Here is a 57055-nt window from a genome sequence, read left to right on the forward strand (position 1 = left end):
TTACCTTTTTACAGGCGATCTCGCAGTCGGTACAGCCGACGCATTTGTTCTGATCGAATATCATACCGTAGTGCGGCTTTTTCGGCTCTTGCTTTTTGACGCTCGCGTTCGCGTCTTGCGCGTTTTTATCCGGGCCGTCGCCGCTTTGCGCAAGTAAATTTGAGGCAATTGCGCCGAGCCCCAAAGAGCCGAGTGCGGCGGATTTTATAAAATTTCTTCTTTGCTTTTGCATATTCTCCTCCGACTAAATTTAAGCAAAACTACTTTGTTTTATTCGCGTCGTGAAAGCTTTTAGCCTCGCTCTCGCTAAGCTTTTTCGCAGCATCGGCAAGCTCGCCGGGCTTTAAAACCTTTAGTAGTTCGGCTTCAAAAATCACCACAGAACCCGCAGGAATTCTATCTACGTCCACGTTGCCGTAGGCTAAATTACTAGGGATTGTAAATTTATATTTCGAGCCTGTATTCATCAAAAGCAACCCCTCGCGCAATCCGTCAATTAAGCCTATCATAGAAAGATGCGCCGGAATTTTAGATGCGAAAGTATCGTCAAATACGCTACCGTTCGTCAAATACGCCTTGTAGTTCATCACTACTACGCTCTCAGGCTTTGGCTTTTCGCCCATGCCTAGCTTTAGAATTTCATATTGAAGACCGGATTTCGTGGTTTTAACATCCGGATTTTTGGCATTTTTCGCCATAAATTCCTTGCCCGCTTTTAAATTTTTATCAAGCTCCGCTTTGGAATTTGTTTCTACGATCTTATTTAGCTTATCGGCTCTTTGATTCAAAAGCGCAATAATTTCCTCATCTTTTAGCTTCTGCTGCTTTTTAAGAGCGTCCAAAAACCCCTCTATCACCGCATCTAAGTCGTATTTGACACCCAAAGCGGCTTGTGAATGCAGCTGGTTTGAAACATAGCTTCCGGTAGAAGCTCCGATGCTATAAGATTCTTTTTGCTCTTGCGTAGTCAAATTCGCGCCCAACGCGCAGCTTGCCAAAACGATAGGCAAGAAAATTTTTAGTCTTTTTTGCATACATTTGCCTTTTAAATTTCGGGGCCGCGAGCTTACGCGACCCCGAAAGAATTATAAATTATTATTTAAAATTCTTTGAGCCTCTTTGATATACTCTTTAGCGGCCTCTAGCCTTTGCTTAGTATATTTAAAGCCATGCATTCCCCATGAGCCGTCTTTTTCGATAAGATCGACGGTGTCTTGAGCTTTTTCGATTAGCTCATAGACGCGAGTTTTATCACTGGAGTTAAGCTTTTTAGTCTCAAGGATAGAGTAAATTCCTTGAATACCGATCTTAACTTGCGAGAAGTCACTCTTAATCGGAGTTTGCCAGCCCATAACCTCATCGTAAACCTGCTTTTGGTTCTTGAAGTGAAGCGTCTCTTTTAGCTCGGAAACGACAGGGCTGTGGCAGCCTTTGGTATCTTGCATATCTTTATCCGCCCAAGATGTTCGTGCGCACGACCACATAAGATCGACGAAATTTCGTCCATCTTTATTTCTTTGGAAGTGCCAATCTTTCGCATCTCTTGGACCTTTAGCGGCATCGCCTGCAACTAGAGATTTTCTAGCAGGATCGATGTCAATCTTCCAGATGTGCGATCTTCTTTGAGTATCAAATCCCGCGTTATCTTGGAACTGAATAGCATAGAAGTTCTCGCAGCTCATCATAAACGGCATGTGGCAAGATGCGCAGGTGTTGTCTTTATGCGTATCGGCTCTTGCGGCGATGTAGGCTTGCTCTTGGTGGCAATCTTTGCACTCTTTTGTGATCTTAGGCTTTGTATAAAACGCGCTCAAATAGCCCTGCTCTGAGTTGTAATTTACGCCCTTGACGGTTTTATCACCAACTACCGGTCCGGTATTATCGTGCGGATCGTGGCAGGTTACGCAGCGCATACCCTTCTCGTAGTGAGCGGTGAAGTAGGACTGAGAGCCCTCAGAGCCACAGCCTGGTCCCATAGATTTAAATTTAGAGCTAAGAGATAGATCTGGGTTTCCGTTGTTTAGCGGATTAGCACGAGCTAAATCAGGGCTATAGTTAAATCTTTGGTGGCAGCGTTCGCAGTTTGAGGTTCTAAAATTTGTAGCGCCGTCAAGGTGACCGCCCGCTCCATGACACTCTTCGCAGGTGATACCTTTGGAGATAGTGTGCTTTTGAAGCTCTTTTGCGTTACCCAAAGCGGCATAGAATTCTTTCTTAGTTTTAAAATCGAATTTGAATGGGTGGCAGACTTCGCAATACGAGCTGTTTGCTTGGAAAAACATCGATTTTTTATATTTCGCAGCATACGACGCAAGACCTCTTACGTAACCGCCGTTATCGCCATATTCCTCAAGCGTGCCCGGGAATTCCGGAACGATCTTTTTGATCTTTTTGACCGTCTCATCGTCTAAATTTAACGCCCAAGTCCTTTGGAATTGGTTGCTGCCGGCTACGATCTGACCGGTACCGTCTCGTAGCAAACCGCCCTCTACGTGATAAGTTCCGCGTAGAAGCCATGCATCTACGTAGCCGAATTTTGTCCTTAGATGCCCCACGGTCGCATAAATTACGTCAGGGGTAATACCTTTTGGAAGGATCGACGCGGTATCCGGACTAAATACCGGATCGGTTAGGTTGTTATTAACCTCCGGGTGCTCGCCCGGGAAGCGGATAGTAGTGGCGTGGCGCGATCTGCTCCATGTCTCATACTGTGCAGGGTGGCACTCGCCGCATTTTTCAGGGCCTATGAATTTATTCGGAAATTGCAAGGAAGAGCCCGCAGGGATTCTATACATCATAGAGCTATAGCCCTTGCCGTCGTCTCTTTTACTAGCCTTTGAAAAGTCAAATCCGTGACCTTCCGCAAGCCACTCCAAACCTCGGTCGTGTACATCCATCTTACCGACCGTCTTACCGCCGTATTTGGTAAAAATCGGGTGATTTTTAAATAGCCAGTCATACATCTCTCGCTCTTCTACGACGTAGTCCTGCAAGGATATGACGCCTCTGCTTTGCAACGTGCCCTTAGGATTTGCGATGACGTCGCGCGATTTTTGCGACATTTCCATCTCATGCCCCATGCCTTCGTCGGCACAGGCTCCTGCGGCAAAAATGCTAATACAGGCGAGCGCGCCTAGTAGCATCTTATTCCATTTTTTCATGGATCCTCCTTTGAAAATCAAATTTTTAAATTAGCAAAGTTCTACGATTGGAATAATATCAACAAAAAAGGGTGAAAAAGGGAGAAATTTAATGAAGTCTAAATTTAACGAAAAGAGATCGTAAATACCGCGCCTTCGTCGGAATTTGCAGCACTTATGCTCCCTCCGTTTTTTTCGATTATCATCTTGCTCATATATAGTCCGAGCCCGCTACCCTGCTGTTTTGTCGTAAAGTGCGGCTCAAAAATTTTATCTAGCTGCACTTCGTCGATGCGGCTTGCGTTATTTTCGATCGTGATTACTCGCTCGCCCTGCTTTAAAAATGAGCGAATTTTAATCTCGCGCCGTTTAAGCGGCACGTCCAAAAACGCCTCCTTTGCGTTGTTTATGATGTTTATGAGCACCTGGATGAGCTCGTTTACGTTGCCGTAAAGCGTAAAATTTTCTTCTATCCGCACGTTTATGTCGATGACGTGCTTTTTAAGCGAGGCGTTTAAAATTTTACGCGCCTGCTCGATCGCCTCGCTGGCGCTAAATTCCCTCTTTGGCATGTTCGGATTGAAGAAATTTTTAAAATCCTCGATCGTATCGCTCATAAATTTCACCTGCTCGCCCGCGTCTTTTATGCCGCCTTCGAGCCTCTCTTTTGAGAGCTTGCCCCGCTCGTTGTAAAGCTCTAAATTTATAAGCGTGGAGCTGATCTGCGATAGCGGCTGGCGCCACTGGTGCGAGATATTGCCGATCATCTCGCCCATGAGCGCTAGGCGGCTTTGATTTATCAGCAAAAGCTGAGTTTGCATCTTTAAAGTCGCGTTTTTTTTGTGAATTTTATAGATACAAAATATACAGATCAAAAACACTACAAGTAAGCTTAGGCCGCTAACGACAAACTCTTTGGTGTGATAGAGCAAAATGCTTTTTATCGGAATTTTAAAACTTATCATCGCGATCGTATCGCCTAGGCCGCCTTTGAAATTTCCCACATCGCCGTAGAGCTCTTGCATCTTTTTAGGCGCTGCGTTGATGCTGTGGCACTCGGTGCACGAAGGCTGAGAGTTTGTTATCGGCAGACTCAAAAGATACGAGGCGCCACCTTTATCGTAGACGATTCTGGAGTATTCTTTATATCTGTTTTCTTTAAAGCCCTCTAAAATTTCATTCTCAAACTCGCTTCCCTCGTGTTCGGGATTGAGCGGATCGGTAGCGACGAGCTTGTAGTCGTAGTTAATGTGATTTTTAGCGAGCTGAATTTTATAAATTTCGCGCGTTATGTAGGTCGAGGACATTAGCCTCGGATCGAAAAAATCCTCGCTTAAAAGCTTTTTTTCTTTAAGCTCGTTTATTAGCGGGCGCTGCACGGTCGAGACGTAATCGCGCACCGCATTCATCGTATCTAGGATATAAAACGCCTCGCGCCTCGTGTCCTTTAGCGCAAGCTCGCGGTAGAAGTTAAAAACCAAAGCCGTAATTACGATATATAGCAGCACGAAAAGCGCTACGATAAATTTAAATTTATACTTCAAAGAGATACCCCACTGCATATAAATTTTTGATCACGTCCTTGCCGATCTTGCGGCGTAGCTCTTTGACGATCGCCTTGATCGCCTCCTTGCTGGGCTGCTCGAACTCCCACATGTAGTCGAATAGCTGCTCGTAGGTTACGGTTTGATTTTTGCGCGCTAAGAAGTACTCCAAAAGCTTGCTCTCGCTTTTGGAAAGATGACAGACGCTGTCTTTGACGTAGATGATCTTTTTGGCAAAATCATACTTCAGCTCGCCGCTTATACTAAATATCGGCGCGTGATTTATCAGCTCCGCAGCGACGTCTTGCAGCGCCTTTATAAAGGCATTTTTGTCGTACGGCTTAGGCAGATACCTAGTGATCTTAAGCTCCACCGCCCGCCACAGATACTCCTGCTCGGTGTGGCTCGAAAGTATCACGATCGGCACTGAGATGCCGGCAGCTCGGATCTTTTTAACGACCTCAAGCCCATCCATGTGCGGCACGCCGATATCAAAAACCAGCGCGTCGTACGAGCCGCTCATCGCCTCATCGAGCGCCTCCAGCCCGTCCTTAACCCCCACTACTTCGCCGAAAAACAGCTGCAGCGATTCGATTATATTTTTTAAAATCCCGGGCTCGTCCTCTAGGCAAAGAACCCTTTTATTGGACAAAACGTCCAATAATTCGTAATCTTGCATACTCTATCCGCCTCCAAGCTTAGCGCATTTCATTCTTAATCATCTCTTAAAATATAACTCGCTTAAATTATATAAATTTAGCATTAAATCAACGTTAAAGAGGGTTTGAGATTTTAAATTTAAGCTTTTGCTCGCACACTTCTACTATTTCTGCCTGAAAATTTCGTAAAATTTAATCCCGCTCTACGTGAAATTTACGGCGGGCGGTAGCGAGCGCAAAAGAGTCGCGGATAAGCGATATTTTGTTTAAATTTTAGTGATTATTAAGGGGGGGGGGTATACTTCTGCGGAATTTTAAAAGCAAAGAAAACAATAAAATTTAATGCCATTAAATGACAGTATCTGACAACGAAAAATGAAATAATACGAAAAATTTTAAGGAGGAAGAAATGAAAAAAATCATTTTAGCTTTGGCTTTTTTAAGCTATTTTATGTTTGCCGAAGAGGTAAAAGAGCTTACGGATGAGCAAATAAATACATTGGTAAAGGTCTGCGAAAGCGGTAAAGATTTCATGAATGAAAATGGAACCGTGAAGTATGAGGAAGCCTGCGCTACTCTCGGTATGATATATGAAAATATCCCTGTATTAGGCGATCTCGGTGTAAAGCAAGATTTGGCAAAAGCCTTTAAATTTTATAAAAAAGCGTGCGACGGCGGCTATGCTCGTGGCTGCTTTGGATTAGGAGGGTTTTATTTTGAAGGAAAAGAGGTAACAAAAGATGATAAAAAAGCTCTCGAGTTCTTTAAAAAGGCATGCGATATGGGCGATAAAGAGAGCTGCACTTTGGCGGCTGTTATGGACGGCGATAACGCGAATTTAGCAAAGGCGTCCGAACAACACAAGAAAGATTGCGATAGCAAGGGCGATATACTCGCTTGCGGGTTATTTGCCTTATTTATGGAGGGAAAGGATAATAAAGAAGCGGCGAAATACTATAAAAAGGCCTGCGAGCTTGGCAAAAATATCTCGGATCCCGCATTGCAAAATAACCCTGCATTTAACGATGGGATAAAGCAATTTTGCAGCAGACCTGCTGAGCTTGAAGCGCAAAATTTAAGAGCTGTGCAGGACGTAATTAAAGCGAAAATCGCCGAAGAGTATAGAATATCTTGCGATTCTGAGGGGAACTGGGTATCTTGCGCGATATACGCCTCTAATATAGAGAGCGACGATCAAAGAGCGGCGATGAGATACTACGACAAGGCGTGTAAATTGGGCAAAAAAATCATAAGTGTCGATTCTAACAAGATACTGCAAAAATCTTGCGAAAAAGCCGCCCGCTGAGGTGATTTTAAAAATTTATACAAGAATATGAATTAGCGCGATGAAATTTTAAAATTTCATCGCTGTGCTCGCCGCCATACTCGCCGTAAGGGCGCGTTAAATTATCCGAAACGCTTTAAATTCCGTAAAATTTCAGTTTTACAAAGATAAAATTATGAAATTTTTTTAAAAGGATTTAAAATGAAAAATGCTATTTTATTTGCCTGCGCAGCGCTGTTTGTATGCGCTTGCTCCGCTCCACAGCAGCCAAAGCCAGGCGTTTCGCATTGCAGCGAGCCCAAAATGGACGAGGCGTCGCATCAAATGATCCAAATTTGCGGCGAAAGCGAGGACCCGCAAATCAAAAATATGCAGTGCAACGAAAACGGACTTTGCTTCGGCACCGCAAAAATCAGGTAGCCGAAGCGTCTTGCGAGCACCAGCGCTAAATTTAACTATTTTAAAGCCAAGATCGAGCGCCCGCAAGCGGTCTAGGTCGCGCTTTAAAATTTTGCTTGCAATTTAAATTTAGTCTCACTTCACGCGCTAATGCATTTTATATATCTTATTTTTTAGCTGCGCCCACCGATTGATCGAGCTGCTCTTGGAGCGATGAAATTTTAAAATTTCATCACCAAGCACGGCGCGTAATTAGGATTTAAAAGTAAACGCGGCTCAAATTTCATAAGTTTAAAATTTTAAAGCGACATGCGATTTAAAATTTTACGCTTCTTGAATGCTAACGGTGCGAAATTTCGCGCAAGCTCAAAATCCGCGCCAAGCAATTTTGTGCCGCTGCAAAATTTCTAGATCGCAACTCCGCTCAGTAGAATTTTTAGCAGTGCGGATGGAGGCGCAAAATCTGCGCCATCTAATCCTGTGCGAATCACACCCGCCCAAATTCCTATGCCGCACGCCGAGGCTCATAATCTAATCTCGCTACAAGATCGCTTGCGAAATAGTGCAGTATCCTTAGTCGCATAGCGTATCACAGCCTTGCTCACTGCGTGGTCGAGATCCATAGCTGTAGTGCAAAATGGCGCAAAATTCTTTGCCGTGCGATCGAAGCTCTCAGCCCGCAAAAAAGCGCGGTATCCTCTACCGCCGGTGCTAGTTTATAATCTAACTCGCGCTTTAGAATTCCGCCTCAAACTCATTACTTAGAATTTCATCTCAAAAAAATCGCGTATAATAAATTCCGCCTTATCTTTACGGCTTAAAATTTCGTACGGATCGCACCAAGCGAAATCCAGTCACTGCGCGACGCAAGCTTAAAATTTCAGCGTCGTGCTCGCCGCATATTAAATTCTACTTCATTATTACGACTTAAATTCTATCACAGGCCCGCAGATTTAAAATTTTACTTCAAACGACGCCGTGAAATTTCTACCTTTCCTAAGTAGATATCTCTCGGTGCCTGCGCCGCTCGCACTTAGCGGCGACGCTATATCTTTGTCGATAGCAATCCTCGCACAGGGCGCCTGCCACAGCGCATAGAAAATAAAGTGCGCCTCTTGCATAATCGCCGCCTCTATAAATTTTAAGCGACTGCAAAATTTTAAAAATTTAAAAGCAGCCTGTGATTAAGTCGATTTTTATAAATTTGGATTTGCTTTGCAATGCGCAATCTGGCGAGTAAGGTGCAACACTAAGTTTAAGCAGCTAGCTTTACGTCAGTTGCTTAAACATCTCGATCTGTTCTTTCGTGAGCTCGATCAAATCATCGTTTGCGTATTTAAGCGATGTCTCCAGGCTCGCAATGAGCTCCTTACGGACGAAGCTCACGCTAAAAAGCGTCGCCCAAAATCGCGCTCCGCTGCCTGTGTTCGGATCTTCCAAGACCGCCCTAATCGCAGCTACCGCAGCAGCATCGTCCACCACACCTAGCACCTCGTCCACGAGTGGATATTCACCTGCGCCGTCGCCCTCGTTTAGCGAGCGCAAAAGCGGCTCAAGCGCCTCGTCGCAGGGATTATCACGCAAAAACTCCCGTACTGCGCGAAACTCTGCCGCGAGCTGATCCGAAAGCTGCGCAGGCATCGGCTGATGAAGTCTCAAAAAGTCTAATGCCGTTTGCTTATCCATAAAATTCCTTTTAAATGATATGCGCGATTGTAGCTAATTTTGGATTGCAAAGAGATAAATTTACTCTAATTTATCAGCTACTTCCGTCATAAATTCTCAACAATCTTAAATAATTAGACAGTGGTTTTTAGGGGCGATTTTCGATGGGCTTTGCGGATTACAAAATAAAATTCCAAAATTTTGTGTAAATAAAAAAGCCCCCGCGAAGTGCAGGGGCTTACAAGCTTGATCTGTTTAGTCTGGCATAATTTAGCAGACCAAGAGGGATTATTCCTCGATCTTGCCGGTTTTGATGCGGCGCTCGTAGATTTCGCGCATCTCTCTAATGTCGTTTTTGACCTCGAATACGCCATGCCAATGCGAATAATCAGGTCCGCCCATTAGCGCGCCTTGACGCATTCTGCGACCCTCGTGGTGCCATGAAACATAATAGATTCGCTGGAACGCATCCGCCCAAGGATCGTCTTTTAGAAGTTTCTTTTCCTTAAGCTCTTTTAGCATCTTAGTCGCTTCGTCGTTGTAAACGTTATATAGAAGTACCTGCTTATCGCCCACCTCAAAGAAATTATTCGTGTGGGTGCTTGCGTGGCACTCTTTGCAGACTTGCTTCATCTCCGCACGCGCTGCCTCAGGACCGTTTAGGTTACCCGCCAAAGGATTACCAATGTTTAACTTGCCGGTATTTAAAAACTCGCTTACCGCGGTCTCATTACCACCGGTGCGTAGATTGCTCTTAGGCTGCCACAAATTCCACTTCAAGCGTTGAGATACGTTGTGAGTGGAGTTTAGATCACCCACACCGCCGCTCATATGGCAGGTTGCACATGTAGGAGCGCGGTAGTCAGGAACCGCCCAAGTACCAGGAGCGCTATCGAATTTCCACTCATTGCCTTCAGCGTTAAATACGTGTCCGTGCATTGAGTTATTGTAAATTTCGATATCCGGATGATCAGGTCCTAAATGGCAAGATGCGCAAGCAGCAGGCTTACGAGCTTCAGCAATCGAAAATTTATGACCCGAGTGGCATGATTTGCATCCGCCTACGCTACCGTCCGGATAAACCGTACCAATGCCGTAAACGGGCCAGGTCTCTTTGGTAGGCTTGTTATGCTCATCCATTTTAACGACGCTACCGTGGCATTGAGAGCAACCGGTAATATCAGGCGCGTGTTTAAGATCAGGGATATCACGTCCTTCATAGTGATACATTAGATCAACCATTCCTTTGTTGGCTTGCATCTGCATAGCGCCTCTTGCGTGACCGCTATTTTCAAACTCTTTAACCTCGTTACTGTGGCATTTAGCACAGGTTTTAGGGCTAACTAGCACCGAAATATGATTATCTGTGTCTTTCGGGTGCGGCTCTTTAGCTGCCATAGGGCTATCTGCTGGCTGCGAGTGGCAGTCGGTACAGCTAACGCCTACGTGAGCGTGGCGGCTCATCTTCCAATCCGCAACGACGCCCGGAGTTTTTTCGGCATGGCACTCAACGCAGCGTCTAGCTAGCGGCGTAAGCTGCCTATTTACCTTTAAATTCTTCGTAAGACTAACGTTTACGGAATTGCTTACGTTCGCGTCCGACGCGGACATATTCGCATGCTGCGCGGGCATTTCTGCGAATGCAAACGATGCGATACAGGCTATTAAAATAGCGACTTTTTTTAGCATTGCTTCTCCTTTACTTGGTTTTGTTATTTTCTCGGTTGTATTTATCCCAATATTTGGTGATCTCTATACCCATATTTTTGTGGCCGACGTTTTCGTGGCACTGCACGCAGGTTTTGCCGGTAGTGCCTGCGAAATAATCCCTATGCGCGAGCCAGGCTTTATTTACTTGGTTATTCTGCTCTTTTAAATTTCGGTGGCAGCTTAGGCAGCCGCTTTCATAAACGAAATGATTTCGCTCCTTGCGTTTTTCTTGCCAGTCGATCTTATCGGCATCGGTAAAGACCGTTTTGTAGACATCATTTGCGGAGGTTAGAGCCTTGGTCCAAAGATACATAAAGGTATTTTCATGAGAAACGTGACAGGCGACGCAATCGGCTTTGAAACCTTGCGGGTTATTGCCGCCGTGAACATCGTTGTGAAATGCGTTTGCCATCGGCTGCATCGTATGACAGGATACGCAGAATTTATCGGTGCCCGTAAGGTGAACCATCTCCGCAATCCCAAGAGAAAGTATCATTCCTATAAGCACACAAGCGCCCACGAGCAGCACAAGAGTTTTCTTTTTCATAGGTTTCCTTGATTTTAAAATTTCTTCGCAAAATTTTTAGTATTTGATAATTCGAAAAGTGGTATTTTATTATAAAAAGATTAAAAACCGCTTATTTTCTAGCCTTTTGTTAAAATTGATTAAATGAAGATAAAATTTTAAACTAAATTTTTAGTTTAACGGAATATAATCCATTAAAATTTCAATACAAGGAGAGATCATGAAAACGATCCAAGCGGATGAAATTACCAAAGTAGTCAGCGAACTTTGCAAAAAAGCCTGTTATCACGTCACGCCAGATATGCGCGCGGCATTTGAGAAAGCGCGCGAGAACGAGACTTCGTCCATCGGCAAAGATATCTTGGGCAAGCTCTTACAAAATGCCGATTTGGCGGCAAAAGAGGTCGCGCCGATCTGCCAAGATACCGGTATGACGGTAGTTTTTGTCGAACTTGGTCAGGACGTGCATATCGAGGGCGGATATCTGGAGGATGCTATCAACGCAGGCGTTGCGGACGGCTACGTAGGCGGCTATCTGCGTAAATCCGTGGTCGCAGAGCCGCTTTTTGAGCGAAAAAACACCACGAACAATACCCCCGCGGTCATCAATACCCGCATCGTCCCCGGAGATAAACTTAAGATTAAAGTAGCTCCTAAGGGCTTCGGTAGCGAAAACAAATCGGTGCTAAAAATGCTCGTTCCCGCAGACGGCATCGAGGGGGTAAAAAAAGTATTTTTAGAGGCGGTTAAATACGCTGGTCCTAACGCTTGCCCTCCTATGGTCGTAGGCGTCGGTATCGGCGGCACGATGGATAAGGCGGCGCTTTTAGCCAAGCAAGCCGCGGTTCGCTCGATCGACAGCAGAAATCCCGACGAGCGCTACGCCAAGCTAGAGGATGAACTACTGGAGATGGCGCGCGCTACGGGCGTCGGTCCGCAGGGTTTGGGTGGCATAAACACCGCCGTCAAGGTAAATGTAGAGTGGTATCCGACCCACATAGCGGGGCTTCCGGTCGCCGTTAATATCAACTGCCACGCGGCTCGCCATGCCGATGCCGAACTATAAGGAGGAAATCATGTCAGAAGTTAAAAGAATTACCGCACCTTTCGATAAAAGCGTAGTAAAAAGCCTAAAGGCGGGCGATAACGTCCTAATCAGCGGCACCATCATCGCAGCTCGCGATGCCGCGCACAAGGCTCTAACCGAAACCCTCGCTCGCGGCGAGAAGCTACCCGTAAACTTAGCCGGCGAGACTATATATTATCTGGGACCGACCCCCGCCAAACCGGGTCAGGCAATCGGTGCTGCAGGGCCTACGACTAGCGGACGTATGGATAAATACACTCCGACGATGATAAACGAGGTAGGCATAAACGGCATGATCGGCAAGGGCTACCGCAGCGACGCCGTCGTCGAGGCGATGAAAAAATCGGGCTGTGTCTATATGGTCGCTATCGGGGGCGCCGGCGCGCTAATCAGCCAAAGTATCAAAAAATATGAAGTGCTAGCCTACCCTGAGCTAGGCCCCGAGGCGGTCGCGAGGCTTACGGTCGAGGATTTCCCAGCTATCGTAGCGATCGACAGCGAGGGCAATAACTTCTACGAAGTCGGACAGGCGCCTTATAGAAAAATTTAAATTTTTCTAGCAGCGTCCGCGCGGCGCTTTTTGCGGCGCGAGCGTTCGTAAATTTATCGGCGTTTATTCCGCGAAATTTTACGGCTCGGCACAGTGAAATTTTATAGCGAATTTAAAGCGCGCCCGTAAAATTTTATCTTTCTTACGGCACGGAATTTTAAAATTTCGTGCCGCTTAAATTTCTACCAAAATTCCGCCTTCGCTCCATTTAGACGATCCGCCACTAAAATTTAACCGCAAATTTACGCAAGTCTAAATTTTAAAATTTTGGCGCCGTTCGTAAGCAAATTTAAAGCTCGCTAGCGCCATAATCGGATTTAAATTTTAGGAGGGCCGATTGAGCGCGAGCGAGCTGGAGCAGATCAGACTGGGGCTTTTGTATAAGGCGAAAAGAAATACGATCTTCGCGGCGGCGTGCATGCTCGGCTACGGCGCATTTTCGGTATGCAAACTGCGCGACGGAGGAGGCATGGCGGATTTGTTGCCGTTTATCGGATTATTCGCGGTTGTTCTTATAGTAGCCGTTTTGTGCGATCAGGTCTCCATAAAAGCTACGATAATCCAAGCCGCGGGTCTTTTTATAATTTGCCTATTTCTAGTTGATTTACAAAATCGCCCTACGACTTCCAAATATATCTTACTCGCGATTATAACTTTAATCTTGGCCGCTTCGAGCTTGTTTGTATTGTTTAGAGACTTTAAGCAAGACTATTCGGTAAAATTTCGGCGCGCTTTTAAAGAGCACTATCTAATGCCCTATTTTAAGACATTTGGCTACCGATATGAAATTTCAGGCGATATCGATCCTGCTAAACTCAAGCTCTCCGGGCTATTTTTTCGACTAGACAAATACTCATACGGCAACGACAGGGTCTCGGGCGTTTATGACGGCGTGAAGTTCGCATTTTGTGACGTGAGCTTATTTAATAGATTTTCGGAAAGCGAAATCCTCGGCACTTTTTTCTACGCGGAATTTAACAAACGCATAAGCGCCAAAACCCTGATTTTTCCCGCTCGCGCCGGCGCGCCGAACACAGGCGGGCTAAAAAAGATCGATATGGACGATGCGGAGTTTAACGCCGCCTTCGCCGTGTATTGCGAGGACGCGGCGGGCGCGATGTATATCCTGACGCCAGCCTTTATGCAGAGGCTTTTACGCTTCGCAGGCGCCGTAGCCGCGCCCGTTAGCCTTAGCTTCGCAGATAGCAAAATTTATATTTTCGTAAATACGGGGCGCGACAATTTCGAGCCCGACATAGACGAAAGCGTGTTGCGCCGCGACCCTGCCGCACTAATTAAGCGCGAGCTTTCGCACTTTTTAGCGATCGTAAAAAACCTAAAACTAAACGAAAGAATTTGGAGCTAACGGGCGGGCGACTTGCCGCAGCTTTGCGTGTCGCAGCCTCGCGCACTATAGCTTCACACGCCGTGCTGCGGCTTCCACATGCTACAGCTCTGCGCGCTTTGAAATTTGAAATTTTAAAATTTCACTTTTTGATTTCGCGCTTTGGAATTTTAAGGCGCGTAAAATTCCGTGCGTTTTGAAATTTAAAATTTTAATCCACGCTGAGGAATTCTGCACCGCAAAATTTAAAATTCTGAAATTAAAATTCCGCGCCTTGAAATTCTACGCTTTTAAATTTACAACCCAAAAGCCTTAAAATTTAAAATCCAAATCCGCTCGCTGCGGAATTCTGCGAAATTGCGAAATTTGAAATTCCTTGAAGTTGCAAAATTCCGCGAGGCTGCCGTTTGAAATTCGCCTTTCAAAGCATAAGGCTAAGCAGCAGCAAAAATCCGATGAAGCTTAGAGCGTTGCCGAAGGAGCCGCCGATGTGATCGCCTAGCTGCGTCAGCACGAGCGCGCCGCCTAGACGCAGACCTATTTGTAACGCCACGCTCGCGATAAAATCTATCACGCGCCGAAGTCCGCTGCGCGTATCACCTAGCTTCATGCCGCGGCTTTGATTCCAAAGCCCGCTTACGCGGTAGTCTTTGTAGCGAGCGCGGAGAATATCGCCGTTTTGCAGCTCGAAGCTCTGCGAGGCGTCCTTTGTCTTAGCGGGCGCCGCGATTTCGGCGGAGCGGACGGAGTTTATAGAATTTGCTGCGTTAGTAGAATTTGCAGAGCTTGTGGAATTCGCTGATTTCGCAAAATTCTTAACGCTTGCAGAATTTGTGGAATTTTCTGCGTCTAAATTCTTAAATTTCATGCAATTTTCGCCGTCCGCAAGCTCCGCTAAATTTTGATCTGCGCTTAGCGCGCTGGAGACGATCTGCCGCTTGCTATCGCCCGATAAATACAGCCCGTCCAGCGCGAAGCCATAATAATAAACGTCGCCGCTTTGCAGCACACGCACGCCGCTAGCATAGCCCTCCGCTTCGCCGCTTCGCTTGGGCTCTTTGGAGTGCGGAAGCGCTGCGAATATGCGCCCAAACTTTGCGGCGCGCCAGTCTCTTCGCATAAACTTAAAGCTGCAATACGCAAAAGGCGCGAGGATGAGTAGGGCTAGCAGTCCGGCAGGAGCCCTTGCATCAAAGATAAAGATTATGCAGTAGATGCTCATCGCGGTCAGCACTACGCCGAAGGCTGCGAATATTGCGGCGAGTACCGTGCTACCGGCGTCCCTCCAGCGCTGCGCGCCTAGGCTTAGATTAACGAAATCTAGCGGAAGGGCGGAAGCAGTGGAGTTTACCGAAACGCCGCCACGGCTCTCGCGGGTAGAATTTAAAGAGGCGGTGCCGCTTAAATCTTTGCAATTAAAACTCGAAGTATAAAGTTCAGTATTAGCGTTCGCCTGCTCGTGAAAGCCTTCGCGGATTAGGCTCAAAGCGGCGGAATTTATACCGCTGCGATCTTTATTTGATAAATCAGATACCGCAGAATTTTGACGTGCACTTGTCGCGGTATCGCTATGTGCGTCGCAGTCTGAATTTGTGGCGGTGGAATTTCCGCTGTTTAGAGCTTCGCAGCTAGGGCGCGGCACGGAATTTGCGCCGCTTAAATCGGCGCCGTTTAAAGCGCTGCAGATGGAATTTGAGCTCGAAGCCTCATATATCACCGCCAGCTCGTCGCCCTCGCGTATCGGCAGATAAAGCCCGTCGCGTTTTAAGTCTAAATTTCCCGCAAAGCGCAAGCCCTCCAGCGTAAAGCTAAATTTCGCCGTGTCTGCAGCCGCGGGCTCCAGCTTGAAATCCCTAGCCGTGCCGCGAGCAAGCTTGATACGTCGCGACGAAAAAAATTTAGCAAAGCCCATGCGCGCCTTTCAGATCTCGCAAAATTCCTCCGATCATTTCGCGGCGGATTTTTTGCGGATCTTAATATTGATGAGCTCAACAAGCAGCGAAAACGCCATCGAGAAGTAGATGTAACCCTTAGGTATGTGAAAGCCCAGCCCGTCGGCGATCAGCGAAACGCCCACCAAAATCAAAAACGCAAGCGCTAAAATTTTGATCGTCGGGTTTGCGTCCACGAAGCGCGCGATCGCGCCGCTAGCGAGCATCATCACGCCCACGGCGATGATCACTGCGAGGATCATCACGGGCAGGTGCTGCGCCATGCCCACGGCGGTGATGACGCTGTCGAGCGAAAAGATGATGTCCAAAACGGCGATCTGCACGAGCGTGCCGCCGAAGCTTGCCTTGCCGCTGCTAGCGCTGCGCTCGTGTGCCTCTCCCGTGGCGCTGGAGTGGATCTCGAGCGTGGATTTGACGAGCAGAAAAAGTCCGCCGCCGATCAGCACGAGGTCGCGTCCGCTAAAATCGCGCGCAAGCACGCTAAATAGCGGCTTGGTTAACCCCATGATCCAGCTTAAGCTAAGAAGTAGCAGTATGCGCGTGAACATCGCAAGCGCGAGTCCCATTATACGGGCGCGTCCGCGCTGCGCCTCGGGCAGGCGGCCGCACAAAATCGCGATAAAGATGATATTGTCGATGCCAAGCACGATCTCAAGCCCCGTGAGCGTAGCCAGGCTGATCCATGCCTCGGGTGAGGCGATCCATTCAAACATTGGTTTCCTTTGGGTGAAATTTAAGCCGTGATGATAGCGAAAGTTTGGTTAAAATTTATAAATTTTACCGCCTTCGTGCGCGAAACTGCGCGGGGAATTTCGCGTCTGATTTCGCACGAAATTCCAAGCCTCGAATTTTAAAATTTTTGAGTTTTGATACAGCGCGAATATGACTAAATTTAGCATAGATCGGAATTTTAATTTATTTAGTGCGGCGTGGCGCGCGTTTGCTTTATCGAAGTTCGTTTTGAAATCCGCGTGCAGCTAAAGCCGCACAGGCGGCATATCTCGATCGAGGTTGCTGATAAAGGAGCGGCAAATTTCAAAATTTAAAGATAGGTGCCGCGGTAAGTAAATTTTGATGACGGGCGCTGCAATGCGGGCAAGCTAAATTTTGGCGCTAAATACGCACAAAGCGTGCAAAGTTGGAATTTAGCGCCGAATGCACGCAGAAGGTGCGAGGTCGAAATTTAAGCGAGCGCATCCTAAACAGCGCAAAAAAAATCACGGTAAAAGAAATTTCATTAATCAAACAGCGAGGGTTGCAGCGATTTGATCTTGTAGCTTGCGCGGTGAAAAGGCGTGAGCCCGTACCGCTCGATCGCCGCGATGTGCGCGCGCGAGCCGTAGCCTTTGTTTTGCGCGAAGCCGTATTGCGGGTAGCGCCGCGCGAGCTCGTGCATGACGCGGTCGCGCGTGACCTTGGCGAGAATGCTCGCCGCGCTTACTTCGGCAATTTGCGCGTCGGCCTTTATGAGCGTCTGAAGCCCGCGTACGCCGAGGTTTGCGTTGCCGTCGTAGATGATCTGTCCGCTAAAACCCGCAAAATACGCGAGAATCTGCTCAAGCGCCGATCTTAGACACGAGCTTAGGCCCGCCTCATCGACCTGCGCGCTTGAAATTTCGACGATTTTGTAGCGCGAGCTTTCGATGATCTGGGCGTAGAGCTCCTCGCGCCGCTTCTCGCTTAGCTTTTTGCTATCGGCAAGCCCTGCGATTTCGCGCTGCAGCACGCAGCCCGCGACGCAAAGCGGTCCTGCAAGACATCCGCGCCCCGCCTCGTCGATGCCGCAAATCTGCCCGCTCACTGCGCGTCCTTTCGCACGACGGGCACGGCCCCACTTAGCAGGTCGTGTAAGTTCAGCCTGTCTTTGCGAAAAAAGCAGATCAAAAGCCCGATGATGCTAAAGCCCGCGAATACGAAGCAAGCAAAGCGAGCTAGCGCCCTAAAGAAGCTTACCTTGCGTCCGCTGCGAATGTCGATGAGGTAAAGCCCCGCGAGCTTATAGCCCGGCGTCTGGGCACTGCGGGCGTAAAATACCGCGCAAATAGCGCCGTATGCGAGCCAAATAAGCGCGATCGCAGCTTGGTTGCGCCACAGAGCCTCTTTCGAGCCCAAGACGAGATAGGTAACGCCGTAGAATAGGGGCATCGCGATGATGAAAAGATCGACGATGAAGGCCTTTACGCGCAGAAAAATCGGTGAAATTTTAGCTTTTTGTTTTGCCATTTTGATCCGTTTTAGATTAAATTTTAAAATTTCGGCGCGCTAAATTTAGAGCCGAGAGGATAAAATTTAATCTCGTTGCGGTTTGTTAGCAGCAAATCGGCGCCTAGTTTCCGCGACTACCGGGCTTGATCGCCTTGCTTCCAGCGGCACAAAGCGGGCAGGTCGCGGGCTCGTAAATTTCAAACTCGAAATTGCCTAGCGCAAAAAACGGCTTATCTGCGGGCAGCTTTGCTCCCGCTTTGGCGGCGCTGCCAGTTAAATTTGCGACCTTACAAAATCCGCGATTGGCAAGCGCGGCAAAGCCCACGACCTCGCCGCCGAGGTTTTCGATGAGCCTTGCGCTCTCAAGAGCCGAGCCGCCCGTAGTGATGATGTCCTCGCAGACGATAAATCTCTCGCCCTTGCGCACTTCAAAGCCACGGCGCAGGCTCATTACGCGTTCGACTCGCTCGGTAAAGATGAAGCGCTTTTTCGCCGCGCGAGCTAGCTCGTAGCCCGCTAAAATTCCGCCCAGTGCGGGCGAGCAGACGCTGTCAAACTCCACGCCCGCTTTTTCGATGATTGCGGCAAGTTCGTCTGCGAGCTGTCCCGCGAGCTGTGGATCTTCAAGCACTTTGGCGCTTTGCAGATAGAATTCCGAGTGGTTGCCGCTTGAAAGCAGAAAATGCCCTCGCAGATATGCGCCGCAGTCGCGATAGATTTTTTCTATATCCACAGCTCAGACCTTCAAAAGCTCGGCTTCTTTGGCCTTAACTGCGTCGTCGATCTTGCTTGAGTAAGAGTCGGTGATCTTTTGCACCTCGTCGTAGCCTTTTTTGGCGTCGTCTTCGGAGATCGCTTTGTCTTTTTCGAGCTTTTTGATCTCGTCGTTGGCGTCTTTACGAACGTTACGAATGCCGATTTTGGCCTTCTCGCCCATTGCTTTTGCTTTTTTAGCGTTTTCTTGGCGCTGCTCTACCGTCATCGGCGGGAAAAATAGCTTCACGCTCTCGCCGTCGTTAGTCGGATTGACGCCGATATTCGCCGCTGCGATCGCGCTTTCGATCGCCTTTAACATCGGCTTTTCCCACGGCGTGATCGAGATCGTAACCGCATCGGTCGAAAGGACGGTCGCGACCTGATTTAGCGGAGTCTGCGAGCCGTAATAATCCACGAAAATATGATCCAGGATCGCCACGCTTACCTTGCCAGTGCGTAGCGTCATAAAATCCTTTTTCAAAGCCTCGATAGCTCGATCGCCGTTTGCTCTTTGCTCTTTGTAGATAGCTTCTAGCATTCAAATCCTTTAAATAAAATTTGCGAAATTATAGCGTTAAAAAAATAAGAATAGCATTTAAAAGCGCGGATTTTGCGCTTTTAAATTTTAAAATTTAGAGTTTATTTGGTTGTGTTTTGATCTGCGGAAGTAGCGCTGGCATTGGTATCGCTTGATGCTTGCGACCGAGCAGGCGCGCTAGCTGCGGTAGTGTCGGTCGCAGGAGCTGCTGGTGCTTCGACTTTCGTATCCGTCGCATTGGTCTCGCCGCTAATTATGGAATTTGACTCGGTATTTGCCGGAGCGAAATTAGGCTTTGCACCAGAAACTGGGATGGACGGCACGCCAGGGACAGCGTTTGGCACGGATTTAGTAACATTTGCTTCGATCTTGACGCGATCGACTACGGAAGATTTAGCATCTTGCTGATAGAAATACGCAAGCACAAGTGTATTTATCACGAATAAAATTCCCATTGCAGCGGTAAATTTAGCTAAAAACCCCGCCGGACCCTTCGCTCCAAATAAGCTTTCGTTGCTTCCGCTATATGCGCCAAGCCCGATAGAAGAACTCTTTTGCAGCAAGACGGAGATCGTAATTATCACGGCGAAGACGACTTGTAAAACCAAAAATAACGTAGTCACTATAAAAACCTTTTGAAAAAATTGAATTCGCGATTATAATAAAAGATTTATAAATTTTAAGTTAAGAGTGCACCGCACGAAGCGGTGCATAAAATTTAGTCTCTGCTTGCGCCGAAAATTCTTAGCAACGAAAGGAAGAGATTGTAGATGTTTAGATACATATCTACGGCAGCCATTATCGGTGAAGTGTAGGTGCCGTTGATGATATTTTTAGTATCGTAGATGATATACATCGAAAAGATTAAAGCCGAAAAAGCTGAAATTGCTATATCAAGCACGGTGCTTTTGAAAAAGAAGTAGTTTAAAAGGCTTAGCACGATAATAGCCACAAGCGATACCAATAGCGGTTTGCCCCAAGAGTCGAAATTCGTCTTTGTATTCATCGCATAAACGGTGAGAGCACCAAAAGTAATCGCCGTAGCCACAAACGCATGCGTTACCACATCTCCCGCGCCTGCTGCGATATAAATAGCGATCAATCTACCTAGAGTAAGACCGGTAATAAAGGTAAATGCAAAAAGCAAAACCAGCGCGATCGTATTAGCGCCGCGATTTACAGCTGCTTGCATACCGAAGATCAGCCCCATTAAAACTACCAGATATAAAATCGGATGAAGAGCCAAGCTCACGCCGAAACTCATCGCCACAAAAGCCCCTGCTGCCGCAGCTATCATCGAAGCGGTTAGAAGCGCGTAGGTTTGTTTGATAGTCTGAGAGATTCGTCCTTGTTCTAGTGATGCGTCCGATAGCTCATAGCCGTCCGCGTAATTTCGTCTGTCGTATAGACTCATATTTTTCTCCTTCTTTTGATTTATGAGCGGGGAGTTTAGCGAAAATTTGGTAAATATATAATTAAAAATTCCCAGAATTCTATCTATTTATGAAAGTAATATATAATTCCCGACTTTTTTAAGGAGAAAGTATGCCCAGCCAGTTAATAAATGGAGCTATTAAATTTATGGAAGAAAATTTTGCCGAGCATGCCGAGCTTTTCGGAAGTCTGGCAAATCATCAAAAGCCCCACACGCTTTTTATCGGCTGCTCCGACTCGCGCGTGGTGCCGAGTCTAATTACCTCGACTCTTCCAGGAGAGCTTTTTGTCGTGCGAAATATCGCAAACGTCGTTCCTCCATACCGAATTAGCGAGGAATTTTTAGCGACTACCTCAGCGATTGAATACGCGCTGTATTCGCTAAATATCAAAAATATCATCGTTTGCGGGCACAGCAACTGCGGAGGCTGCGCGGCGCTGTTTTATGACGCAAAAAAGCTCGAAAAAATTCCAAACGTAAGGCGCTGGCTAAATTTAATGCAGCCTGTAAAAGACGAAGTCGAAAAGCTAAAAGACCTCGGCGCCGACAAGCGCGAGTGGATAACCGAGCGGCTAAATATTATAAATTCCATGCAAAATTTACTTAGCTTTCCTGGCATCAAAGACGCCTATAAAAACGGCGAGATTAAAATTTACGGCTGGCACTACGTCATCGAAACGGGCGAGCTATTCAACTACGACGACGAAGGCGCGCATTTTACGCTATTAAATAAGGGAATGGATTATGAAAAAATCTATAATCAGCTTTTTAACGATTAGTCTTTTTAGCGCCGCTTTAGCGTTTGCAGACCTCAACACGACCGGCGAGGGAAGCTTTGTAGAGACAAATTCTTCTACTCCAGAGGCAAATCTTACTTTAGAAAACAACAAAACCGAGATCAAAAAGGAAGTCGCTAAAATTCTATCCAAATCCCTCGGTGCGGAGGATGGCAATAAAACTGAAGTAATAAATATGATCGCAGAAAAGGTCGCCAAAACGGAGACTTCGCAGAAAAAAGCTCCTAACGGCGAGACGCTTATCTCTGTAATCAAAGAGATTAAAAAGCTAAATTTGCAGCGCAGTTCTTTGCTTAACGGCGGCGACGCCAACGCGAGCAAAAACGAACTGGACGCCATCGATCGCAATAAAGCTAAGCTCTTTGATCGCCTGCCTTTTGCGATTACGCAGCAGGATATGGATATCGAAAGCATAATGTCGTATGCGCAAAATAAAAAGAACATCCAAACTACGCTAAAAAAATACGCTAAAAAGCAGAGCTCTCCCGAATACGTAAATGCAAGCGCGGATTTGGAAAAAATGGAGATGGCAGAGATCTTTTATACCTCACTTATGAAAATTGAGGATATGTTTGTAAACGGCGCAAGCAGAAGCGCGCTTGAAAGCGAGCTAAGTAGCACGCTACTAAATATCCAAACTAGAGATTTTAGCAAACTTAATGATTTGAAAAATAATCTAAGCAGTCAAGAGCAGATAGACGCCCTAGAATCTAAAATCAACGATTTGAAAAACGACAAACAGACCTACGACGAGGTGCTTACGTATCTGTCGCGAAATAGCGATCTACTCGCAAGCAGCGTGGTTTTTACGAGCTTAAATTTTAAATCGGTGATTGATTATATCAACGATAAAATTCCGTTTAAGCTCAGCCACGTAAATTTCGGCAAGCTCATTCTAATCACGCTGATTACGCTATTTTTCTACTCGCTTCGCAGGCTGCTTGCCAACATCATCTATTTCGTATTTAAATTCTTTAATAAAAGCTTTTCACTAGATAGCGAAACTCTAAAAACGCAAGTAGTAGGCATTATCAAGCGTCCGATGGGTATTTTGCTGATTGCTTATTCGGTCGATATCTGTCTTAGTATCTTTTATTATCCGGCGCCTGTGCCGATAAAATTTGCAAATTTATTCTCGATCGTTTACGTGGTGCTTTGGGCATGGCTCATTATCGAAATTATCGATGGTTACGGTATTGTCGTGCTTGGAAACATCACGAAAAAAGGCGTCAGAAAAGATATCATAAATCTGGTTGTTAAAATTCTATACGTCATCGTAATCATCATCGCCGTGCTTTTGGTGCTAAAGCGTCTAGGCTTTGACATCTCGGCGCTTATGGCATCTCTTGGAATCGGCGGACTCGCGATCGCGTTTGCGACTAAGGACATCATCGCGAATTTCTTCTCATCCGTGATGCTATTATTTGATAATTCATTCTCGCAAGGAGACTGGGTCGTATTAGGCGACATAGAAGGAAACGTCGTAGAAACAGGCTTTAGAAAGACAACAATCAGAACCTTTGACAATGCTCTTGTTTTTGTGCCGAATTCCAACATAATGGCGCAAAATATCAAAAACTGGAGCCGCAGGAAGGTAGGGCGGAATTTAAAACTTACCGTGGGCGTCGAATACGGCGCGAGCACGGCTCAACTGCGAAAGTGCGTAAATGACATCAAAGAGATGCTAAAATCTCACCCGGGCATCGCTCAGTCCGCCGATACAGCATTAAATTCTAAAGATTTTCGTATGCGCTATAGACAAAATATGGTCTCTATCGACGATTTAGCAGGCTATAAAAGCACTATGTTCGTGGCGTTAGATAGCTTTGGCGATTCGTCCATTAATATTTTAGTTTACTGCTTTACAAAAACCGTAATATGGGCAAATTTCATCCAAACTAAAGAGGATGTTTTATTTAAAATAATGGAGATCGTGGAGCAAAACGGACTATCGTTTGCCTTCCCATCGCAGAGCGTTTATATCGAAAATATCCCGGAAATAGCAAGCGAATGCGTAAAATCAAAAGTAAATTCCAACGACAAAGGAGAGCAAAATGGCTGATTTCGATGATTTCGAAGACGAAGAGTTCGATGAGGACGAATACGAGGACGATGATTTAATCGGAGGCGACGAGAGTTACAACTACAACTACGACGAGGATGATTACAGCTACGAAGACGACGACGGTTTCAACGATTATAGCGATTTGGATAGCGAGGATTATTAGTAGTGTTTAGATCCAGGGCGCTGCCTTTCGATCCGCGCGCGAATAAAATCGCTAGCTTGCAAAGCTTGAAATTCCACCACGGCGGGCTTTGCGAGAACTACATCTCCACCCTAAATCGAGACATAGCGGACACGCCGATACAAAACGCGGATCTTTTTACGATCATCACGCAGTCTTTCAGGGAGGCGCGCGGCGAGGAGTGCGAGTTTTCGCAAATTTCAAAGCTTTATCAAATTTGCCTAGGTTTTAGCCGTATTTTTAACAATGCCTCTGAAATTTACAACCACGATTTTTACTTCGATTGTATCGCACAGCCAAGCGAGCCTAGCGGCGAGCTGGAGGACGCTTTAGCGCAGGCTTTCGGCGGGATGGAAAATTTTAAAAGCGAGTTTTTAAAACGCGCGCTGGGGTTTTTTGGCAGCGGCTGGTGCTGGCTCGTGTGCGATGAGCGCGGCGCAAATTTAGAAATCATCACGACGCAAAATGCGGACACGCCGATCGTGCATGGTAAAATTCCACTTTTAGCCTGCGATCTTTGGGAGCACGCCTACTACATAGACTATCAAAATGCGCGCAAATCCTACGTGGAGAGCTTCTTGCGTTTTGCGGATTTCGACTTCGCAAGCGACGCCTATTCGTGGGCGAAAAAGCAAGGACTTAGCTCCGTGAAGCTCTACATCGGCGAGCTTCATCCAGCCGCATCTTCGCGCTGCGATTGCGGCTGCTGCGGGTAGATTTGGGCTTTTGCCGCGCAGCCTTTAGTGCTGTGAAATTTCTAGGCTTGCTATCTCGTCGTGTGCTAAATTTATAAACATTTTTCGCCTTTTGACGCCCGTTATTTTACCTTGAGAATACTGTGCCGCGTAGCCCGTGGCGTCACAAGACCTTAAGGCTTGCTGTCTCGTCATATAAAATTTACGTGGATTTTGATCTTGAGCTCATTTGGCGTCTGCGGATTAAAATTTAAGATTTTTAATTTGAAGTTTATTTGACTATAGTTCACCGCTCGTTACGCGCCAAATTCCGAATGTTTCTCCTTTTCAGCGCTTATATCTTGTGCGCAAATACCGCGTTACACAGACCTTATGTGAAATTTCGCTTATCTAGCTCTGCTTTCTTAAAATTTCCACTGCCCGCGTATTGAAATTTAACGCTACGAGCGAGTATCTTGCAAAATTTTAAAGTTGCAAATAAGCCCATGAAATTTTCATACCGAAATAAGCAGCGCATTCTTTGCTTCCGTAATTATATAGGGAGACGCTCTCTGCCTCCCTGCCTTGTTCACCCATGCCCTATTCGTAAAATTTTGTTTAGTAAAGCGGTCGGCAAATTTTATATATCAGCCAGCTAAAATTTTGCTGCGCCAAAGGCGGGGTGCGGCGGGTTTAAAATTTACGCCCGAATAGCACAGCTTGCGGCTTGCGGGCTAAATTTAACGGAAATCGATCGTCGAATTTATCCTTTCGGCGGTTAAAATTTTAGCGCCGTTTCAGCTTGAAATTCTGCTTTAAATTTTAAAATTTGTGCCGCGCCAAAGTTAGCTCGTCATGCTGAAAAAAGGAGCCGTATCGAAAGCCAAGTTATGCCACGCCGGACGCACCCGCACACTACGTGCGCCAAAATATGGCACGGAATTTTAGCCACATCAGCTTAAATCGTGCGACGAGCTGCGCTGCACGAGACCTCGTTAATTAAAGCGCCGAGCAGTATCGCGCCGTGTAAAGCCGCTCGGCGTAGAATTTTACTCGTTTAAACGCAGCACGCCGCTCTACAAATACAAAGCCACATCATTTAAAGACAGCATTTGACGGCGCGGTATGTATAAGCCGAAAACAAAAGCGCAAGGCTGCGCTCGATTGAAATTTTAAGCTGCACTTCAAAAATAAAGCCATGCTCGCTCGAAGCGCAAAGTCGTGTCTGTTTAAAGTGCGGAGCCGCGTCCTAATCAAAATTTGTCCGAGACGTAAGCCACGCTCAATCAAAACAAAAAATCCCGCTCGCTTAAAGCATGAAGCCGTAAGTACTGAAAACGCGAAGCTGCAGCCGCCGAAAACTCAAAGTCGCGTCTGCTTAAAATTTTAAAATTTAGCCCGCTTTACTCCCTTGCTAGCCCGTTTTTATCGGATTTGTCGCTGATTAGTTTGCCGCTTTCGTCGTATTTTTTGGCGCGCACGAGCCTGCCGCGCTCAAACTCGCCCTCGGCTTCGAGCTTGCCGTCTGCGTAGTAGTGCTTCGCCGTGCCCGTCTCCAGGCCATCCTTGAACGTAACTCTAGCCTTGAGCGCGCCGTTTTCGTGGTATGTTTCGTATAGCCCGTGTTTGCGCCCGTCTCTGAACATTACCTTCGCCGCAAGCGCGCCGCTTGCGTAGTACTGCTTACTCGTGCCCGTTTGTCTGTCGCGCTTAAACTCGTATTCGCCCTGCAGCGCGCCGCCTTCGTAGTATTCGCGCACGGCGCCGTCGCGCTCGCCGTCTTTAAAATTTTCGACTACGCGCGTCTTGCCGTCTTCGTAAAACAACTTCCAAACGCCCTGTTTGCGGTCATCCTTGTATGCGCCGGTCTGCCTTAGCGCGCCGTTTGCGTGATACCATCTCTCTACACCTTGCCGCTTGCCCCCTTTGTAGCTTCGCTCCCCGCGCACTTTGCCACTTTTGTAATAATCCACGTCCTTGCCATTTCGCAGCCCGCCCTTATACGTATGGCGCGCGCTTACTTCGCCGCTTTCGTAGTAGTCGGTGAAAACGCCCTCGCGCCTATCCGCTTTATACGTGCCCTGCTGCTTTAGCTTGCCGCTTCCTTGATAATACAGCTTGTAAAAGCCCTCGCGCTTGCCGGCTTTGTATTCGCTCTGCGACTTTAGCTCGCCGCCGTCTGCGTAGTAGCTCTTTGCGACGCCGTCGTACAGGCCGTTTTTTAGCGGATATTCGTTTGAGGGCTTATCTCTGCCGTCAAAGTAATCGCGCTGAAGCACCGCAGTGCCGTCCTTTACGTCGATCTCGCGGATAAGCGTCGGCGGCAACGGCTTTGCTCTGGGGTAGACGACGCCCATAAAATTTACGTCGTAGAGATCCTCGGCGCTATAGTGCAGCACCTTGAGCGTCCCGCTATAGGGCTTGTCCGCTACGAAATACAGACCGTTTTTCAGGACCGGCTCGGGCTGCATTACGATTTTTGGCTCCAGAGCTTGCGCGCCTAGCGCCAAAAACGGAAGCAGAAGCAGGAACTTTAATGCGCTTGGAAAGCTAAAATTTCGCATTAAATTTAAGCCCAAATTGAGCGAATTTTGCGCGGCTTTGCGGGTTTTCATATTTGCTTCCTTCGGCTCGGTTAAATTTAGAGAATTTTAAAATTTGAAGCTAAATTTTAGATAAATCCTCGCGGAGTTTGGGCTGCGGATTTGGTTTTGGGCGCTGGCGGATTAGCAAGTGCTTAGGGATTTGGCGGGCGCTTTGGACGACGATCGTTAAATTTAGCGGCAATTTTACGGCGCGATTTTATCTGCCGGCGGCGTAAGACGTGCCACACACGCGGGTATGGTTCTCATCTTTGAATTAAATTTTATCTCTACTGTAATTCGGGCGACTTGGAATTTTAAATTTAGCGCTTGCCGTAAGATGCGCGTAAGGCTGGCTAAATTTAAGCGGATAAATTTTACCGCTTGCGACTTGATTGTGTAAATTTTATTTGAATTTCACTTTTTTGCTAGGCGCGGTTAAATTTAACTCGGCACGCAAGCTGTGCCTGCAAGCTTATCGCGCGCTGTTTAACGGAGCTGAACGCTAAATTTCGGCGTACTTCAATACATCTGCGACGATCGTCCACTCGCGCACTAGCTTTTCAAAGCTAAAATTTGCATTCACAGGGCTCGTGGACGGCAGCTTGACGGGCTCTTTACCCGTTGCGTTTAAAATTTGAGTTTTTAGGTATTTTTCGCAGATTTCATGCGCCTTGCCGCCGTTTGCGAATACCTGCGCGATACGCGCGCCACTAAAGATCGGCTTTAAATTTGCAGGCACGACGGCGGTCATTTTGGCGTCACTCGAGCCCTTTGTTTCGCAGCAGATCGCAGCGTCGTAGATGGCGATGCCGCGGGCGAGCAGGAATTTTATCTTTTCCTCCGTGCTCGCAGGCGGCGGCGCGTTTAAAATTTGAGCTAGCACCCGCCAGAAGCGATTTTGCGGATTTGCGTAGTAAAAGCCCAGCTTGCGAGAGGGGGCGGAGGGGAAGGAGCCGAGGATTAAAATTTTAGAATTCTCATCGAAAATCGGCTTAAAAGGGTGGGTTTGGCTCATTTTACGCCCGCTTTGTATTCGCCGAAAACGCCCGTCGGAGCGCCATAAAATTTATATTTCATTTTCGCTTTATCTCTCGTAAATTTCGCAATTTCGCCCGCGAAGTAGCTTGGAGCTGAAATTGTGCGGCGGCAAAGATTTTAGCGCACTCGCTGTATAGCGGCGTGCAGTAAAAATTTTGATCAGCCCGCCTCGGCGCGCGATTTGGGTCTAAATTTCAACTTTTTAAACCACAAAATAGAGCTTTCGCAGCCGAATTTAACGTCTCGCAGCGGCAAAATTTTAACCCTCGCGGCAGTTAAATTCCGCCTGCCGCCACAAGCTGCCGCCGCAATCGCCTCTGAACCGCTGCGCGCTAAATTTTAGGTACCGAGATTACGCGCACGAGTTCGCCTTTTTTGAGCTCTTTGACCTCTAGCGGCGCGACGAGCAGGACGCTATCGTCGTCTAAATTGTTCAAAATCGCGCTGGAGCCCTGCTTTTTGCTTTGTAGGCTAACAAAAAGCCGCCCGTCTCTGTTTTGCAAGACGGCGGGCATAAACTCCATCCACGGCGTCTTTTTTACGTAGTCGTGATCTAGGATCGCGCTAAATTCCGTATTTTCGCGCATGCCGAAAGATCTTTGCAAATATACGCGCAGAAACAAAATGCACGTAATGAGCGCCGAGAGCGGGAAGCCCGGGAATGCGAAGATATATTTTTCGCCGGTTTTGGCTACGCGCACGTGGCGGCCAGGTTTGATCGCTGCACCTTTTACGATTAGCTCAAATTTTGATTGCAGCGTGCTTTGCACGAAGTCGTAGTCTCCGACGCTCACTCCGCCGCTGGTTAGAAGTATATCTGCGCTCTGTAAAGCCGATAAGATCGCGCCTTCTAGCTCTTTTTCGTCGTCGCGCGCGATCGGCATTATCATCGCTTCGCAGCCCAGCTGCGTTACTAAATTTGCAAGCGCGATGTGGTTGGAGCTGTAAATTTGAGCGTCATTTTCGAGCTTTTCGCCCAGATCCTTGATCTCGCTGCCAGTGGCTAGGATCGCTACTTTTGGGCGGACGAATACGCTTATGTGAAATAGACCAAGCTCCGCTAGCAGCGCGATCTGCGAAAAGCCGAGCTTCGTGCCGCCACGAAGTAAAAGCTCGCCCTCGCGGTAGCTCTCGCCCGCCGCGCGCACGGCAAAGCCCGCAGGAACGGGCTTTGTGACGACGATCTCGCTGCCTTGTACCTGCACGTTTTCGATCGGCAGAAGCGTGTCGCTACCCTCGCACATGAGCCCGCCCGTGAAGGTTTTGACGCACTCGCCCGCCTTTGCCGCGGCGCTAGGCATCTTGCCCGCAGGCGTCGTGCCGACGATCTTAAATTTCGCCCTCTCTCTTAGATCCGCGCCCTTTAGCGCGTAGCCGTCCATCGCGGCGGTCGGGCGGCGCGGAGTGCTAAAAGGCGCCGCGACGTCGCTTGCTAAAATACGCCCTAGCGCCTGCGTGATCGCGACTTTTTCGATGCGCGAGGACTTTTGCACCGTGCTTGCGAAGCGCTCCATCGCGCTTTCAAATTTTTCAAATTCCATCATTTGCCTCCTACGATTTTATAAATTTGATCTTCATTTATCAATTTCGAGTTAAATTTCACAACGAGTTCGCCATCGGTCTCGTAAATTTCAATAATGCCCTTTACGCCCTGTAGTCCGGAAAAATCGCCGCCTTTAGGAAAGTATAAATTCTTAAAAAGTTTTGGATCGCTCAGCCTAGAAAGTAGCACAAGCCAGATCACACCCAAAACCGCGACGCCAATGCCTAGCGCTTCAATGCCGATTTTGCCAAAAAGTGCGCCGCCGCATAGCCCGCCCAAAAAACTGCCAAAAAATCCGAACGAATTAAAAATCCCAAGTGCGGCGCCTTTTTGAGCGACTTTGGCAAATTTGGACGCAAGGCTTTGCATAATGGGTTCATGCGCGTTAAATCCCACGAAAAAGAGCATCACGCCCACCACGAAAGCGCTCGCTCCGCTAGCAAACGCAAAAATCAAATACGAAGCGATGAAAAAGCAAATGCCGATAAGTAGAATTTGCTTAGCTAGCGCGCGCTTTTCACCTAAAGCACCGCTCGCGCCCATCGCAGTAAAGCCAAAGACCGCGCCTAGAGCATAAATTTTAGTCAAATCACTTTTGGAAAGTCCGAATTTTTGCACGAGCAAAATTGGAATTAGAAAAAACGCTGCCGTCATGAAAGCTTTTTGAAAAAAATTCGTTAAATTCATAAGCATTAAATTTTTGTCACTCAAAAGTGAGCCGAGCGGGACCTTTTGGCGCAGGGAGCGGATATGCGGTTCGGTAGGTACTACGAAAAAAAGCAGCACCAAACATAAAAGCGTAAGCGCCGAACTTAGATGAAATAGGCTGGCAAGTCCAAATTTGGCGCTTAAAAGCGGACTTAAAATCATTGCTACGCCAAAGCTCACGCCTATCATCGCGCCCATTACAGCCATCGCCTTGCCGCGCTCTTCCTCTCGCGTAAAATCGCTAATTAGTGCGGTAGCTACGGCTCCTACAGCACCGCAGCCTTGCAAAAAGCGCCCAAAAATCATCGTATAAATGCTCTCGCTCGCCGCGCAAACGCAAGCGCCCACGATAAAAAGCGCCAGCCCTATCGCAAGGGTTTTCTTGCGCCCGATCTTGTCGCTTAGCACTCCAAATGGCGTTTGCAAAATCACTTGCATAATCGCGTAAATTCCAAAAAGTAGCCCCACTAGGCTTTCGTTTGCGCCGTGCAAGCTCAATGCGTACAGGCTAAGCACGGGCAGTAAAATAAATAATCCAAAAAACCTCGTAGCGATGATAAAACTAAGCGGAAGGACGCTTTTTAGCATAATCTTAGACCTCAAATAATATGAAATTTGCGCCGATTATAGCCAAAAATCGTAACGAATTCTTTGATTTTGGGTAAAATGGCGGCTTAAATTTAAGGAGCGAGGATGAAAATTTTACTTGCGACGAGTAATAAAAATAAAGTAAAAGAGATAAAAGAATTTTTCACGGAATACGACGTGTGTGCGCTCGGCGAGGTGCTCGATCCTTTTGAGATCGACGAGTGCGGCACGAGCTTTAAAGAAAACGCGCTTATTAAAGTTCGCGCAGTGCACGAGGCGCTAAAAAGTAAAAATTTGCAGAGCGAATTTTTCGTGCTAAGTGATGATAGTGGTATCTGCGTGGATGCATTAAGCGGGGCTCCGGGGATATTTTCGGCGCGCTTTAGCGGAGCGGGTGCAACGGATGCGAGCAATCGCGAGAAATTAGCAAGCGAGCTGAGGGCTTTAAATTTAGACTCCTCATCCGCGCATTACACCGCAGCGATCGCGCTAAAATGCGATTTGGGCGAGTTTTGCACGCATGGCTTTATGCATGGCACGGCGATAACGCAGCAGCGCGGGCAAAACGGATTTGGATATGATTTTATGTTTATTCCGCGCGGATTTGACCGCACGATTGGGGAGCTGCCCGCTGCGGTGAAATTTAAAATTTCACACCGCACGAAGGGGTTGGCGCTGATGCGAATTTTGTTGAAAAATTTAGAAAAACAGATGAGACTTGCTAAATTTCATTAAATTTAAAGTCGCAAAAAGCGGAATTTAAGAAAAAATATATATAATACGCTTTTCATTCAATCCACGAAAATCTTCGGAGCGTAGCGCAGGCTGGTAGCGCATCTGGTTTGGGACCAGAGGGTCGAAGGTTCGAATCCTTTCGCTCCGACCATTGTGGTGAGTTTAGCTCAGTCGGTTAGAGCATCAGATTGTGGTCCTGAGGGTCGTGGGTTCGATTCCCACAACTCACCCCACTTTATGCGCTCGTAGCTCAATTGGATAGAGCAACAGACTTCGGATCTGTAGGTTGAAGGTTCGACTCCTTTCGAGCGTACCACTGATTTGATATTTTGCGCTCATAGCTCAGTTGGATAGAGCAACGGCCTTCTAAGCCGTAGGCCAGAGGTTCGAATCCTCTTGGGCGTACCATATTAAGCTCATATTAAGAGCTTTTTGGCTAATATACGCTTTCTTTTTTGCGGATGTGGTGAAATTGGCAGACACACCAGACTTAGGATCTGGCGCCTCACGGCATGAAGGTTCAAGTCCTTTCATCCGCACCATCCATTCTACGCGTTCCGGATTAGCTCAGCGGTAGAGTAGGCGGCTGTTAACCGCTTGGTCGCTGGTTCGAATCCAGCATCCGGAGCCACTTGTCCTCAAAACTATTTTAATTTATCGATATTCGAATGCATTTGTTATTGGTTATATTCCTATCCTAAATTTAAATACAAGTAAAGCTAAAATATTCTCTACAAAAGTCGCTTTTTGATTTCAAAGTAGTAATGAACTAGTAAAATTCGCCCATATGAAATTTCAAAAATCGTTGTGCGGACAGGATGTGTAGTTGAATTTATTTAATCTACATTTTTGATCATTCCGCCTGCAAAGATGCCTGATGGGCTAAGGCATTCTGTTTTGACGAAATAGCTTATGTCACAATTACATAGAAAATGGGTTTTTAAGCCTTTTTTAGCTACCCAGATATGGCTATCTAGCAATTGCTTATTATAATGCTACAGTTAAATTTTAAAATTTAGCGCCGCGGAGGCTAAAATAATTTTACTCTAGCCTGCCGCTTTGCTTTTGAAGGCTTTAAAATTTGCGCCGCTTTTCAGTTGGGCGAAGCGGGTTAAAACGAAACTTCGATCTTGGCGTTTAGGCTATTTGATTTCACGTCGTTTCCGAACGCGCCAGTATACGATAGCATAAAGCTCGCGTTTTTAAATATCATAGTCTCCACACCCACACCCACGGTGGCGAAGTCTCTAAGCTCTTCGCCCTCTAGATCCACGTATCCTGCGTTTGCGACATCCACTCCCGCGCCCGGTCTCGTGTCGCCGAAAAATCTATTGTAGGCTAGATCGAGCTGTGCGGACGAGCTCATGCCGCCTATTTTAAACGGCACGCTCGGACTGATGCCCGCCGTTAGGATATTCATGTTTCTAGATTTTTTATCCGTGCTCATCACGAACGGACCCACATTTTCGCTCATGCCGCCCGTTCTAGCGTAGATGCGAGAGACGCCCAAATAGGGATTTATCTCGAAATTTTCGCCGTTAAAGCCGCCGTATGTCGCGCTAGCAAACATATTTATGAGCTTTTCATTGCTCTTAGCGCCATTATTAGCGGTGTATTGCACTATCGTGGAGCTGCCGGTTTTTTTGCGTTTTATATCCGTATATACGGCGCCTAGATCAAATTTGACGGTTTCTAAGCCAACTTGCGCGTAAAGTCCCGCATGTCTGTTTGTGTGATCAAACTCTTTGCTGCCGTCTTCTTTGGTCTTGGTTTTTCCCACGCCCACTACAGCTCCCAGTCTTAAGTTTTCACTCAACGCACCGTCTAGGCCGACGAGCTGCGTCACGGAGGTGGATTTGAAATTTTCACTTCCCTCATCCGAGCTAAATTTCATGACGTTTCCCGCGGTGTTCGCCCAGAAGTTGATCCCCGTCTCCTCGTCCATGCTTAGCGCGTTAAAATTTCTTTTGCGGCTTAAGACGGCGTTTCGGATCAGTACGTTATCGATCACGGCCGCGTTTTGCGCGACGAAATTTGCCTCGTTCGCGAACGTTTTTAACGTATCGGCGGCTTGCTGCGGCGTAGCGAAGATGAAATTTCTATATAGATCGCTCGTTCGCACCGCAGGCCTGCTTCTAAAAACGCTCATTAGAGCGGGCTGATTGCTCGAGCCCTCTATCGCGGCGGCGATCAGTTTTTGATTTTTGCCCTTTGCGAAATCTACCATGCCCTTGCTGCCCTTTTTGAAAGTAAGCTCCAGCTTGGAGTCGCTAAAATTTCTTACTAAATCAAAAAACGCGTATTTTCCTAGGATCGTCTGATCGTAGCCTCTGAAGCTGCCCTCTACCCAGTACTTCTTCGATTTTGCGGGGTCTTTATATATCTTTTGCGCATCTTCAAAAAGAGGATTTTCTAGATCTACGATGGAATTTTTTTCAAACGTGAGGTTCAAATTAGAAGCTCCTGCCGAAGACATGCCGACTATACCCGCGTGCGATACGACGTATCTGCCACCTTGCTTTATCGTCGCCGTGACGGTATCTGAGGTGGCGGTTCTAGTTTTATTTACGAATTCTTTCGGCTTATTGAATACGTCGGTTTTGACCTCTTGGATGGTTAGGCTCTTTTTAATCTTCAAGGCGCCGCCGTTTTCTACGGTCACCTTACTGTTTTTTAAAGACTGATTTAGCGCCGTAATCTGCCCGCCTTTTATGATCGTATCGCCGCTGTAGGTGTTATCGCCCGCAAGCGTTAGCGTGCCGCCGCCTCTTTTTATCAGCGTTCCTTTATAGCCTTCCGCCGCTCTATGCGCTCGCGCTTGCTCTCTGGCTAGCTCTACATTGTATTCGACTCTTTCTTCTGCGGTTAAATTTCCGCCCTTAGCATCGAGCTGTGCTTTGCGCACCGCCCAAGCCGCCGCATCCGCATCGTCATCGGTCTTTCTAAATTTTATCGCCTTGTCAGAGATGTCATTGGACCAGACGTCGTCTACGTCCATATTTACGTCAAATTTCCCTAGAAACTGACCCGGTCCGAACATTGCCTTGCCGAGATCTACTATGCCCCAGCCCCATCTTTTATCGGGCACTCCAAGCTCGCTCGTCCAGCCCGAAAGCTTGCTGATATCATTCTTTTTGAACGAATACTTCGTCTGTCTCGCCGTCGTTAATAAGACATCCCTTGCTTGCTCGTTTGTCATATAGCTATATCTAGACATTATAACGCCCAAGGCTCCCGTTACGTGAGGCGCTGCCATCGACGTGCCACCCCAAGAAGCGTATCCCGCCTTGCCTGTTTTGACATCTACGATAGAGGATTTTATCTTTACTCCGGGTGCCGCTATGGTCCACCATTTAGAATCTCCCGCGGTATTAAATCTTTGGGCATTGCCGTCAGTTTGTCCCGTTACGTTTAGCCATAGCTTTTCCGCATCGGGGCGAAAATACGGCAGCATCGCCCTTGTGTAGGACTCCTCCATGCCGTCTCTATTGCCCGCGGTAAAGACTTGGATTATTCTGTATTTTTTAGCGACTTCGTATGCGGCGTCTATGAAGCTTTTTTGGCCATCCACTACAAATTGATAATAAGCTTTTTTAGCGGTATCTATATCTTTGAGGTATAGATGATGATTAGGCTTAATAGGATTAGCCGCCGTACCGGGAATCCCGCTGTAACCTTCCGCGCCCGGATAGGAGGAATTTACTCTTCTGTTTGATCCCCAGCTATTATTTATCGCTCTTACGCCCGATTTAGCAAGCTCGTTATATACGGCGTAGAAGTATCCGTAGTCTTGATTTGGGCCGTAGGTCATGCCGTCGTTTCCGCCTGTATTTCCCGAGTATAATCTCGACTCCCATGCCACTCCGTGCGTGCCGCTTCCGTCGCGATTTGCCCCTATTGTGCCTCCTACGTGAGTACCGTGTGAGTCGTTTATGCCGGCTATCCAATCGCCGTTAGTTTCAAATTTTTGTCCTTTTTTGAATTCACCCTTGTCCGTCTTGTCTTTTTCGTCGCTGCCTTTTTGTTTAAAGGGCGCGTTGCCGAATTCTGCGTCTGGGTAACGCATGCCGTCTTTGGAGTACTCGCCCTTCGCGGTCGCCCCCGTAACCCTGCCTCCTGCGAATTCTTGATGACTTAAAAGCATGCCCGAATCGACTACGCCCAGTTTTACATCTCTACCGGTGGCACCTTTGGCGTAGGCTACCGATGCGTTCATGCTACTTGGACCCCAGTATGCTTTATACTCGTCCGTCTCCCAGCTTTTTATATCGCCTACTTTGCCGGGTTCTATATACTGTGCTTCACAGACATTTGTAAATAACACGGCGCAAACTGCTGCAGACAACACATGGGCTCCTTTGAAATTTAACTTTCTCATACGATCCCTTTCTTTATGGTTTGGTTTTTATAAAAAAATTGTTTAATTATAATAACCTTTAAATGAAAATTTAATTAAATATTTTAAAGATTTTATAATAATTTACTTATATTTAAACCCATATCGTAGATTCCGATTAAGTGCTAGAATATAATGCAGAGCCGCGTTTAGGTCGGCTTAAATACGCTTTTACTTAAAACGCTCGACTAGAGGAGAGTGTATCGTCGCAAAATCGCGTGCTCGGCAGCAATTTAGTCGTAAGCGTTTACTTCGCGATAGTATACAGCTATAGGCGTTTGCTTCACAGCAGCACGCTCGTTGCGCTATTTGCACCGCATGCCGCAAAGATTTAAATTTCAAATCGTTCTCATTTTAGGAGCAACTTTGATAAAATTTAGCCATTTATTGATTATAATCAATTTTTTTGCCTAAATAAAATCTTAAAATTACCAACTAAATTTTTTATAAAGGATTTCTATGAGCGACAATCTAGAGATGTTCTGTCATCAGTGCCAAATGAGTGCGCCCGAGGGCTGCGGCGCCAAGGGCCAAGACCGCGGTACCTGTGGCAAAAATTCCACATTAAGCCTGCTTCAAGACACTATGGTTTTCGGACTTAAGGGCCTTAGCGCCTACCGCCACCACGCCCGTGAGCTCGGCGCCGATACTAGCGCGGTCGATACCGTTATGGCGGACACGCTGTATTTCACGCTGACGAACTCAAATTTTAACTTTGACGAGCATATCGCGCAGCTGATGGCCGTCGGAAGCGCGGGCGTGCAGATGATGGATATCTTAAGCGAGGCGCATACCGCAAAATTCGGCGTACCGACCCCGGTTAAGGTTAGTCAAAACAAGGTCGAGGGCAAGGCGATTTTGGTCAGCGGACACAACCTGCACGCTCTTGAGGCGCTACTAAAAGCGACCGAAGGCAAGGGCATCAACATCTACACCCACTCCGAGATGCTTCCTGCGCACGGTTATCCGGAGCTTCGCAAGTATCCGCACCTAAAGGGCAACGTCGGCAAGGCGTGGTTCGATCAGACGAAGCTTTTTAACGAATTTAAAGGCGCGATTTTGATGACCACGAACTGCATCGTGCCACTTCGCTCGTCCTGTAGCTACGCAGACAGGCTGTTTGGCTACTCTATCGCTGGCACAGACGGGATCAAGCATATCCAAAACGACGATTTTACGCCGCTCATCGAGTGCGCGCTTGCGTGCGGCGACGTGAGCATGGACAGCGACGAGAGCTTGGTGACGGGCGGACACTACAAGACGATTTTAAGCCTTGCGCCGCAAATTTTAGACGCGATCAAATCGGGCAAAATCCGCCGCTTTTTCGTCATCGCAGGCTGCGACGCGCCGGGCAAAGGACGCGAGTATTACCGCGAGCTAGCGCTTAGCCTGCCGAAAGACTGCGTGATTTTGACCTCTAGCTGCGGCAAATTCCGCTTCAACGACGTGGATTTCGGAAACGTGCCCGGCACCGAGCTTCCGCGCTATATCGACCTTGGCCAGTGCAACGACAGCAACGGCGCGGTCAAGATCGCCCTGGCGCTTAGCGAGGCTACGGGCATCGCGGTAAACGATCTGCCAGTCTCGATCGTGCTGATGTGGATGGAGCAAAAGGCGGTCATCATCCTGCTTGCGCTATTTAGCCTAGGCGTTAAGAACATCAACGTGGGCCCTACGGTGCCTGAGTTTTTCAACGACGAAATTTTGGGCTTTTTGGTGCAAAATTTCGGCCTTCGCCTAATCAGCGGCGACGCGCAGGCGGATCTGAAATACTTCCTGGGTGAATAAATTTCATAGAGAGGCAAATCGGGTAAATTTAAAATTCGGCAAAGCTCCGATTTTAAATTTACCCTTTATACGCCGCTTTTAGCGAAGCTAGCCGATCCGCTCCGCGGCTATTTTACGCAACGCTCATATTTAAATTTTACGACTATGCCGTCCTTCTTAATTTAAATTTTAAAATTTCATAATCTCACTAAATGCTTAGAAAAATTTAATTAAGTGTTTTTTTACACATTCGAATTCCAATCGTCTTTGCTATTACAATCCTTCTTTTTCTGTGCAAGTATTTATCTTATCCGCATCGCTTCCGCTTATAGTAATCCTATGGTGTGCCTCATTGATGCTTGATATTGCATAAAATTTTCCGTATTATCTCATTTTTCGCTATCAGATATTGCAATTTAGTGCCATTAAAATTTTAAATAAATATAGTATTTTCACAGGATTTTTAATCGGGATTTAAATACGGATTTTAATCTAAATTTTACTCATAAATTTTGAAATTATTTTATAAGTGCATGGCGCACGGCTTGTGGGAATAAAATTTTAAGCATATTTTGTGCAAAACTTCAAAATGCAGTTCAAGCTCACAAGCAGATAAATTCGTTGTAGCCTTGCGTTTAAAATTCCGTGCTAGCGATAAATTTCGCATCTTTACTTCGGTGCAAATTTTAAAATTTTATGCAGGAGATAAAATTATAAGCCCGTGCAATGCATAAATTCTAAAATTCCACGTCGCCTATAAAATTCCATGCCCCACACGACACATAATTTTGAAATTTTAAAATTTCACGCCGCAGATGAAATTTAGGAATTTCCTTTTGCGGTAAAATTTTAAAGCTCTCCCACAAATCCTCTGTCCGCGCGGCGAGTTCCAAATCCGTCTAGAACTTAGATTTTCCTCACCAGCTCGGGAATTATCGCTTCGAAATCGACCCCTTCATAGTCCTTGCGCTCCTCGTCGCTCATTGTCTCCTTGATCGTGCTTACGACGAAGTCCGCAGCGATTCGAACCGCCGTTTCTAGCGACTTGCCGCGCATTATCGCGCCGAAGGCTACGGCTGCGAAAATATCGCCGGTGCCGTTAAATTTAACCGGCAGCAGCTCGTGAAAATACTCATTCGTCCTACCCGTGCGCGCATCGTAGCTGAAAACCCCGCACTGATCGGCGATGTAGCCGATGCCTTTTAAAATAACCTGCCTAGCGCCCAGCTCTCGAAGCCTTGCAAGCAGATCCATGATAAAATCCCTATCCGCCCCCTCTCGGTATGGCACACCGGTGATCGCGCAGGCTTCGGTGATATTGGGCGTGATGACGTCGGCTTGAGCGCACAGAAGCGCCATCATGCGGGCAAAATCCTCGTTAAAGCCCGGATAAAACACGCCGTTATCGCCCATACAAGGATCGACCAAAATGGTCTTACCCGCGCCGCCGAAGCTCGCAAATAGCTCGCTCATAATCTCGATCTGTGCCGCCGAGCCCAAAAAGCCCGTGTAGATGCCGTCAAATACCACTCCGCGGTCTTTCCAGTGCGCCATGATCGCGCGTATTTGAGAGCTTAGATCGCAAAAGGTGTAGCCCGAAAAGCCCGTATGCATCGATAAAACCGCCGTAGGGATCACGCTTGTGCTCATCCCCATCGCGCTTAGTATCGGCAAGGCGACGGTCAGCGAAACCTTGCCCACGCAGGATATATCTTGAACGGTAAGAACTTTTTTCATCACAATTCCTAAAATTTTTGGCTCTATTTTACCGCTATTTATATTAAAAAGGCGAATTTAAATAAAATTTACTCTACGAATAGTCTAAATTTATATTATTTTTGGCGTTTTTCCGCTAAATTTTATCTCGGGTTCGCCGCAAATTCGGCTCTAAAAATCAACAAAAGGCAAAAAATGATAACCGCAAAGGCTCTTTACGCATCAGCTCGCCTTAGATCGCTGCCGCTTAGCGTCTCGGGCGTATTGCTTGGCAGCGGTGCGGCATACGGTGCGGGCGCGTTTAGAGCGGATATTTTCGCACTGGCGCTGCTTACGACGCTGCTGTTTCAGGTGCTAAGCGACTACGCCAACGACTACGGCGACGCGGTAAAGGGCACCGACGACGATGGTAGGCTGGGGCCGCGCCGCGCGATCCAAACGGGGCAGATGAGTGCGGCCGAGATGAAGCGCGTCATCGTCGCTACGGCGCTACTTTCTGCATTTTCGAGCCTCGCGCTAAGCGTTTTGGCATTTGGCGAGCGATTTTACCTCGTGCTGCTATTTTTGGCACTGGGCGGCGCGTCTATATATGCCGCGATCCGCTACACCGTGGGAGCCGGCGCATACGGCTACAAGGGGCTTGGCGATATTTTCGTGTTTTTGTTTTTCGGGCTTTTGAGCGTGCTGGGCTCGTACTTTTTATACGCACGCTCGCTTGATGCGGCGCTGCTGCTGCCGGCGTGCGCGTGCGGTATACTAAGCACTGCCGTGCTAAATCTAAACAATATGCGCGATATCCAAAACGACGCGCTCAAGGGCAAACACACGATCCCCGTTCGCATCGGACTGCGCGTAGCCAAGCGCTACCACTATGCGCTGATCGCGGGCGGAGCGAGTCTGATGCTATGCTACTCGCTTTTGCGGGGCGAGCCGGGCGTAAAACTACTCTACGCAGTTAGCTTTGCGCCGCTTATCAGGCATCTATTTTTCGTATCGAAAGTGCGGGAGTGTCGCGATTTCGACGGGCAGCTAAAGGTCGTCGCGCTCAGCACATTTACGATGTCGGCGCTGTTTTTTGTCGGGGAAATTTTGGGTTAATTTTAAACGCCGCGCAGATAAAATTTACGTCGGCACCGCAGCAAAGTCCTCTCGCGCAAAAGCGCTTTGTGCGAGTTCTCCTAATCTTGCAATCAACCTGCTTGTCGCACAGCAAAGCGTCTGCGGCAAGCTCGCTCAATGAAAACGTCCATAGCATATCTCTGTCCGCCTGATAGCTACCGCAATCAAATTTAAGGGGGCAAACTCCAGATCTCCGCGCCGTCTTGTATAGTTAAATTAAGCGAAATACCGCTCTTAAGTCCATACAAGCCCCATCACACCATGCTTTAATTGCCGTTTTGACGGCAGGTCGCCCGACTTTTGCGTCAAATTTAAAAACTAGAGCATTAATTCTACAAACGACCCGCGTGTTTGGCGCGGTAAGTTTTATGCTTATTGCACGGGCGGCAGCTCGCACCGCAAATGCTGCTTTAGCCCTACTTTTAAGCCCTCACACATTCTAAAATTTATCCATCCCTTCGGCTTTGATTGCTTTAGCCCTATTTTGAGCCCTCGCGCCGCTAAAATTTTACTAAATTTTACGCACCGCCTTTTTGAAACGATGCTTGCAAAACCATGTCTTTCTGCACATAGCCCCTTAAAATTCGAAGCAATTTTGCACGTTGTTTAGAACTTCGCGGTCGCAATATCCGCCGTTTTGCTCGCAAAAGTCCAAAACCGCCGCCTCATTCGGCACGCGGCGAGCTCGCAAAATCCAGTATGAGCCTATGCGTGCCGTCGCAGTCGCGATGCGCCAAGCTCTAGCCCAAGAACTCAAATAGCCCCTCAAACTCCGCCCTATTCATAGACAGGCTCTTTTCAAATGCATCTCGCTGCCACTACGCCGCTAGCTTTTTGAGTTCCTTTTTTCTAGATTTTTCCACTCTTTCTCCTTTGCTGCGCCGCCTTGCCGCACGAATATCCTTTGGGCGCATTAACCTCATACCCGTCGTCCCCCGCCCTCAATCGGGATGCAAATTTCATCCAAACCGTGCGCTACCTCGTCTATACCGAAATAACGCTTATTAATTTTAGCAGAGCGAAATTATAGCAAAAGCAGAGCGCGAAATCGCAAATCCGATGATTAAATTTTATCTAGAATAAAGAGCTATGTTTTCGGCTAAATTTTGCCGTACCGAGGGATAAAATTTAGCAAATTCGGATGAAATTCTATCGAGTAGATGTGTAGAATTTGACCATAATCTAAAACAAAAGCGGCCGCGCTCGAAATACGGCCGCTAAATTTTAAAATTTTACTTCTCAAACGCCTTTTCTAGGCTAAACGGAAACGCCTGATAGCCCATCGCGTTAGTCATTTTTATTTCGATTGACGGCTCTTTTGCGCCCCATTCAAACTCGTCGATATGCGGGCTAGGCACGCCGACGGGGCGACCTTTGGCGATGTCAAACTGCATGCCCGCGACCGCCGAGTAAACCATCACGCTATCAAGGTCGTCTTGATACTGCGCTAGCGAAGTAACCGAGCTGTACCACTCGCTGCCGCGCTGTTTGCCGTATTCCCAGACCTGCTCGACGGTCTTAGCGTTCTCGTCGATTTTATAGACGACCGCGCGGGAGTATTTCATACCCGCCATCGCAGGCTGCTCCATGCCGCGGGTGTCGCCGTTGTCAAAGACGGTTAGATAGACGACGCCCTTTTTAGACTTGCTATCGATTCTAAATGCCGTATGCTGCGTCCACTGCCAGTCAAATCCACCCTTCTCGCTCTCGTAGCCCGGACATTTTGAGTACTCGTCCTCGCAGACGATCTTTTTGCCGTCTTTATCTACCGGCTGGAGCAAGTAGCCCTTAAACTGATCCTTCCAGCCTTTGTGCGCGCCCATTATCCATTTGACTTTTTTGTCGCGGCCGATCTTGATGACGGCGTCTTGGTGGCGGCTGGAGATGATGATACTATCGTCGCTTGGATCATAATCCACGCTATTTACGTGTGCCCAGTTGCGTCCGGGCCCCGAGCCCACGATGTCGCCCCATTTTTCGTTCGTATCCATCGCGGCTAGTTCGTCCGTGCTCGCGGTGTGGCCCGCCTTGCTAGCGTCGATGTTTAAGCACACCGCGCCCTGATCGAGAGTTTTTAGCACGATGTCGCGGTACGGATCTAAAATTTCATATAGCCTAAAATCATCCACAACGTTGCCGTCGCGATCGACCTCGACGATGACGTCGCGCACGGTGCGGACGTTTTTACCGTCGGCGCGTTTATAGTTGGCATTTGCCGCGCGCAGGAAATAGTGCCCGTTTTGCGCTACGTCCATAGAGTGCGAGAAGTCGTTGTAGCCCGCAGGCAGCTCGCGGTTAAAGATTTCGCGCCCCATTATGTCGTATTTTGCGTATCTTTGGCCATATCCCCACGTCATCGCGCCGTCGTCGTTTTGTTTAAAGCCCATCATGACGCCCGCGCTAAAGGGCTGTTTGAGGTCGTAAATTTTACTCGGCTCCAGGTACCAGCGCACTTCGCCTTTGGTGTCTAGGATGAAGTTATTGGGGCTGTAGTTCCACTCGATCGCGCCGCCTGCGGGGTTGTTCCACACGACTTTGGTGCCCTTGCCGGTTTTATTTACGAAGTTATTTACGTAGTAGAGGCGGTTAGCAAATTTAGCGCTCGGAGCCTTCACGACTTCGATTTTATCAAACAGCGCGCCCTTTTGAGACGGCATGCCCGAGCTTTCTAGATAAATCGCCGGAGCGTAAATTTTATAGGTTTCTTTTATGTGCTCGGTTTGGCCCTTGTAAATTTTATCGTACTCGACCTCGACGGTGTTTTGATAGTCTGGGTAGAGCCCAAAAACCGGGATTCCGCCGTGCGTGCGAAGGTGCTTGTCGGCGACCTTATAGCTGATAACTTGACCGCCCGGTTTTGGCACGATGGTGACTTTCGCGTTTGCTAGCGTGTAGCCGCCGTTTTTGATGACCGCCGTTAGTGGCGCGATGTCGTATGGGTTTACGACCACTTCGCCGATCTTGCCAGGGATGCCGTAGTCGATGTGCGCACCGCTAGGTCCGCCGATAGCTAGCGCGGCCGTGCTTAGACCGCCTAAAAGCGCCACAGCTAGCGCAAATGAGGAAAGAGTTCGCTTCATCTTATTCTCCTTTGAATTGATTTGATACCGTAATTTTAATCAACCTCGCTAACGTAGAAATCACGCGTTTATTAAAACTTGCTTAATTATAAAAAATAATTTCAAATTTTAGCTTTTGCGCCAAAATTTAGTCGAAATTTTATAAATTTAATCTAAAATTTATCTTAGCGTGAGTTTTGCGGCGGCGAGAGAATATAAAATTAACGCAAACAAAATCATTTTAAGGAGCATTCCATGAATCTACTTTCTAAATTTAGCAAAGGCTTTTTAGCCGTAGCGATGTTTGGCGCCCTTAGCGCAGCCGCGTTTACCGAGGGCGAGGACTACGTAAAGCTCGAAAAGCCGCTATCCGTGGAGCAAAACACTCTAGTTAAGGTCTTTAGCTACGCATGCCCGTTTTGCTACAAATACGACAAAACCGTAACGCCGAAGGTCTTAGAAAAGGTCGCGGGGCTAAAATACGTGCCGTTTCATCTAAAAACCAAAGGCGAATACGGCGAGGCGGCGAGTAAAATTTTTGCCGTCTTAGTCGTGATGGACGAGGAAAAAGGCGTGAGTCTGCTAGATAAAAACTCGCTGTTTAAAAAGGCTAAATTTGCCTACTACAAAGCCTATCACGATCAAAAGCAGCGCTGGAGCGACGGCAAGGACGAGGCTGCGTTTTTAAAGACGGGGCTTGATGCGGCGGGTATCAGCGAAGCGGACTATCAAAAAAAGCTAGAGGACCCAAAGGTCGCCGAACTGCTTAAAAAATGGGACGAGAGCTACGACGTAGCCAAGATCCAGGGCGTGCCGGCGTTTGTCGTAAACGGCAAATACCTCATAATGACGAAGTCCATCAGCTCAATCGACGGCATGGCGCAGCTAATTGAAGAGCTGCTCAAAAAATAGGGCGCAGGCATGAAATTTGCGGAAAAAATAGCGAAATTCGCAGATAGCCGTCTGCCGTGGGCGATCCTCGTAGCAGTGAGCGCGGGGCTTGTTATCCTCGCGCACTCGCTGTTTCAAAACTACGTCTATATGCCGCCTTGCGAGCAGTGCGTCTATATCCGCTTTGCCTTTTTGTGCATGGCGCTAGGAGGCCTGGTCGCGATCGTAAATCCCAAAAATTTGCTCCTCGCGGCACTTGGCTACCTGTTAGCCTTTTGGGGCGCGATTCAGGGCATAATGTATAGCGTAAAACTCGCCAAGATCCACGACGCCGTGCATGGCGACGATCCGTTCGGCGTGCAGGGCTGCTCGACCGAGCCGCACTATCCGTTCGGCTTGCCGCTTGAGCGGTGGGCGCCCGATTGGTTTTTGCCTACTGGCGACTGCGGCTACGACAGTCCGCTGGTGCCCGAGGGCGTCACGCTAAGCGACTTTCAGAAGTATCTCGTGGACCTTTATCAGGACGGCTGGTACCTGATCCCATCAATCAAATTTATGTCGATGGCCGACTGCACGCTCATCGGCTTTGGTGTCTGCTTCGTCGTGCTCGCCGCGATGTTCGTTTGCAAAATTTTAACCCTCAAAAAAGCTTAAATCGGTCTAAATTTAGACCGATTTTGCTATACTCGCCGCATGAAAGCCTTACGCGAACATAATTTTAAAATCTACTTCATCATCATTTTCGCAAGCCTTTCCGTGGTGCTTTTGGGCGTGAAAAACTACGAGGACGCCAAGGCGCAGATCACGACGCTCGCGGATAAAAACAAGATCGCCGCTAGCGAAAATATGGTCGGGAATTTCTCGTTTTGGCTGGATGAGCGGCTGCACTCTCTGGTGCGCGCGGCTAAATTTATGCAAAACGCAGGCGCGATACGAGACGACGAAAAGCTCGGCGGCTTCATACGGCTTTTTAAAGAAAACTCCGCGGAATTCGACGCTTTGCAGTTTTTGCGCGAGGACGGGGAGATCTTCGTGGACGGCAAGGAGCTGGGCGACAATGAAGCGATGCCAAAGAGCCTTCGCACGGGGCTTGTGTGGTTTGAAGAGACCAAAAACACACTCGCGCCCACGGTAAATTTTATGCAGCGCCATAAAACCTTGGGCGAGCCGACGCTAAATTTATGCGTGCCCGTGCTGGACGGAGGCTCGTTTGCGGGGGTGTTTTGCGGCGTGGTGAAGCTGCAAAATATACTAAAAAATATGGAAAAATTTAAACTCGCGCCCGATACCTACGCCTTTATCGTCACGCACGGCGGCGAAATTTTAACGCCGATGAAGGACGCGGCGCTAAAAAAGCAGATCGAGGATAAATTTAAAGAGCTTTTTCTACGTGACGAAGATATCACGAGCCTAAATATCGGCTCAAATTTCATCTCCGTCGCCGAGATCCCCACGCTAAACTGGTTCATCGGCGCAGGAACGGATAATGAAAAAGAGCTCGCCGCGCTGCTTAACTCCGTACTAAAAAATGCTCTCATCCTGCTTTTTGCGTTCGCGGCGCTGGCGCTGGTGGCAAATTTCTTACATAACTTTATGTACTCAAAAATCAAAAACCTGCAAGACGACTATGAAGCCCTGCTCAAGCACAAAGCGCGTATGAGCGAGGCAGGCGAGCTAATCAGCGGCATAAATCATCAGTTTATCCAGCCGGTAAATTCGCTAAATTTGATGATCTCAAGCCTACTTATGCTACAAAAAGACGGCAAACTAGACGCCGCCACGCTAGAGCATATGCTGCAAAAGGGGCAGGCCGCGACCGTGCTTTTAAGCGATACGATCGAGATTTTTAGAAATTTTTATAAAAGCAGCGACGCTCCGCAAAAATTTAGCGTGCAGCGCTGCATCAAAGACCTGCTAAAGCTCATGCACACCGAGCTTAGCAAGGCAAACGTCTCAGTAAGCTTGCGCGAGTTTAAAGACGAAGAGGCCACGCAGCGCATGGGCATCGTGCAGCAAATTTTACTCATCCTCATTCACAACGCTAAGGACGCGGTCGTGGAGCGATACAAAGAGCAGATCGCCAAGCGGCAGGTTTTTTTGGACGTCAAATTTGAAAACGGCATGTGCAAGATAGCCGTCACAGATTGCGGCAGCGGCGTGAGCAAGGCGGCTCGGGATAAAATTTTAACCCAGCCAAAAACTACCAAAAAGCAAGGAAGTGGCATCGGGCTGTATTTTGGCAAAAAGCTAGCAAACGAAAAGCTTTCAGGCGACATTAGGCTTCTAAGCGCGGGCGATCCGACGACGTTTGAGCTGAGCTTTGAGATAAATTTAAAGGAGTGAGATGCAAGAGCATTTAAAGCTGCTTAAAGACCTAACCGTCCTCATCGTCGAGGACGACGAGATCGCAAGGGAGCTGCTAATAGGCGGGCTAAAGCCCTACTGCCTAAGCGTCTGGGGCGCGGGCGACGGGCTGGAGGGGCTAGAGCGCTTTAAAAAGCTAGCCCCCGCCGTCGTCATCACCGATATCCACATGCCCGCGATGAACGGCTTTGAGATGATGAAGGAGATGATGCGCATCAAACCGGCGCAAAAATTTATCGTCTTTACCTCCTACGACACCGACGACAACCTCATTAAAAGCATTGAGCACGGCGCGGCGTCGTTTCTAAAAAAGCCCGTCGATATCGCCGCGCTTTGCCGTCTGCTCGTAGCTCTAACCTACGAAAAGGACGAAAAGCTCGTGCGTCTGGGCTCGCAAACGAGCATAAATCTCACCAAAGAAAAGATCTACAAAAACGGCGAGGAGATCTATCTATCATTTTTGCAAAACAAGCTCTTTTGGCTCTTTGCATACAATCTAAACAAACTCGTGAGCTACGAGATGATCGAGGAGTTCGTCTATGAGGGCGAGCAAACGAGCAAGGGCGCGATACAAAACGTCGTGCTGAGGCTGAAGCGGGAGCTGGGGGTTAAATTTAAAAATATCAGCGAGAGCGGATACATAATGCTAAGCGGCGATCAAATTTAACTTTGCGGCTTGGCTTTTTGCCCTATACTTCGTTGGATTTCGCTACGGGCTGCAGTCGCGTATTATATTATACGCTCCTTTGCCCTTGCTCATCCGCCTCGTCTATGACAAAAATACTTCGCCTTAACTTTTTGCACCTAAATTTCAAGTCAAATTTGTAAATTTTAGCTCAAATTTTACTCGCCGAGATCTGTGCCTTGAAAACGTAAAATTTAGTAGTTATCGTTCCGCACGACTTAGCGATAAAATTTACTGAAAGCCCCGCCGCCAAATTTAACGCGGTGCATAAAACGAAACTTGCTTTGGCGCGGCTAAATTTAACGCGACAAGACCTATTTCGCCAGCAGCTCTTTTACCGCGGCGGCCATTTCATCGACGGAGCCGAACGAAGCCGTGTTTAAGAGATACTTGCCACTGACGACAAATGCCGGCACGCCCGAAATCACTGCGACTTCGTAGCCCGCGTCCCATTGCGCGAGCAGAGCCTGCGCCTTTTTGCTAGCAAGCGCGGCTTCGTATTCGCTCATGCTCACGCCTGCAGCATCCAACGCAGTTTTGATGAACCTTTGTTTGTCGCTACCGCCGCCGAAATCATCCTTTTTGTCGTGGATCGCTTTGTAAATCGCAAATTTCGCCTTTTTAAATTTTGACTCATCGCTTAGCAGGCTCACATCGTCTTTTTCATCAAGCACGATGAGCGCTGCAAATACACCGCTCGCCGTCTGTCCGAACACGCCTTTGGTCTTTAGGTGCCACGGCAAAAACTCCGTCCCCTCAAGCTTTTTCATCAGTTGTGGTGTGACCGTCCTGTCGAACGCATAGCAGTGCGGACACTCGTAGTTAAAAATTTTAACGACGCTGTTTTTCGGCACGTTTAGCGGCTTTTGTAGCACTTGATAATTAACTCCCACCTCTAGCGCGTTTGCACCCGAGCCAAGCAAGCAAACGGCGGCTAAAATTCTTAAAAATTTAGCGATTTTCATAAAATTCCTTTGCGGTAAATTTCAAAGATTGTATAAAATAAAGGGTAAATTTGAGATTAAAGCGGACAAAGGCAAGGCGGCTCCCACAGAAAATATATAAAATAGCAGGCTACGCCATCACGCCGCTTGAGCAAGCGGGCTAATTTATCGCCGCAAGCTCTATCTCTGATCTCGCTCAAGCTCAAATTTAATAGCAAGGATTGCACGCTCGCAGCTTAATTTTAAAGCATGCAATCCGCTTTAATTTAATAAATTTTACTTATCAAAGGCATGGATTATCCACTTTACGCGCTCAGGATCTGCGTGATCAAAAAATAGCGTCTTACCTGTATCAAGCGCAGCAATGGCAGCCATATCATCAGGCGCAAGCGTAAAATCAAAAATGTCGAAATTTTGCTTCATCCTCTCTATTTTTACACTCTTTGGAATGACGACGATACCACGCTGGATTAACCAGCGCAAAATAACCTGAGCCGAGCTTTTGCCATATTTTTCACCGATACCGCTTAGCACGGCGTTTTTAAATATATCATTTTTGCCCTCGGCAAAGCTAGCCCACGATTCAAATGCTATGCCGTAATCCTCAAGCGTGCGCTTTAATGCTTCACGCTGATAAAATGGATGGCACTCAAGCTGGTTTAAGGCAGGGATGACGCCGCTATTTTCGCACAGATCGACGATCCGATCGGCGTAGAAGTTGCTAACGCCGATAGAGCGAACAAGGCCCTCATCGCGCAAACGTTTCATCGCTCGCCATGAGCCATAAATATCGCCATATGGCTGGTGGATAAGATAAAGGTCGAGGTAGTCAAGCCCTAGCTTTTTCATCGACGCATCAAAGGCCTTTAGCGCGCGCTCCTCACCTGCGTCGCTGATCCAAAGCTTAGTAGTGATAAACAGCTCCTCGCGCTTTAACCCGCCTGCAAGAGCCGTCTTAATTGCTGCACCAACGCTTTCTTCATTGAAATACGCCTTTGCCGTATCAATGCTGCGGTAGCCGACCGAGATCGCATCCTCAACGCATCTTTGCGTCTCTTTCGGATCTACCTGAAATACGCCAAATCCCAAAACCGGCATCTTATTGCCGTCATTTAAGCTTACAAATTCCATTTTAGCTCCTTTGCTAAAAAATTCATCTTACATAAAAATTTAAAATTTCGCGCTTAATTTGCAAAATTCTATCCACACCAAAGCAGTAGGTGAAATTTAAAAGCCAAATTTCAACCTACCGCGAAATTTTAATAATCAAAGATATTTGGATCAATCACCAGCGCGCGATAGGCTACGTCGTCTCTAGACGCAGACTCCACGTCCATTTCAAATTTAATGTCGTTGCTCTTCGGATCGATCTCCACGAGTACCATTTTGATCGTTTTATCGGGCTTTAGCAGATAGACGTTTGAGCTTGAGATGAAGTATGTGCTTTTATCCTTTTGCCACTCCACGTTGCTAGTAACCGCGCTATAGAAGTCAAATCCGCGCTCCTTGCCAAACTCCCACGTCTGCTCGACGGTGCCCTTTTGCTCGTCGATCTTGTACTCGACCGCGCGAGAGTATTTTTGCTCTTTTAGCGCAGGCTGCTCCATGCCGCGGCCGTCGCCGTTGTCAAATACGCTGATGTGCTTTACGCTACCCTTGTTGTCGTAGCGCGGAGTGAGCCACGCGGTGTGCTGCGTCCACGACCAGTCAAAATCGCCCTCGCATTTTGAGTTTTCGCATTTGATTTTGTTGCCGTTTTTATCGACGGGCACTAACACTTTTTCTTTAAAGTCCGCGCTCCAGCCCTCAGGCGATGCGAGGATCCATTTTACCTTTTTGTCGCGGCCGATCTTAACTATGCCTTGGTGGCGAAGCGAAAGGATGATGCCGTCGTCGCTAGGGTCATATGAGATCGAGTTTACGTGCGCCCAGTTGCGTCCCGTGCCGGTCGATGTCACATCGCCGAAAGGCAGATCGTCGCTTATTTTGATCTCTTTGGCGTCCATGTCGATATTTAGGCATACGGCACGAGCGTCAAGAGCCTTGATGAGGTTGCTGCGGTAGACGTTTTTACCAAAAATTTCATTCAGATCCCACTCGTCCACGACCTTGCCGCTGCCATCCACTTCGATGATGTGATCTCTGATCGTGTGCGAAATTCTGCCGTCAGGATGATGGTAGTTATATTTGGCAACGCGAAGCAGCAAGTGATCGCCCTTAAGCGGCATCACCTCGTGGCTAAGATCGATGTAGCCGCGCGGCAGCTCGCGATTATACACCTCCTTGCCCATCATATCGTAGCGCATATATCGCTGCGCCATGCCCCAGCTAAGATCGCCGTTTGGCAGCTGGTGAAAGCCCATCATCATGCCGCCGTCCATCACTCTGCGCTCGCTGCGGTCGTAAAATTTCTGATAGTCCAGATACCATCTGACCTCGCCCTGAGTATCGACGACGAAATTTTCGGTGAAATCATTCCAGCTAGCCGCACCGCCGTTTTTCCAATCAAGCGGCTTATAAACGCTCGTGATCGTGTTGTTGATGAGATAGAGCCTGTTTTTAAACGCGGGATCGACCTTTTTGACCTTCATCTTTTGCATGTGGCTAAATCTATAATCGCGGCTATACGTCACGATCGGCTGAGCGTAAATTTTATACTTTTCGACCTTCTTTTCGCCGTTAAAAACGTAGCTTACTTCGACCTCGTTTAGATAGTCGGGATACAGCCCCCAGATCGGCACGCCGTCGTGCGTCAGTAGCGCATGCTCGGAGACGTTATAGGCGATGTCGATGCCGCCGTTAGGTTTTCCTAGCACCCGCACGTGGATATCCTTGATGTCCTTGCCCGCCCTATCGATGACGGCCGTTAGAGGCGCCACGTCGTATGGGTTGATAAACACCGAGCCAAGTTCGCCTTGAGTTTTTACCTGATGCGCTAAAACGCCCGCACTCGCCGTCTGCGGCACCGCTATAAACGCGCCGCCCGCTAAGGCCGCAGCCAAAACGATAGAACCGAAAAAATTCTTACGCATATTCGCTCCTTTTGGGTAAATTTATCAAATTTTACTACTACCAAATCACATAATAATCATACTAGCTTTAAATCAAATTTAAAGTTAAATTCTAATATATCTACTTAAATTTTAGAACGCAAGCGAGACGGGTAACAGGCTAAAATTTGATATAATTAGCCCTGCTTTATCAAATTTAAGGAGAGAAAATGCCATTCGTAAATATAAAAGTAGCCGCTCCAGAGCCTACAAAAGAGCAAAAAAAGCAAATCATCGCCGAGATTACGGACACGCTAGCACGCGTATTAGACAAAGACCCAGCCGCAATACTCGTAATGATCGAAACGCTCGGTATGGACAGCATCGGTAAAAGCGGTCTAAGTCTTGAGGAGATCAAACAAAATAAAGAGAAAAAATGAGCGAATTTTTATAGGATTTTGAGCTAAAAATCACGCTCGCAGCGGGCGATACTTGCGCCGCTAAGCGGTCTAAATTTGCCGAGCATGCATACAGGCAGCAGTTTAAAAACCACCCCCTGCGATCCGCTCTATCGGGCGAGCGTCAGATCTCTTACCGAGGATTAACGGCAGATGAGCGATCTGGAAGTCCTCAAAACCAAGCTCGCTCACGCGCTGCTCGATTTGACCTTTGGCGCGTAGATAAAAGCTTGGCGAGCCCTCGTTCGCACCCGGAGATGATACAAGCACAAAGCGCCGTACGCCCGCTGCCCTGCCCCACTTTGCTGCGGCATAGACGTAGTCCACGTCCACGCGCAAAAACGCCTCGCGCGAGCCCGCTTGTTTCATCGTCGTACCTAGCGCACAAAAAATTTCATCAAATTTATGTGGCGCGATATCCGAGATACCCTCAAAATCAATGATCCGCGCGCGAAGCTTAGGGCGGCAAAAGCCTATCTCGCGGCGCACCCACGCCTCTACCTCATCGTAACCCGAGCTCTCGCAAAGCTCGCGCACCAGCTCCCTGCCTACGACGCCCGTAGCGCCTAGCACTAAGGCGGATTTTCCCATTTTCACTCCTTAAATTTCTTTAAATTTTAACGCGCTTTGCAGTCAAATTTAACTCCGGCGCTACGTTATTCTAAATTTTACGCGCATATCGTCTGCGCGGCATGGCACGTCGCACGATCTATAAATGCGTAAAATTCAAAGGCACCTGCCTGCGCAGTTTGTCGCTACGAAGCTAATCAAGTCCTGCTCGCACGTAAAGAAGCAACTTAACAGCGCAAGCTATAAGTGAGCTTGCGCCTCACCCGATCCGCTATTTGGCGGCTGCTATATAATTAAATTTCGGTTCGCTAAGTTTAAATTCGAAGCTAGCCAAATCCACCTCTCCGATGCATGCATCGCTATCGTAAAGCGTGAGCAAAAATTCTGCCGTTTGTTCGCTACTGTGGTATTGCGAAAACGCCGCATCGTAATCAAATCCGCGCTTTCCCGAAGCTACGTCGCAAAACTCGCTTTTAGTCGCGGCGGGAGCTAGAACTTTAGCCTGCATTTTGGCCTCTTTATCCTGCGCCAGCTCGTGGCTCAAACCCTCGGTGAAAGCGCTTACGAAAAATTTTGTAGCGCAATACGGCACGACGCCGGGTGCCAGAAAATAGCCGCCCACGGAGGAGATGTTTATAAGCTGAGTTTGTTTGCGTTTGTAATCTCGCGTAAATAAGCTCGAAAGTATCGCGAGTGCGGTTACGTTTAGGTCTATCATTCTTACCGTTTTTTGTAAATCCTGCTCTCCCACTAAGCCAAAATCTCCAAAGCCAGCGCTATTAATTAGCGCCTTTAGCTCGTAGCTTTTTAGCTCGTCCCAAAGCGCTAGGACGTTCTCGCTGCGTGCAAGGTCGCAAATTTTAACGAGGGCGTCTGATTCAGGCGATATTTTAGCGATCTCGTCCTTTAAGCTTTGCAGCAGCTCCGCTCTGCGCGCGATTAGGATCAAATTTTCTCCGCGCCTCGCAAACGCCTTTGCCGCGGCCGCTCCGATACCCGAACTTGCGCCGGTGATGACGATATATTTTTTCATTTTCTATCCTTTTTAGATTCTTTGGCTTGAAATTTTACCGAAGCTCGCCGCGTATTCACGTGCGAACTCATCTTAAATTTATAAACTCGCCCGCGTTTTGCGGGGCGTTTTATTCGTCGCTTATCGGCGTGCGCTTGGTATCTACCGCTTTGCCGTCCAGATAGTACCGACCGCCGGCGACGTAGTGGAGCGTCTTTAACTCGTCAGGGATCTTTTCAAACAGCCAGTGCCCGCCGTCAAAGACCCTCTCGTCCGCATACGCCGCGACGACCTCGCCGATGAAAAGATCATAGCTCTGCTCATTGTGAGGCTCGGGGATACGCTTGCAAACGAGCCATGCCGCGCAGCCTCGCACCATAGGCACGCCCTGCTCGTAAAACATCTCCACGCCCTCAAGCTTGCCCGCGTCGGCGCGCATACTTATCGTGCCCATTTTGGCCACCAGCTGCGCTTGAGAGACGAAAGGGACTTGCACGGCGAATTTGCCGCTCTTTTCAAAAAGCGAGCGGGTAAAAGAGCCCGCGCCTATGACGGCCGTTAGCTTGTCGTAGTCCAGAGGGCAGACCCATGACGCGCTCATCACGTCCCGCACGCCGTCAAATTCGGCCGAGACCATGACGGTCGGCCCGTGATTTTATCAAGCGATACGCCTTGTGAAGTTCGACAGGTTTTAATGTTATTTTTTCTCCTTTGATTTGATAAAATTTAAATTTTATTTTTTGCCGATAATGCCCTAAATTTGGCAAATTTAAATAAAATCGGCCATAAGCTCGCCGACGATTTCTTTGGCGCTTTTTATCTCTTTTATTAAGCTAATACCCGAATTTACGTATATTATGCCGTTTTCTATATCGCCGTCTATCATTGCAAGCCTTAGCGGATTTAGTCGCTCGATTTTTTGCGCCACTACTTCCTTGTCGCCGTTTAGATACATTGCGTTTAGCTCTTTGGCAAATTTACTCGGCACTACGCGTTGATAGTCCGAAACAAAAAATAGCTCGCTAGAGCCCATAGATACGATGCTCTCTTTTGCCGGTTGCGCTGCCGGGCACTCGGTGCTAGCGATAAATCTAGTACCCACGTAAACACCGCTAGCCCCAAGTGCAAAGGCTGCTCGTACGCCTCTAACGTCGTTTATCCCGCCCGCAGCCATCACGGGCACGCTCACGGCATCGGCGATGATCGGCACGATGCTAAAAGTACCTATTTTATTTTGCGGGAGCACTCCACCCTCATCGTATCCCGTGGCAATTATAATATCTGCGCCCTCTTCTTGTGCCGCGCGAGCCGAATTTGCGCTTGGCGTAAGCGCCCTATGCACCAAAACTCCGCCGTTATCTTTGATAAATTTAAATAGCTCCGTTTCCACAATGCCGACAAAGAAAAACGCCTTTACGCCAGCCTCAAATGCCGTTTCCATAACCTTTAGCGCATATTTTTTGTCATTATCGTTTCGACAAACGATATTTACGCCGTAAGGTTTATCGGTTAGCGCCTTTATGCGTTCAAATTCTCGTTTATATCGCTCTTTCGTATTTAAATTTTCAGCGTCTCTGCCGGCATTTGGCCCCAGCACGCCCATTCCGCCGGCATTTGATACGGCAGCTACTAATGCGGCGTTTGTTATGTTATTCATCGGAGCTTGCACGATAGGCAAGCTGATGCCCAAAATCTCGCACAGCTTTGTCGATTGATTAAAATTTTTCATATTCTTTTTCCTTCTTTTTCCGTTAAATTTTCAGCTAACGTACCTGCCCTCGGCGCCTCTTTGCAGGTTTGTCACTATTTTTGGCGTTTTGTCGGCTTTGGATATTTTCGGCGCTAGCTTTTTAGCTCAAACCTCGTCCGCCGCGCTAAATTTGAACCCGCGCGCCGGGAACGATAAACGCGCAAAAACGCCAACGCGCACGGAAGTCAAAGCCCCAAATTTTCTATCAAATTTCGCTTTTAGGTAGCGGTAAATTTAAACGCTCGCCGAGGCAATCGCGTAAATTTAATTATCCGTGGATAAATTTAAGAGGCGAGGGCTTGCAAAATTTGCCCAATCCTACAAGCCCATCAAATTCGAGCTACTACGCAAACTCTTTTGGATGATAAATTTGCACGCCCTTGCCGTCCGTTTGAGCGGTGGCGATGACGGTGGCGCGCGTTTTGCGCGCTCATCGGGCGGTAGTTCGCTAAGACGCCCCTCGGCAAAAGCCCGAACAACCAGATCGTAAAGAGCTCGCTGAGGCGCAGCTCGTTACGTTCGCTTTTTATCGCGGGCAGCCTGGCGATTTGCAGGCTTTCATAGCCCAGCGCGCCGATCTTTTTCTCGGCCTTGCCCTTTGCCCTCATGTAGAAAAATCTCGACCGTTCGTCTGCGCCGTAGGCGGAGATGAGCACGAAGCGGCGAGTGCCCGCGGCGATGCCCCATTTTGCGGTGTTTACGGGGTAGCTCACGTCCACTTTGTAAAACTGCCTGCGGCTGCCGGCTTGCTTCATCGTCGTGCCAAGCGCGCAGAAAATCTCGTCTACGCCTCGCGGCTCTATCTCTTTGATTTTGTCGAAATTTACGATCTGCACCTCAAGCTTTTCGTGGCTAAATTTCAGCTCTCTGCGCGCCCAAACGACGAGTTTATCGTAGTTTTGGCTTTTGCAAAGCCCTCGCACGATCTCGCGCCCGACCGCTCCCGTAGCGCCCACGACCAAAGCCGTTTTTCCCATTTTTGCTCCTTTGATTAAATTTTATCGGCGGCGCGAAAATCGCTCGGTAGTAGCCCCCTAAATTTCGTCTTAAGCTCTACTGAGCGAGCCTAAGCCTCGGCGCGCTTGGATTAAATTCTTTCGCGGCGCGCGAAATTTAACGGGCTTAAAAATTTTACCCACTATTTTCTGTGGATCTTATAGCCCTTGCCGCTTTTTGTTTTTAGCAGCGAAATTTTGCCGTCCTTCGAGACGTAGTAGCCGCCCTTAACTTTACTTAAAATTTCGCTCTGCGGCAAGCTCGCCCAAAAAATTTCTACCCTGCTTTTATCTGCGGAAAATATCCCGTAGATCGCAAGCGTAGCGTTATCCGGATCATCTAACCTCACGTCCGCGACGTCAAAGACCTGCACGCAGCCATTCTTGATCTTTGAAAAGCTTTGCCCTGCGGCGACTAAGCAGCCGTGCTCATCCGTGCCGCCGCCTACCATCGGCCCCTGCACGGCGGGCACCTTGCAGACGTCCTCACTCGTGCTGCAGTCCGCAGCCGCGCTTTCACTCCTCTCATTCATTGCATTTGCCGCCTTGCCCAGCTTTGCATCGTGCGCCGCGCAGCCGCACAAAAGCGCCGCCGCAAAGGCCGCAATTAAAATTTTACCTCTCATCTT

The 57055-nt window shown here is 47.9% G+C and carries 53 protein-coding genes and 6 tRNA genes (1 of these 59 running past the window's edge); 24 read left to right on the forward strand and 35 right to left on the reverse strand.

What is annotated here, in order from left to right:
* The 5 genes from Q0460_RS07405 to Q0460_RS07425 form a co-directional block, all read right to left on the reverse strand.
* Positions 1-232 carry the 5' end (the start) of a 4Fe-4S dicluster domain-containing protein gene (locus tag Q0460_RS07405; protein WP_299086170.1) on the reverse strand. Its footprint begins 482 nt before the window's first position, so 232 of the gene's 714 nt are visible here — the first part of the coding sequence; the start codon lies at positions 230-232; its stop codon lies off the left edge, out of view.
* Positions 233-260: 28 nt separating this feature from the next.
* A complete protein-coding gene (locus Q0460_RS07410; RefSeq protein ID WP_005870892.1) occupies positions 261-1034 on the reverse strand; it encodes an FKBP-type peptidyl-prolyl cis-trans isomerase N-terminal domain-containing protein in 774 nt (257 codons plus the stop codon).
* A 51-nt stretch (positions 1035-1085) separates the two neighbouring features.
* Positions 1086-3161: a cytochrome C gene (locus Q0460_RS07415; protein WP_299086171.1), complete on the reverse strand. Its 2076-nt coding sequence runs from the start codon at positions 3159-3161 to the stop codon at positions 1086-1088.
* Between the two features lie 104 nt (positions 3162-3265).
* Positions 3266-4684: a DUF3365 domain-containing protein gene (locus tag Q0460_RS07420; RefSeq protein WP_299086237.1), complete on the reverse strand. Its 1419-nt coding sequence runs from the start codon at positions 4682-4684 to the stop codon at positions 3266-3268.
* The gene (locus tag Q0460_RS07425) at positions 4674-5363 is read right to left on the reverse strand and encodes a response regulator transcription factor (RefSeq protein ID WP_299086172.1); all 690 of its coding nucleotides are present in this window, start codon (positions 5361-5363) and stop codon (positions 4674-4676) included. Before Q0460_RS07425 ends, Q0460_RS07420 begins: the two co-directional genes overlap by 11 nt.
* A gap of 389 nt (positions 5364-5752) precedes the next feature.
* Between Q0460_RS07425 and Q0460_RS07430 the strand changes: the two genes are divergently transcribed.
* Entirely contained in the window at positions 5753-6649 is an 897-nt protein-coding gene (locus Q0460_RS07430; RefSeq protein WP_299086173.1) for a tetratricopeptide repeat protein, read from the forward strand.
* A gap of 180 nt (positions 6650-6829) precedes the next feature.
* Positions 6830-7048 carry a hypothetical protein gene (locus tag Q0460_RS07435; protein WP_299086174.1) on the forward strand — a complete coding sequence of 73 codons (219 nt, stop codon included), beginning with the start codon at positions 6830-6832 and terminating at the stop codon, positions 7046-7048.
* 932 nt (positions 7049-7980) lie between these two features.
* Here Q0460_RS07435 and Q0460_RS07440 read toward each other — a convergent pair.
* The 4 genes from Q0460_RS07440 to Q0460_RS07455 form a co-directional block, all read right to left on the reverse strand.
* Positions 7981-8148 carry a hypothetical protein gene (locus Q0460_RS07440; RefSeq protein ID WP_299086175.1) on the reverse strand — a complete coding sequence of 56 codons (168 nt, stop codon included), beginning with the start codon at positions 8146-8148 and terminating at the stop codon, positions 7981-7983.
* A gap of 148 nt (positions 8149-8296) precedes the next feature.
* Positions 8297-8713 (reverse strand): hypothetical protein, encoded by a 417-nt coding sequence (locus Q0460_RS07445; RefSeq protein ID WP_299086176.1) that lies wholly within the window; start codon positions 8711-8713, stop codon positions 8297-8299.
* A 267-nt stretch (positions 8714-8980) separates the two neighbouring features.
* Positions 8981-10381 (reverse strand): multiheme c-type cytochrome, encoded by a 1401-nt coding sequence (locus Q0460_RS07450; protein WP_297902266.1) that lies wholly within the window; start codon positions 10379-10381, stop codon positions 8981-8983.
* 10 nt (positions 10382-10391) lie between these two features.
* Positions 10392-10949 (reverse strand): NapC/NirT family cytochrome c, encoded by a 558-nt coding sequence (locus Q0460_RS07455; protein ID WP_291940163.1) that lies wholly within the window; start codon positions 10947-10949, stop codon positions 10392-10394.
* Between the two features lie 199 nt (positions 10950-11148).
* On the opposite strand from Q0460_RS07455, the gene Q0460_RS07460 reads away from it, so the two are divergent.
* From Q0460_RS07460 to Q0460_RS07475, 4 genes are all read left to right on the forward strand, one after another.
* A complete protein-coding gene (locus tag Q0460_RS07460) occupies positions 11149-11994 on the forward strand; it encodes a fumarate hydratase (RefSeq protein WP_299086177.1) in 846 nt (281 codons plus the stop codon).
* Between the two features lie 10 nt (positions 11995-12004).
* The gene (locus Q0460_RS07465) at positions 12005-12565 is read left to right on the forward strand and encodes a Fe-S-containing hydro-lyase (protein ID WP_040303892.1); all 561 of its coding nucleotides are present in this window, start codon (positions 12005-12007) and stop codon (positions 12563-12565) included.
* A 337-nt stretch (positions 12566-12902) separates the two neighbouring features.
* A complete protein-coding gene (locus Q0460_RS07470; protein WP_299086178.1) occupies positions 12903-13931 on the forward strand; it encodes a DUF3137 domain-containing protein in 1029 nt (342 codons plus the stop codon).
* Complete coding sequence (locus tag Q0460_RS07475; RefSeq protein WP_299086179.1) at positions 13922-14110, forward strand: hypothetical protein; 189 nt, start codon at positions 13922-13924, stop codon at positions 14108-14110. The genes Q0460_RS07470 and Q0460_RS07475 overlap by 10 nt, the downstream gene beginning before the upstream one ends.
* Positions 14111-14331: 221 nt before the next feature.
* Here the strand turns inward: Q0460_RS07475 and Q0460_RS07480 are convergent, their stop codons facing one another.
* From Q0460_RS07480 to Q0460_RS07515, 8 genes are all read right to left on the reverse strand, one after another.
* Positions 14332-15822: a hypothetical protein gene (locus Q0460_RS07480; RefSeq protein ID WP_299086180.1), complete on the reverse strand. Its 1491-nt coding sequence runs from the start codon at positions 15820-15822 to the stop codon at positions 14332-14334.
* Between the two features lie 33 nt (positions 15823-15855).
* Positions 15856-16575 carry a TerC family protein gene (locus Q0460_RS07485; protein WP_299086181.1) on the reverse strand — a complete coding sequence of 240 codons (720 nt, stop codon included), beginning with the start codon at positions 16573-16575 and terminating at the stop codon, positions 15856-15858.
* 524 nt (positions 16576-17099) lie between these two features.
* Positions 17100-17663: a ribonuclease HII gene (locus tag Q0460_RS07490; protein WP_299086182.1), complete on the reverse strand. Its 564-nt coding sequence runs from the start codon at positions 17661-17663 to the stop codon at positions 17100-17102.
* On the reverse strand, positions 17660-18085 hold the full coding sequence (locus Q0460_RS07495; protein ID WP_299086183.1) for an RDD family protein: 426 nt from the start codon (positions 18083-18085) through the stop codon (positions 17660-17662). Before Q0460_RS07495 ends, Q0460_RS07490 begins: the two co-directional genes overlap by 4 nt.
* Positions 18086-18188: 103 nt before the next feature.
* Positions 18189-18800, reverse strand: coding sequence for an orotate phosphoribosyltransferase (gene pyrE / locus Q0460_RS07500; protein WP_299086184.1), 612 nt, complete (start codon positions 18798-18800; stop codon positions 18189-18191).
* Positions 18801-18803: 3 nt separating this feature from the next.
* Positions 18804-19361: a ribosome recycling factor gene (gene frr, locus Q0460_RS07505; protein WP_299086185.1), complete on the reverse strand. Its 558-nt coding sequence runs from the start codon at positions 19359-19361 to the stop codon at positions 18804-18806.
* A 101-nt stretch (positions 19362-19462) separates the two neighbouring features.
* Positions 19463-19984 (reverse strand): preprotein translocase subunit SecG, encoded by a 522-nt coding sequence (gene secG, locus Q0460_RS07510; RefSeq protein WP_299086186.1) that lies wholly within the window; start codon positions 19982-19984, stop codon positions 19463-19465.
* A 95-nt stretch (positions 19985-20079) separates the two neighbouring features.
* Positions 20080-20775: a Bax inhibitor-1/YccA family protein gene (locus tag Q0460_RS07515; protein WP_299086187.1), complete on the reverse strand. Its 696-nt coding sequence runs from the start codon at positions 20773-20775 to the stop codon at positions 20080-20082.
* 131 nt (positions 20776-20906) lie between these two features.
* Here Q0460_RS07515 and Q0460_RS07520 point away from each other — a divergent pair, with 131 nt between their 5' ends.
* From Q0460_RS07520 to Q0460_RS07535, 4 genes are read left to right on the forward strand one after another with little or no spacing between them, the layout of a single operon-like run.
* A complete protein-coding gene (locus Q0460_RS07520; RefSeq protein ID WP_297943776.1) occupies positions 20907-21575 on the forward strand; it encodes a carbonic anhydrase in 669 nt (222 codons plus the stop codon).
* Positions 21541-23655, forward strand: coding sequence for a mechanosensitive ion channel family protein (locus Q0460_RS07525; protein ID WP_299086188.1), 2115 nt, complete (start codon positions 21541-21543; stop codon positions 23653-23655). Before Q0460_RS07520 ends, Q0460_RS07525 begins: the two co-directional genes overlap by 35 nt.
* Complete coding sequence (locus Q0460_RS07530; RefSeq protein ID WP_005870938.1) at positions 23648-23821, forward strand: hypothetical protein; 174 nt, start codon at positions 23648-23650, stop codon at positions 23819-23821. Before Q0460_RS07525 ends, Q0460_RS07530 begins: the two co-directional genes overlap by 8 nt.
* Before the next feature lie 2 nt (positions 23822-23823).
* Positions 23824-24555, forward strand: a complete 732-nt coding sequence (locus tag Q0460_RS07535; protein ID WP_299086189.1) for a superoxide dismutase — start codon at positions 23824-23826, stop codon at positions 24553-24555.
* A 24-nt stretch (positions 24556-24579) separates the two neighbouring features.
* Here Q0460_RS07535 and Q0460_RS07540 read toward each other — a convergent pair whose 3' ends face one another.
* The 5 genes from Q0460_RS07540 to Q0460_RS07560 form a co-directional block, all read right to left on the reverse strand.
* Positions 24580-24729, reverse strand: a complete 150-nt coding sequence (locus tag Q0460_RS07540; protein ID WP_299086190.1) for a hypothetical protein — start codon at positions 24727-24729, stop codon at positions 24580-24582.
* 1187 nt (positions 24730-25916) lie between these two features.
* A complete protein-coding gene (locus tag Q0460_RS07545; RefSeq protein ID WP_299086191.1) occupies positions 25917-27128 on the reverse strand; it encodes a toxin-antitoxin system YwqK family antitoxin in 1212 nt (403 codons plus the stop codon).
* Positions 27129-27600: 472 nt separating this feature from the next.
* A complete protein-coding gene (locus tag Q0460_RS07550; RefSeq protein ID WP_299086192.1) occupies positions 27601-28113 on the reverse strand; it encodes a DNA-deoxyinosine glycosylase in 513 nt (170 codons plus the stop codon).
* A gap of 355 nt (positions 28114-28468) precedes the next feature.
* Complete coding sequence (locus Q0460_RS07555; RefSeq protein ID WP_299086193.1) at positions 28469-29680, reverse strand: molybdopterin molybdotransferase MoeA; 1212 nt, start codon at positions 29678-29680, stop codon at positions 28469-28471.
* Positions 29677-30975, reverse strand: a complete 1299-nt coding sequence (locus Q0460_RS07560) for an MFS transporter (RefSeq protein ID WP_299086194.1) — start codon at positions 30973-30975, stop codon at positions 29677-29679. Before Q0460_RS07560 ends, Q0460_RS07555 begins: the two co-directional genes overlap by 4 nt.
* Before the next feature lie 105 nt (positions 30976-31080).
* Between Q0460_RS07560 and Q0460_RS07565 the strand changes: the two genes are divergently transcribed.
* From Q0460_RS07565 to Q0460_RS07595, 7 genes are all read left to right on the forward strand, one after another.
* The gene (locus tag Q0460_RS07565; RefSeq protein WP_299086195.1) at positions 31081-31710 is read left to right on the forward strand and encodes a non-canonical purine NTP pyrophosphatase; all 630 of its coding nucleotides are present in this window, start codon (positions 31081-31083) and stop codon (positions 31708-31710) included.
* 74 nt (positions 31711-31784) lie between these two features.
* Positions 31785-31861 (forward strand) — tRNA-Pro (locus Q0460_RS07570).
* A 5-nt stretch (positions 31862-31866) separates the two neighbouring features.
* A tRNA-His gene (locus Q0460_RS07575) sits at positions 31867-31943 on the forward strand.
* A gap of 6 nt (positions 31944-31949) precedes the next feature.
* A tRNA-Arg gene (locus Q0460_RS07580) sits at positions 31950-32026 on the forward strand.
* A 15-nt stretch (positions 32027-32041) separates the two neighbouring features.
* Positions 32042-32118 (forward strand) — tRNA-Arg (locus tag Q0460_RS07585).
* Between the two features lie 49 nt (positions 32119-32167).
* Positions 32168-32252, forward strand: a tRNA-Leu gene (locus Q0460_RS07590).
* 14 nt (positions 32253-32266) lie between these two features.
* A tRNA-Asn gene (locus Q0460_RS07595) sits at positions 32267-32341 on the forward strand.
* A 480-nt stretch (positions 32342-32821) separates the two neighbouring features.
* Here Q0460_RS07595 and Q0460_RS07600 read toward each other — a convergent pair.
* Positions 32822-36088 (reverse strand): S8 family serine peptidase, encoded by a 3267-nt coding sequence (locus tag Q0460_RS07600; RefSeq protein WP_299086196.1) that lies wholly within the window; start codon positions 36086-36088, stop codon positions 32822-32824.
* A gap of 477 nt (positions 36089-36565) precedes the next feature.
* Here Q0460_RS07600 and hcp point away from each other — a divergent pair, with 477 nt between their 5' ends.
* On the forward strand, positions 36566-37894 hold the full coding sequence (gene hcp / locus Q0460_RS07605) for a hydroxylamine reductase (RefSeq protein WP_299086197.1): 1329 nt from the start codon (positions 36566-36568) through the stop codon (positions 37892-37894).
* An 885-nt stretch (positions 37895-38779) separates the two neighbouring features.
* Here hcp and Q0460_RS07610 read toward each other — a convergent pair.
* A complete protein-coding gene (locus tag Q0460_RS07610; protein ID WP_299086198.1) occupies positions 38780-39610 on the reverse strand; it encodes a pyridoxamine kinase in 831 nt (276 codons plus the stop codon).
* Between the two features lie 174 nt (positions 39611-39784).
* On the opposite strand from Q0460_RS07610, the gene menA reads away from it, so the two are divergent.
* On the forward strand, positions 39785-40687 hold the full coding sequence (gene menA, locus Q0460_RS07615) for a 1,4-dihydroxy-2-naphthoate octaprenyltransferase (protein ID WP_299086199.1): 903 nt from the start codon (positions 39785-39787) through the stop codon (positions 40685-40687).
* Positions 40688-41285: 598 nt separating this feature from the next.
* On the opposite strand, the gene Q0460_RS07620 is transcribed toward menA, so the two are convergent.
* Together Q0460_RS07620 and Q0460_RS07625 are read right to left on the reverse strand one after the other, a co-directional pair.
* Complete coding sequence (locus tag Q0460_RS07620; protein ID WP_297915975.1) at positions 41286-41477, reverse strand: hypothetical protein; 192 nt, start codon at positions 41475-41477, stop codon at positions 41286-41288.
* Between the two features lie 463 nt (positions 41478-41940).
* On the reverse strand, positions 41941-43788 hold the full coding sequence (locus tag Q0460_RS07625) for an aryl-sulfate sulfotransferase (protein WP_299086200.1): 1848 nt from the start codon (positions 43786-43788) through the stop codon (positions 41941-41943).
* Between the two features lie 234 nt (positions 43789-44022).
* Between Q0460_RS07625 and Q0460_RS07630 the strand changes: the two genes are divergently transcribed.
* Genes Q0460_RS07630 through Q0460_RS07645 form a run of 4 tightly spaced genes read left to right on the forward strand, consistent with a single transcriptional unit; the run spans position 44023 to position 47689 of the window.
* Positions 44023-44679, forward strand: a complete 657-nt coding sequence (locus Q0460_RS07630; RefSeq protein ID WP_299086201.1) for a thiol:disulfide interchange protein DsbA/DsbL — start codon at positions 44023-44025, stop codon at positions 44677-44679.
* A 9-nt stretch (positions 44680-44688) separates the two neighbouring features.
* The gene (dsbI, locus tag Q0460_RS07635) at positions 44689-45312 is read left to right on the forward strand and encodes a protein-disulfide oxidoreductase DsbI (RefSeq protein ID WP_299086202.1); all 624 of its coding nucleotides are present in this window, start codon (positions 44689-44691) and stop codon (positions 45310-45312) included.
* 39 nt (positions 45313-45351) lie between these two features.
* Entirely contained in the window at positions 45352-47001 is a 1650-nt protein-coding gene (locus Q0460_RS07640) for a sensor histidine kinase (protein WP_299086203.1), read from the forward strand.
* A gap of 1 nt (position 47002) precedes the next feature.
* A complete protein-coding gene (locus Q0460_RS07645; RefSeq protein WP_299086204.1) occupies positions 47003-47689 on the forward strand; it encodes a response regulator in 687 nt (228 codons plus the stop codon).
* 332 nt (positions 47690-48021) lie between these two features.
* Here the strand turns inward: Q0460_RS07645 and Q0460_RS07650 are convergent, their stop codons facing one another.
* The 3 genes from Q0460_RS07650 to Q0460_RS07660 all read right to left on the reverse strand — a co-directional run bounded on the left by Q0460_RS07650 (position 48022) and on the right by Q0460_RS07660 (position 51683).
* Positions 48022-48672 (reverse strand): thiol:disulfide interchange protein DsbA/DsbL, encoded by a 651-nt coding sequence (locus Q0460_RS07650; protein ID WP_299086205.1) that lies wholly within the window; start codon positions 48670-48672, stop codon positions 48022-48024.
* A 255-nt stretch (positions 48673-48927) separates the two neighbouring features.
* Entirely contained in the window at positions 48928-49782 is an 855-nt protein-coding gene (locus Q0460_RS07655) for an aldo/keto reductase (protein ID WP_299086206.1), read from the reverse strand.
* 128 nt (positions 49783-49910) lie between these two features.
* Entirely contained in the window at positions 49911-51683 is a 1773-nt protein-coding gene (locus Q0460_RS07660; RefSeq protein ID WP_299086207.1) for an aryl-sulfate sulfotransferase, read from the reverse strand.
* 188 nt (positions 51684-51871) lie between these two features.
* On the opposite strand from Q0460_RS07660, the gene Q0460_RS07665 reads away from it, so the two are divergent.
* Complete coding sequence (locus Q0460_RS07665) at positions 51872-52081, forward strand: 4-oxalocrotonate tautomerase family protein (protein WP_299086208.1); 210 nt, start codon at positions 51872-51874, stop codon at positions 52079-52081.
* A gap of 102 nt (positions 52082-52183) precedes the next feature.
* Here Q0460_RS07665 and Q0460_RS07670 read toward each other — a convergent pair whose 3' ends face one another.
* The 6 genes from Q0460_RS07670 to Q0460_RS07695 all read right to left on the reverse strand — a co-directional run bounded on the left by Q0460_RS07670 (position 52184) and on the right by Q0460_RS07695 (position 57052).
* Positions 52184-52690 carry an NAD(P)H-binding protein gene (locus tag Q0460_RS07670; protein WP_299086209.1) on the reverse strand — a complete coding sequence of 169 codons (507 nt, stop codon included), beginning with the start codon at positions 52688-52690 and terminating at the stop codon, positions 52184-52186.
* A 250-nt stretch (positions 52691-52940) separates the two neighbouring features.
* Complete coding sequence (locus tag Q0460_RS07675; protein WP_299086210.1) at positions 52941-53702, reverse strand: SDR family oxidoreductase; 762 nt, start codon at positions 53700-53702, stop codon at positions 52941-52943.
* A gap of 109 nt (positions 53703-53811) precedes the next feature.
* Positions 53812-54318 carry a flavin reductase gene (locus Q0460_RS07680; protein ID WP_299086211.1) on the reverse strand — a complete coding sequence of 169 codons (507 nt, stop codon included), beginning with the start codon at positions 54316-54318 and terminating at the stop codon, positions 53812-53814.
* A 132-nt stretch (positions 54319-54450) separates the two neighbouring features.
* Positions 54451-55410, reverse strand: a complete 960-nt coding sequence (locus tag Q0460_RS07685) for a nitronate monooxygenase (protein ID WP_299086212.1) — start codon at positions 55408-55410, stop codon at positions 54451-54453.
* Positions 55411-55760: 350 nt separating this feature from the next.
* A complete protein-coding gene (locus Q0460_RS07690) occupies positions 55761-56408 on the reverse strand; it encodes an NAD(P)H-binding protein (RefSeq protein WP_299086213.1) in 648 nt (215 codons plus the stop codon).
* 161 nt (positions 56409-56569) lie between these two features.
* Positions 56570-57052, reverse strand: coding sequence for a hypothetical protein (locus Q0460_RS07695; protein ID WP_299086214.1), 483 nt, complete (start codon positions 57050-57052; stop codon positions 56570-56572).
* Positions 57053-57055 lie beyond the last annotated feature (3 nt).

Origin of the sequence: uncultured Campylobacter sp., assembly GCF_937980635.1 — a bacterium.
Taxonomy (GTDB): domain Bacteria; phylum Campylobacterota; class Campylobacteria; order Campylobacterales; family Campylobacteraceae; genus Campylobacter_B.

Excerpts from the sequence above, each read along its gene's own strand:
- Q0460_RS07410 (WP_005870892.1), bottom strand. The coding sequence starts at position 1,034 with ATGCAAAAAAGACTAAAAATTTTCTTGCCTATCGTTTTGGCAAGCTGC.
- Q0460_RS07415 (WP_299086171.1), bottom strand. The coding sequence starts at position 3,161 with ATGAAAAAATGGAATAAGATGCTACTAGGCGCGCTCGCCTGTATTAGC.
- Q0460_RS07425 (WP_299086172.1), bottom strand. The coding sequence starts at position 5,363 with ATGCAAGATTACGAATTATTGGACGTTTTGTCCAATAAAAGGGTTCTT.
- Q0460_RS07430 (WP_299086173.1), top strand. The coding sequence starts at position 5,753 with ATGAAAAAAATCATTTTAGCTTTGGCTTTTTTAAGCTATTTTATGTTT.
- Q0460_RS07435 (WP_299086174.1), top strand. The coding sequence starts at position 6,830 with ATGAAAAATGCTATTTTATTTGCCTGCGCAGCGCTGTTTGTATGCGCT.
- Q0460_RS07440 (WP_299086175.1), bottom strand. The coding sequence starts at position 8,148 with ATGCAAGAGGCGCACTTTATTTTCTATGCGCTGTGGCAGGCGCCCTGT.
- Q0460_RS07445 (WP_299086176.1), bottom strand. The coding sequence starts at position 8,713 with ATGGATAAGCAAACGGCATTAGACTTTTTGAGACTTCATCAGCCGATG.
- Q0460_RS07450 (WP_297902266.1), bottom strand. The coding sequence starts at position 10,381 with ATGCTAAAAAAAGTCGCTATTTTAATAGCCTGTATCGCATCGTTTGCA.
- Q0460_RS07455 (WP_291940163.1), bottom strand. The coding sequence starts at position 10,949 with ATGAAAAAGAAAACTCTTGTGCTGCTCGTGGGCGCTTGTGTGCTTATA.
- Q0460_RS07460 (WP_299086177.1), top strand. The coding sequence starts at position 11,149 with ATGAAAACGATCCAAGCGGATGAAATTACCAAAGTAGTCAGCGAACTT.
- Q0460_RS07465 (WP_040303892.1), top strand. The coding sequence starts at position 12,005 with ATGTCAGAAGTTAAAAGAATTACCGCACCTTTCGATAAAAGCGTAGTA.
- Q0460_RS07480 (WP_299086180.1), bottom strand. The coding sequence starts at position 15,822 with ATGGGCTTTGCTAAATTTTTTTCGTCGCGACGTATCAAGCTTGCTCGC.
- Q0460_RS07485 (WP_299086181.1), bottom strand. The coding sequence starts at position 16,575 with ATGTTTGAATGGATCGCCTCACCCGAGGCATGGATCAGCCTGGCTACG.
- Q0460_RS07495 (WP_299086183.1), bottom strand. The coding sequence starts at position 18,085 with ATGGCAAAACAAAAAGCTAAAATTTCACCGATTTTTCTGCGCGTAAAG.
- frr (WP_299086185.1), bottom strand. The coding sequence starts at position 19,361 with ATGCTAGAAGCTATCTACAAAGAGCAAAGAGCAAACGGCGATCGAGCT.
- Q0460_RS07515 (WP_299086187.1), bottom strand. The coding sequence starts at position 20,775 with ATGAGTCTATACGACAGACGAAATTACGCGGACGGCTATGAGCTATCG.
- Q0460_RS07520 (WP_297943776.1), top strand. The coding sequence starts at position 20,907 with ATGCCCAGCCAGTTAATAAATGGAGCTATTAAATTTATGGAAGAAAAT.
- Q0460_RS07525 (WP_299086188.1), top strand. The coding sequence starts at position 21,541 with ATGAAAAAATCTATAATCAGCTTTTTAACGATTAGTCTTTTTAGCGCC.
- Q0460_RS07530 (WP_005870938.1), top strand. The coding sequence starts at position 23,648 with ATGGCTGATTTCGATGATTTCGAAGACGAAGAGTTCGATGAGGACGAA.
- Q0460_RS07540 (WP_299086190.1), bottom strand. The coding sequence starts at position 24,729 with ATGACGAGACAGCAAGCCTTAAGGTCTTGTGACGCCACGGGCTACGCG.
- Q0460_RS07545 (WP_299086191.1), bottom strand. The coding sequence starts at position 27,128 with ATGAAAACCCGCAAAGCCGCGCAAAATTCGCTCAATTTGGGCTTAAAT.
- Q0460_RS07550 (WP_299086192.1), bottom strand. The coding sequence starts at position 28,113 with ATGAGCCAAACCCACCCTTTTAAGCCGATTTTCGATGAGAATTCTAAA.
- Q0460_RS07555 (WP_299086193.1), bottom strand. The coding sequence starts at position 29,680 with ATGATGGAATTTGAAAAATTTGAAAGCGCGATGGAGCGCTTCGCAAGC.
- Q0460_RS07560 (WP_299086194.1), bottom strand. The coding sequence starts at position 30,975 with ATGCTAAAAAGCGTCCTTCCGCTTAGTTTTATCATCGCTACGAGGTTT.
- Q0460_RS07565 (WP_299086195.1), top strand. The coding sequence starts at position 31,081 with ATGAAAATTTTACTTGCGACGAGTAATAAAAATAAAGTAAAAGAGATA.
- Q0460_RS07600 (WP_299086196.1), bottom strand. The coding sequence starts at position 36,088 with ATGAGAAAGTTAAATTTCAAAGGAGCCCATGTGTTGTCTGCAGCAGTT.
- hcp (WP_299086197.1), top strand. The coding sequence starts at position 36,566 with ATGAGCGACAATCTAGAGATGTTCTGTCATCAGTGCCAAATGAGTGCG.
- Q0460_RS07610 (WP_299086198.1), bottom strand. The coding sequence starts at position 39,610 with ATGAAAAAAGTTCTTACCGTTCAAGATATATCCTGCGTGGGCAAGGTT.
- menA (WP_299086199.1), top strand. The coding sequence starts at position 39,785 with ATGATAACCGCAAAGGCTCTTTACGCATCAGCTCGCCTTAGATCGCTG.
- Q0460_RS07625 (WP_299086200.1), bottom strand. The coding sequence starts at position 43,788 with ATGAAGCGAACTCTTTCCTCATTTGCGCTAGCTGTGGCGCTTTTAGGC.
- Q0460_RS07630 (WP_299086201.1), top strand. The coding sequence starts at position 44,023 with ATGAATCTACTTTCTAAATTTAGCAAAGGCTTTTTAGCCGTAGCGATG.
- dsbI (WP_299086202.1), top strand. The coding sequence starts at position 44,689 with ATGAAATTTGCGGAAAAAATAGCGAAATTCGCAGATAGCCGTCTGCCG.
- Q0460_RS07640 (WP_299086203.1), top strand. The coding sequence starts at position 45,352 with ATGAAAGCCTTACGCGAACATAATTTTAAAATCTACTTCATCATCATT.
- Q0460_RS07645 (WP_299086204.1), top strand. The coding sequence starts at position 47,003 with ATGCAAGAGCATTTAAAGCTGCTTAAAGACCTAACCGTCCTCATCGTC.
- Q0460_RS07650 (WP_299086205.1), bottom strand. The coding sequence starts at position 48,672 with ATGAAAATCGCTAAATTTTTAAGAATTTTAGCCGCCGTTTGCTTGCTT.
- Q0460_RS07655 (WP_299086206.1), bottom strand. The coding sequence starts at position 49,782 with ATGGAATTTGTAAGCTTAAATGACGGCAATAAGATGCCGGTTTTGGGA.
- Q0460_RS07660 (WP_299086207.1), bottom strand. The coding sequence starts at position 51,683 with ATGCGTAAGAATTTTTTCGGTTCTATCGTTTTGGCTGCGGCCTTAGCG.
- Q0460_RS07665 (WP_299086208.1), top strand. The coding sequence starts at position 51,872 with ATGCCATTCGTAAATATAAAAGTAGCCGCTCCAGAGCCTACAAAAGAG.
- Q0460_RS07670 (WP_299086209.1), bottom strand. The coding sequence starts at position 52,690 with ATGGGAAAATCCGCCTTAGTGCTAGGCGCTACGGGCGTCGTAGGCAGG.
- Q0460_RS07675 (WP_299086210.1), bottom strand. The coding sequence starts at position 53,702 with ATGAAAAAATATATCGTCATCACCGGCGCAAGTTCGGGTATCGGAGCG.
- Q0460_RS07680 (WP_299086211.1), bottom strand. The coding sequence starts at position 54,318 with ATGGTCTCGGCCGAATTTGACGGCGTGCGGGACGTGATGAGCGCGTCA.
- Q0460_RS07685 (WP_299086212.1), bottom strand. The coding sequence starts at position 55,410 with ATGAAAAATTTTAATCAATCGACAAAGCTGTGCGAGATTTTGGGCATC.
- Q0460_RS07690 (WP_299086213.1), bottom strand. The coding sequence starts at position 56,408 with ATGGGAAAAACGGCTTTGGTCGTGGGCGCTACGGGAGCGGTCGGGCGC.
- Q0460_RS07695 (WP_299086214.1), bottom strand. The coding sequence starts at position 57,052 with ATGAGAGGTAAAATTTTAATTGCGGCCTTTGCGGCGGCGCTTTTGTGC.